This window comes from Archangium sp. (assembly GCF_057119385.1).
The window spans coordinates 1-56,385 of record NZ_DBNGVP010000144.1; the positions used below are offsets into that span (position 1 = coordinate 1).

Annotated in this window: 47 protein-coding genes and 2 pseudogenes (1 of these 49 only partly in view); 31 read left to right on the forward strand and 18 right to left on the reverse strand. The window is 69.2% G+C overall.

What is annotated here, in order from left to right:
- Positions 1-109: 109 nt before the first annotated feature.
- On the reverse strand, positions 110-313 hold the full coding sequence (locus AC16DP_RS34330; RefSeq protein ID WP_329734604.1) for a hypothetical protein: 204 nt from the start codon (positions 311-313) through the stop codon (positions 110-112).
- A gap of 227 nt (positions 314-540) precedes the next feature.
- On the opposite strand from AC16DP_RS34330, the gene AC16DP_RS34335 reads away from it, so the two are divergent.
- Together AC16DP_RS34335 and AC16DP_RS34340 are read left to right on the forward strand one after the other, a co-directional pair.
- A complete protein-coding gene (locus AC16DP_RS34335; protein ID WP_329734605.1) occupies positions 541-1,698 on the forward strand; it encodes a tetratricopeptide repeat protein in 1,158 nt (385 codons plus the stop codon).
- A gap of 174 nt (positions 1,699-1,872) precedes the next feature.
- Positions 1,873-2,088 (forward strand): hypothetical protein, encoded by a 216-nt coding sequence (locus AC16DP_RS34340; RefSeq protein WP_329734606.1) that lies wholly within the window; start codon positions 1,873-1,875, stop codon positions 2,086-2,088.
- Between the two features lie 14 nt (positions 2,089-2,102).
- Here AC16DP_RS34340 and AC16DP_RS34345 read toward each other — a convergent pair whose 3' ends face one another.
- Positions 2,103-3,281, reverse strand: coding sequence for a cyclase family protein (locus AC16DP_RS34345; RefSeq protein WP_329734607.1), 1,179 nt, complete (start codon positions 3,279-3,281; stop codon positions 2,103-2,105).
- Between the two features lie 41 nt (positions 3,282-3,322).
- Positions 3,323-8,629 carry a trifunctional serine/threonine-protein kinase/ATP-binding protein/sensor histidine kinase gene (locus AC16DP_RS34350; RefSeq protein ID WP_329734608.1) on the reverse strand — a complete coding sequence of 1,769 codons (5,307 nt, stop codon included), beginning with the start codon at positions 8,627-8,629 and terminating at the stop codon, positions 3,323-3,325.
- Between the two features lie 476 nt (positions 8,630-9,105).
- Here AC16DP_RS34350 and AC16DP_RS34355 point away from each other — a divergent pair.
- Positions 9,106-9,396 (forward strand): annotated as a pseudogene (locus tag AC16DP_RS34355) (golvesin C-terminal-like domain-containing protein); the annotation flags it as partial.
- A gap of 40 nt (positions 9,397-9,436) precedes the next feature.
- Here the strand turns inward: AC16DP_RS34355 and AC16DP_RS34360 are convergent.
- Positions 9,437-11,338, reverse strand: a complete 1,902-nt coding sequence (locus AC16DP_RS34360; RefSeq protein ID WP_329734610.1) for a serine/threonine protein kinase — start codon at positions 11,336-11,338, stop codon at positions 9,437-9,439.
- Positions 11,339-11,609: 271 nt separating this feature from the next.
- Between AC16DP_RS34360 and AC16DP_RS34365 the strand changes: the two genes are divergently transcribed.
- From AC16DP_RS34365 to AC16DP_RS34395, 7 genes are all read left to right on the forward strand, one after another.
- A complete protein-coding gene (locus tag AC16DP_RS34365) occupies positions 11,610-13,673 on the forward strand; it encodes a hypothetical protein (RefSeq protein ID WP_329734611.1) in 2,064 nt (687 codons plus the stop codon).
- 52 nt (positions 13,674-13,725) lie between these two features.
- Entirely contained in the window at positions 13,726-14,937 is a 1,212-nt protein-coding gene (locus AC16DP_RS34370; protein WP_329734612.1) for a tetratricopeptide repeat protein, read from the forward strand.
- A 75-nt stretch (positions 14,938-15,012) separates the two neighbouring features.
- Entirely contained in the window at positions 15,013-16,242 is a 1,230-nt protein-coding gene (locus AC16DP_RS34375; RefSeq protein ID WP_329734613.1) for a hypothetical protein, read from the forward strand.
- A gap of 97 nt (positions 16,243-16,339) precedes the next feature.
- Entirely contained in the window at positions 16,340-17,605 is a 1,266-nt protein-coding gene (locus AC16DP_RS34380; RefSeq protein WP_329734614.1) for a L,D-transpeptidase, read from the forward strand.
- A gap of 143 nt (positions 17,606-17,748) precedes the next feature.
- Positions 17,749-18,492 carry a phosphatase PAP2 family protein gene (locus AC16DP_RS34385; protein WP_329734615.1) on the forward strand — a complete coding sequence of 248 codons (744 nt, stop codon included), beginning with the start codon at positions 17,749-17,751 and terminating at the stop codon, positions 18,490-18,492.
- Positions 18,493-18,558: 66 nt separating this feature from the next.
- Positions 18,559-20,115: an alkaline phosphatase D family protein gene (locus AC16DP_RS34390; RefSeq protein ID WP_329734616.1), complete on the forward strand. Its 1,557-nt coding sequence runs from the start codon at positions 18,559-18,561 to the stop codon at positions 20,113-20,115.
- A 170-nt stretch (positions 20,116-20,285) separates the two neighbouring features.
- The gene (locus AC16DP_RS34395; protein WP_329734617.1) at positions 20,286-20,780 is read left to right on the forward strand and encodes a hypothetical protein; all 495 of its coding nucleotides are present in this window, start codon (positions 20,286-20,288) and stop codon (positions 20,778-20,780) included.
- A gap of 21 nt (positions 20,781-20,801) precedes the next feature.
- On the opposite strand, the gene AC16DP_RS34400 is transcribed toward AC16DP_RS34395, so the two are convergent.
- The gene (locus AC16DP_RS34400; RefSeq protein WP_329734618.1) at positions 20,802-22,151 is read right to left on the reverse strand and encodes a hypothetical protein; all 1,350 of its coding nucleotides are present in this window, start codon (positions 22,149-22,151) and stop codon (positions 20,802-20,804) included.
- A gap of 141 nt (positions 22,152-22,292) precedes the next feature.
- Here AC16DP_RS34400 and AC16DP_RS34405 point away from each other — a divergent pair, with 141 nt between their 5' ends.
- The 3 genes from AC16DP_RS34405 (at position 22,293) to AC16DP_RS34415 (ending at position 25,818) form a co-directional block, all read left to right on the forward strand.
- A complete protein-coding gene (locus AC16DP_RS34405) occupies positions 22,293-23,165 on the forward strand; it encodes a response regulator (protein WP_329734619.1) in 873 nt (290 codons plus the stop codon).
- The gene (locus AC16DP_RS34410; protein WP_329734620.1) at positions 23,162-24,850 is read left to right on the forward strand and encodes a sensor histidine kinase; all 1,689 of its coding nucleotides are present in this window, start codon (positions 23,162-23,164) and stop codon (positions 24,848-24,850) included. The genes AC16DP_RS34405 and AC16DP_RS34410 overlap by 4 nt, the downstream gene beginning before the upstream one ends.
- Positions 24,851-24,924: 74 nt before the next feature.
- Positions 24,925-25,818: an alpha/beta hydrolase family protein gene (locus AC16DP_RS34415; RefSeq protein ID WP_329734621.1), complete on the forward strand. Its 894-nt coding sequence runs from the start codon at positions 24,925-24,927 to the stop codon at positions 25,816-25,818.
- 242 nt (positions 25,819-26,060) lie between these two features.
- Here the strand turns inward: AC16DP_RS34415 and AC16DP_RS34420 are convergent, their stop codons facing one another.
- On the reverse strand, positions 26,061-26,543 hold the full coding sequence (locus AC16DP_RS34420; protein ID WP_329734622.1) for an FKBP-type peptidyl-prolyl cis-trans isomerase: 483 nt from the start codon (positions 26,541-26,543) through the stop codon (positions 26,061-26,063).
- Positions 26,544-27,059: 516 nt separating this feature from the next.
- On the opposite strand from AC16DP_RS34420, the gene AC16DP_RS34425 reads away from it, so the two are divergent.
- From AC16DP_RS34425 to AC16DP_RS34440, 4 genes are all read left to right on the forward strand, one after another.
- Complete coding sequence (locus tag AC16DP_RS34425; RefSeq protein ID WP_329734623.1) at positions 27,060-28,118, forward strand: 3-oxoacyl-ACP synthase III family protein; 1,059 nt, start codon at positions 27,060-27,062, stop codon at positions 28,116-28,118.
- A 7-nt stretch (positions 28,119-28,125) separates the two neighbouring features.
- Positions 28,126-29,241 (forward strand): acyltransferase, encoded by a 1,116-nt coding sequence (locus AC16DP_RS34430; protein ID WP_329734624.1) that lies wholly within the window; start codon positions 28,126-28,128, stop codon positions 29,239-29,241.
- Positions 29,242-29,372: 131 nt separating this feature from the next.
- Positions 29,373-29,597, forward strand: a complete 225-nt coding sequence (locus AC16DP_RS34435; protein WP_329734625.1) for a microviridin/marinostatin family tricyclic proteinase inhibitor — start codon at positions 29,373-29,375, stop codon at positions 29,595-29,597.
- Between the two features lie 74 nt (positions 29,598-29,671).
- Positions 29,672-30,457, forward strand: a complete 786-nt coding sequence (locus AC16DP_RS34440; protein ID WP_329734626.1) for a TolB-like translocation protein — start codon at positions 29,672-29,674, stop codon at positions 30,455-30,457.
- Between the two features lie 94 nt (positions 30,458-30,551).
- Here the strand turns inward: AC16DP_RS34440 and AC16DP_RS34445 are convergent, their stop codons facing one another.
- Together AC16DP_RS34445 and AC16DP_RS34450 are read right to left on the reverse strand one after the other, a co-directional pair.
- Positions 30,552-31,043, reverse strand: a complete 492-nt coding sequence (locus tag AC16DP_RS34445; protein WP_329734627.1) for a serine/threonine protein kinase — start codon at positions 31,041-31,043, stop codon at positions 30,552-30,554.
- 15 nt (positions 31,044-31,058) lie between these two features.
- On the reverse strand, positions 31,059-31,925 hold the full coding sequence (locus AC16DP_RS34450; RefSeq protein WP_329734628.1) for a DUF2381 family protein: 867 nt from the start codon (positions 31,923-31,925) through the stop codon (positions 31,059-31,061).
- Positions 31,926-32,072: 147 nt separating this feature from the next.
- Between AC16DP_RS34450 and AC16DP_RS34455 the strand changes: the two genes are divergently transcribed.
- Positions 32,073-32,684 (forward strand): pentapeptide repeat-containing protein, encoded by a 612-nt coding sequence (locus tag AC16DP_RS34455; RefSeq protein WP_329734629.1) that lies wholly within the window; start codon positions 32,073-32,075, stop codon positions 32,682-32,684.
- A gap of 35 nt (positions 32,685-32,719) precedes the next feature.
- On the opposite strand, the gene AC16DP_RS34460 is transcribed toward AC16DP_RS34455, so the two are convergent.
- Positions 32,720-34,618 carry a protein kinase domain-containing protein gene (locus AC16DP_RS34460; RefSeq protein ID WP_329734630.1) on the reverse strand — a complete coding sequence of 633 codons (1,899 nt, stop codon included), beginning with the start codon at positions 34,616-34,618 and terminating at the stop codon, positions 32,720-32,722.
- A 224-nt stretch (positions 34,619-34,842) separates the two neighbouring features.
- Between AC16DP_RS34460 and AC16DP_RS34465 the strand changes: the two genes are divergently transcribed.
- Together AC16DP_RS34465 and AC16DP_RS34470 are read left to right on the forward strand one after the other, a co-directional pair.
- Positions 34,843-35,931, forward strand: a complete 1,089-nt coding sequence (locus AC16DP_RS34465) for an acyltransferase domain-containing protein (protein ID WP_329734631.1) — start codon at positions 34,843-34,845, stop codon at positions 35,929-35,931.
- A 225-nt stretch (positions 35,932-36,156) separates the two neighbouring features.
- Positions 36,157-36,741, forward strand: coding sequence for a Uma2 family endonuclease (locus tag AC16DP_RS34470; RefSeq protein ID WP_329734632.1), 585 nt, complete (start codon positions 36,157-36,159; stop codon positions 36,739-36,741).
- 3 nt (positions 36,742-36,744) lie between these two features.
- Here the strand turns inward: AC16DP_RS34470 and glgB are convergent, their stop codons facing one another.
- Genes glgB through AC16DP_RS34490 form a run of 4 tightly spaced genes read right to left on the reverse strand, consistent with a single transcriptional unit; the run spans position 36,745 to position 43,954 of the window.
- Positions 36,745-38,946 (reverse strand): 1,4-alpha-glucan branching protein GlgB, encoded by a 2,202-nt coding sequence (gene glgB, locus AC16DP_RS34475; protein WP_329734633.1) that lies wholly within the window; start codon positions 38,944-38,946, stop codon positions 36,745-36,747.
- The gene (locus AC16DP_RS34480) at positions 38,943-40,280 is read right to left on the reverse strand and encodes a maltokinase N-terminal cap-like domain-containing protein (RefSeq protein WP_329734634.1); all 1,338 of its coding nucleotides are present in this window, start codon (positions 40,278-40,280) and stop codon (positions 38,943-38,945) included. The genes glgB and AC16DP_RS34480 overlap by 4 nt, the downstream gene beginning before the upstream one ends.
- Entirely contained in the window at positions 40,277-41,938 is a 1,662-nt protein-coding gene (treS, locus tag AC16DP_RS34485; protein WP_329734635.1) for a maltose alpha-D-glucosyltransferase, read from the reverse strand. Before treS ends, AC16DP_RS34480 begins: the two co-directional genes overlap by 4 nt.
- Before the next feature lie 15 nt (positions 41,939-41,953).
- Positions 41,954-43,954 carry an alpha-1,4-glucan--maltose-1-phosphate maltosyltransferase gene (locus tag AC16DP_RS34490; RefSeq protein WP_329734636.1) on the reverse strand — a complete coding sequence of 667 codons (2,001 nt, stop codon included), beginning with the start codon at positions 43,952-43,954 and terminating at the stop codon, positions 41,954-41,956.
- A 315-nt stretch (positions 43,955-44,269) separates the two neighbouring features.
- Here AC16DP_RS34490 and sitA5 point away from each other — a divergent pair, with 315 nt between their 5' ends.
- Genes sitA5 through AC16DP_RS34510 form a run of 4 tightly spaced genes read left to right on the forward strand, consistent with a single transcriptional unit; the run spans position 44,270 to position 47,780 of the window.
- Complete coding sequence (sitA5, locus tag AC16DP_RS34495) at positions 44,270-45,655, forward strand: SitA5 family polymorphic toxin (RefSeq protein WP_329734637.1); 1,386 nt, start codon at positions 44,270-44,272, stop codon at positions 45,653-45,655.
- A 1-nt stretch (position 45,656) separates the two neighbouring features.
- Complete coding sequence (locus tag AC16DP_RS34500; protein WP_329734638.1) at positions 45,657-46,466, forward strand: ribonuclease E inhibitor RraB; 810 nt, start codon at positions 45,657-45,659, stop codon at positions 46,464-46,466.
- Positions 46,467-46,483: 17 nt separating this feature from the next.
- Positions 46,484-46,978, forward strand: coding sequence for an Imm21 family immunity protein (locus AC16DP_RS34505; RefSeq protein ID WP_414640814.1), 495 nt, complete (start codon positions 46,484-46,486; stop codon positions 46,976-46,978).
- Position 46,979: 1 nt separating this feature from the next.
- On the forward strand, positions 46,980-47,780 hold the full coding sequence (locus AC16DP_RS34510) for a ribonuclease E inhibitor RraB (protein ID WP_329734639.1): 801 nt from the start codon (positions 46,980-46,982) through the stop codon (positions 47,778-47,780).
- 194 nt (positions 47,781-47,974) lie between these two features.
- Here the strand turns inward: AC16DP_RS34510 and AC16DP_RS34515 are convergent, their stop codons facing one another.
- Positions 47,975-48,166 (reverse strand): hypothetical protein, encoded by a 192-nt coding sequence (locus AC16DP_RS34515; RefSeq protein ID WP_047857644.1) that lies wholly within the window; start codon positions 48,164-48,166, stop codon positions 47,975-47,977.
- Between the two features lie 214 nt (positions 48,167-48,380).
- Here AC16DP_RS34515 and AC16DP_RS34520 point away from each other — a divergent pair, with 214 nt between their 5' ends.
- The gene (locus tag AC16DP_RS34520; RefSeq protein WP_043410121.1) at positions 48,381-48,656 is read left to right on the forward strand and encodes a hypothetical protein; all 276 of its coding nucleotides are present in this window, start codon (positions 48,381-48,383) and stop codon (positions 48,654-48,656) included.
- 67 nt (positions 48,657-48,723) lie between these two features.
- Positions 48,724-49,473 (forward strand): PHP domain-containing protein, encoded by a 750-nt coding sequence (locus AC16DP_RS34525; protein WP_329734640.1) that lies wholly within the window; start codon positions 48,724-48,726, stop codon positions 49,471-49,473.
- Positions 49,474-49,509: 36 nt separating this feature from the next.
- Here AC16DP_RS34525 and AC16DP_RS34530 read toward each other — a convergent pair whose 3' ends face one another.
- Positions 49,510-50,250, reverse strand: coding sequence for a hypothetical protein (locus AC16DP_RS34530; RefSeq protein ID WP_329734641.1), 741 nt, complete (start codon positions 50,248-50,250; stop codon positions 49,510-49,512).
- 13 nt (positions 50,251-50,263) lie between these two features.
- Complete coding sequence (locus AC16DP_RS34535) at positions 50,264-50,872, reverse strand: hypothetical protein (protein ID WP_329734642.1); 609 nt, start codon at positions 50,870-50,872, stop codon at positions 50,264-50,266.
- A 301-nt stretch (positions 50,873-51,173) separates the two neighbouring features.
- Here AC16DP_RS34535 and AC16DP_RS34540 point away from each other — a divergent pair, with 301 nt between their 5' ends.
- Positions 51,174-51,347: a hypothetical protein gene (locus AC16DP_RS34540; protein ID WP_329734658.1), complete on the forward strand. Its 174-nt coding sequence runs from the start codon at positions 51,174-51,176 to the stop codon at positions 51,345-51,347.
- Between the two features lie 74 nt (positions 51,348-51,421).
- Here the strand turns inward: AC16DP_RS34540 and AC16DP_RS34545 are convergent.
- Both AC16DP_RS34545 and AC16DP_RS34550 read right to left on the reverse strand, forming a co-directional pair.
- Positions 51,422-51,520: pseudogene (locus AC16DP_RS34545) on the reverse strand (FmdB family zinc ribbon protein); the annotation flags it as partial.
- Between the two features lie 15 nt (positions 51,521-51,535).
- Complete coding sequence (locus tag AC16DP_RS34550) at positions 51,536-52,762, reverse strand: hypothetical protein (protein WP_329734643.1); 1,227 nt, start codon at positions 52,760-52,762, stop codon at positions 51,536-51,538.
- Between the two features lie 219 nt (positions 52,763-52,981).
- On the opposite strand from AC16DP_RS34550, the gene AC16DP_RS34555 reads away from it, so the two are divergent.
- The 4 genes from AC16DP_RS34555 to AC16DP_RS34570 all read left to right on the forward strand — a co-directional run.
- Positions 52,982-53,434, forward strand: a complete 453-nt coding sequence (locus AC16DP_RS34555) for a Fur family transcriptional regulator (protein WP_198956123.1) — start codon at positions 52,982-52,984, stop codon at positions 53,432-53,434.
- Positions 53,431-53,952 carry a TlpA family protein disulfide reductase gene (locus tag AC16DP_RS34560; protein ID WP_329734644.1) on the forward strand — a complete coding sequence of 174 codons (522 nt, stop codon included), beginning with the start codon at positions 53,431-53,433 and terminating at the stop codon, positions 53,950-53,952. The genes AC16DP_RS34555 and AC16DP_RS34560 overlap by 4 nt, the downstream gene beginning before the upstream one ends.
- A 200-nt stretch (positions 53,953-54,152) precedes the next feature.
- Positions 54,153-55,985, forward strand: coding sequence for a sensor histidine kinase (locus tag AC16DP_RS34565; protein ID WP_329734645.1), 1,833 nt, complete (start codon positions 54,153-54,155; stop codon positions 55,983-55,985).
- Positions 55,986-56,294: 309 nt separating this feature from the next.
- On the forward strand, positions 56,295-56,385 hold the 5' end (the start) of the coding sequence (locus tag AC16DP_RS34570) for an FtsB family cell division protein (RefSeq protein ID WP_414640813.1). 146 nt of this gene lie beyond the right edge of the window; only the first 91 of its 237 coding nucleotides appear in the window; it begins with the start codon at positions 56,295-56,297; the stop codon falls past the right edge of the window.

Consider the following 56,385-nt stretch of genomic DNA (forward strand, 5'->3'; position numbering starts at 1 on the left):
TGGCAACCCCCAGGCACTTTCACGCTCCACTGGAGCTTCTGGCGACGCCGTCACCAAGCCATTGCCAAGCTCTGTCACTACCGCAAGCGCACCTCTCAGAGCAGGTAAATCACTCGCAACTGTAGTGATTGATGCGATGGCGAAACGGGGGAGCCGCCCTAGATGAATTCCATGCCACGGACTCAGGCACGGCGTTGGTCAACCGGCCCAGCGCCACGTCGAAGCGGCCGACCGCGTTGTGGAACGCGGTGATGCGCTCGAGGTTCTTCAGGTCCGTGTTGCTCATCACAGCGCTCTTCTCGTTCGAGTTCATGGTTGTCGTTACTCCGGGGCAGCTCTCCGGCCCCTTTCGACATGAAACCCCGGCGTGCCGCGCGTGCGCCGGCTGTGAAGGGTGTCACTGGAAATCGGCGAACGGGAGCACACCCGGGAATGCGGTCGCGGATGCCACGGGCCCGACAAACGCCTGCTCACTCGCCGAGGGGGCGGCGTCTGGTGCTAGGCTCCCTCTTCCGCCGTCAACGCTGAAGAGGGGGAGCCATGTCTCGTCGCCGCTCGCGCTGGGTTGCCGTCCTGTTGCTCACGTCCGCCTGCGCCACCGCGCCCAGGCCCCTCTCCCGGGAGGGCTCGGGAGAGGCCGTCGCGCGGAGCGGGCGCACGGTACCGGACACCCGGTCGCGCGACTTCCTCACGCCTCCGGAGTTGATGAAGCGGATCGAGGCCTCGCCGGTGCAGTACCTCATCGAGGACCTCGAGAGTCTGAAGGGCGTTGCTCCCGAGCAGCTCGTGGATGCCGTCTGGCCCCATGGCCCCGAGCCTTTCGACGTACCCGTGGTCGAGCAGTCCGCGGACGGCTCACGGGTCGTGCGGCCGGCGACGTTCAATCCCGAGGCGATGGCGTTCATCCAGCAGGCCGAGGTGCACTACCGGGCGAAGCGCTACGCGGAGGCGGAGAAGCTGTATGCCCAGGCGCTCGAGAAGGAGCCGGGCAACTACCTGGCGGCCCTCAATCTCGGGGACGCGGCGCTCTTCTCGGGGCACCCGAAGACGGCGCTCACGCGCTACGAGCGGGCCGCTCGCATCAACCCCGACGACCATCGCAGCTACTTCTTCCGGGGCACCGCGCTCGTGCATCTGGACCGGATGGCCGAGGCGCGTGACATGTACGCCTGGGCGCTCACGCTGCGCCCCGAGCACCCGTATGTGATGCACGCCCTCGAGCAGAACGCGGACACGCTGGGCATCCGGTTGCAGCCGCGAGTGCTGCGGCCCCGGGCCCTCGCGCGCGTCGAGGGCAAGGGGGTCTCCGTCCATGTCGACCCGGAGTCCTCCTGGCTCGTCCATGGGCTGTGCAAGGCGCTGTGGCTCGGCGAGGAGTCCCATCGCGTGGAGATGACGGGCGAGCGCGACCACCACCCCACCCACATCGAGGAGCACGAGTGCCTGGGCCTGCTCGGCGCCGTCTACGCGCGGTTCCAGGAGGAGGGAAAGCCGAAGGACCCGGCCCTGGAGCGCCTCCTGCGCATCGTGGAGGATGGCTACGGCAAGGAGCTCATCCTCTACGAGGTGCTCGCACGGCGGGCGCCCCACGTGGTGCTCTCCCTCGAGCCCGAGGCCCGCGAGCGGCTGCACCAGTACGTGCTGCGTTTCGTGGTGCCGCTCGAGGGGGAGGGTGACACGGGCACCATTTCGCTCTGAGTGGGAAGGTCCTTTTGCACGGCCCGGATGTGCCCCAGGAGGGAAGACGTTTTCCCAGGGTGGGCATCCGGCTGCCCCTCCGGCGGGCGGTCCTGACCACCATCCGCCATGCCGCTCGCGGCGGGCTGGCACCGCCTTCGCAGTGACTCCCGGGCTCAGGGGGGAGGGCACGCGATGGTGAAGAAGAAGACTCCCACGCGGAAGCGCAAGGCCCGGGGGGCCGTGGTGGTGGCGGGGGCCCTGGCGCTCATCGGGGCGGCGGTCGAGGTCGCTTCAGGCGGCGTGACGGTCGCCGAGCGCATGCTCGCCCTCGTGGTGAAGGCCCGGCAGGCGCTGGCTCCCTCCGCCAACGCCGCCGAGCCGCCGGTCTGCGAGCTTCCCAGGAAGTAGCCTTCCCGCCCGCTCTACGGGCGCGGCGGACCGTACGCCACGGGCCGGATCGCCGAGCCCGAGCCTCCGCGCTCCTTGAGCGGCAGCACGAGCGTGCAGGAGAGCCAGGTCCTGTCCTGGGCCATCGCCGTCAGGCGCACGTTCTCCAGCAGGTGGATGCCCGCCTGGCTCAGCAGGTAGTGGTGGGCGTAGAAGGGGAGCCCTGGCGGGGTGCCCGCGGGAGGCGGCGCCTGGCCCTGCAACTGGCCCGGGTTGACCGGATCCACGAAGGGCGCGTCGAGGCCCACCGCGACGATGGCCTTCTGCGCGATGTAGTTCACCGCGTCCACGGAGAGCCCGGGCGCCTGGGAGTAGTAGGTCCCCGTCACGCTCGGATCCTCCCAGAGCTCCTCCCAGCCGGTGTAGATGTAGAGCACGTCGCCCGGGAGGATGCCGCGCCAGCCCAGCCCCTGGGCCTGGAGCATCCCCTGGATGTGGGCCGCGGTGATGAGCTGGCCTCCCGCGAGCCGGTTGCCCCCGCCCACGTACGTCCGCGCATCCAGCAGCACGGCCGTGGTGACGATGGGCGGCGCCTTGTCGATTCCCAGCTTGAGCAGGGGCGAGCCGGGAGCCGGCTTCACCTGCGCCTGCGTGTAGCCGTTGTAGTAGACGGCGTTCTGCGAGGGGATGGGGCCCGTGGCGGGATCCCACGGCTGGGGCAGCACACCGAAGTGGCCGATCGCGTCCATCTGCGTGCCCTGGCCCGCGGGCTCCCCGCAGATCGTCTCGCCGTTGACCGCGTGCCGCGAGTACGGCGGGCCGAACGTCGGCTCGTACTCGTAGTCGAGCGGAACGGCGAACGGCGACATCGGCATGGTCTCCGAGCGCACGTGCGACAGCTCGTACTCCCGCGACTTCGGGTTGATCAGGTACGCCGCGCAGCGCATGCGCGTGGCCACCCCTTGCGTGTTGCCCATTCCGCGCTCGTCACCGGCGGGCCACGGCGGTGTCGGCGCATGCAGCAGCGACTCATCCAGCAGCAGCGGGTCATTCAGCCGCGGATCCCTCAGCAGGGGATCGCTCAGCAGCGGATCATTCAAGAGCTGCCGCTCGCGCTGGGACTGGAGATCCTCCGGGGAGCGCATGGCCGACGAATCACAAGCACTCAGGGCACCCGCGGCGAGCGTCACCGCGATCACGTTCATCCATTTCATGTTGTTCCCACCCTCCGCCGGCCAGGGTAGGGGAAAGCGCTTCAACCGTCGATGTGGGCCGTCATGGGAAGCTCGAGCGTGGCGAGGGCGCCCTGTCCGGGTCCCGCGCTCTCCAGCGTCAACTGTCCCCCCAGCAATCGCGCCGCGAGCGCGCTGGAGTGCAGCCCGATTCCGTGGCCGCCCTTGCGCGTGGTGAAGCCATGGTTGAAGAGGCGCCGGGCCACGTTGGGCGCGATGCCCTGGCCGGTGTCCCGCACCTGGATCCGGATCCACGCTCCCTCCGTGTGCAGGCCCAGCCACAAGGTGCGCCGCCCGGGATCCACCGCCTCCATCGCCTGCCAGGCGTTGCTGATCAGGTTGAGGAGGATCTGCAGCAGCCGGTGCCTGTCCACCTTCACCCGGGGGATGGGCGCGAGCTCCTTCTCCACCCGCACGCCCGTCTTGCGCAGGGCCCCGCCTTGCAGGCGCAGGGCCTCCTCCAGCACCTCGGGCAGCTCGCACTCCTCCACCAGGAGCGTGGACGTCGCGTACGTCTGCTGCAGCTGGATGATGGTGCGCACGCGCTCCACGTTCTTCCCCAGCGTCCTCAGGCCCTGCCGCAAGGACTCGCGCTCCATCTTCAGCTCGGACGCGAGGCTCGGCAGGTAGGTGAAGAGGTGCTGGCCCCGCTCGTCGTGCTCGAGGAAGTCCGAGAGGTGGGGCCGGTGCTCGGCCAGCAGTTGGAAGACCTTGTCGACCCGGTCCACGCGCGAGGCCTCCACCGTGTGGTGCATCTGCTCGGTGTCCACCACGATGCTGGTGAGCGTGTTGCCCACGTCGTGCAACACATTGGAGGCCACCTCGGCCATTCCCACCGAGCGCGCCGTCTCCACCAGGCGCGCCTGGGCCTGCTTCAGCTCGCGCGTCCGCTCCTCCACGCGCTGCTCCAGCTCCTCGTTGGCCCGGCGCAGGGCCGCCTCGGCCTGCTGCACCTCGGTGTAGAGCCTCGCGTTCTCCACGGAGATGGCCGCCTGGGAGGCCAGGTGCCGCAGCAGGGTGATGCGGCCGGACTTGAAGGCCTCGGTGGTGAGCGCGTTCTCCAGGTACAGCAGTCCGCAGACCCGCTCCTGGCGCATCAAGGGCAGGCACAACACGGCGCGCGCCCGGCTGTGGGCGAAGAAGATGTCCGACGCGAAGGGGTGGGCCTCGGAGGTGTCGTTGATGAGGACGGGCTCGCTCGTCCGCCGCACGTAGGAGAGCAGGGTCCACGGCAGCACCGGGGGCGCCCCCTCCGGCGGGGTGGGCTCCAGCGCTCCGCGAACGGAGTCCACGAGGGCCTCCACCTTCAGCGCCCCGCCTTGCAGCAGCAGCAGGGCACCCCGCTGGGCGCCGGCATTCTCCAGGGCCACCCGCATGAGCGTGGCCACCAGCCTCCCGAGATCCATCTCCGAGGAGATGGCCTGCTGCGCCTTGACGACGGTGAGCGCGTCCAGCTGGGCCGAGTCCGAGTCATAGCTGGTGGAGTCCTCGTGGCTGGAGGCCGGCGCGCCCGTCAGCAGCGACCACTGCCGCTCCAGGTGCCGCGCCTTGCCGTCGGCACCCCACTGGACATAGGCCTCGCGGGCCCGGCGGGCGTAGAAGCGGGCCAGGGCGTCCAGCCCCCGCTCCTCCCAGAAGCGCGCGGCCAGCTCACAGGCCAGCGCGAGGTGGTTGACGAGGCCCTGCTCGTGCGCGGCTCGAATGGCCTCCTCGTAGACCGCCGGGGCCGTGTCCACCCGTCCCTGGAGGCGCTCCAGCTCCGCCGCCACCATCCGCTCGGGGGCGCGGAACGTCTCCGGGCAGTGCCGCGCCCACTCGTCCAGCTGTTGGTGGTGGCCCTGGAGCTCCTTCAGATCCTCCCGTTGCCGCTCCGCCTGGCCTCCCCGGTAGCTCGCCGCCAGGGCCAGGGCCCGGTAGAGGTGGTACTCGAGCTGCTGGATGCGCCCGAAGTTGGACCAGCTCAGGCCCCTGGCGACTTGCGCGGCCTGGCGGGCCTCCTCGTAGGCGCCCCGCATGAGGCACGAGCGGGCCGTGATGATGGCGTACCAGAAGCGCAGCGTGGGCATGCGGCTGCCCAGCTGGGCCTCGAACGTCTTCTCGTCGAAGCCCTCCATGCTCAGCGAGTCGAAGGACACGGTGAGCCCCCGCATCTGCTGCACGAAGGCGTGGGAGACCCGCATCATGTCCTCCGGCTGCGGGTAGCCCACCTTGTGCGCGAAGTCCTTGCGCACGACCATCTCCCGGGCCACCTCGGCCAGGTCCGTGCCGGAGAGCAGCTGCACCGTCGTGATGAAGAGGCAGCAGTAACACGCCACCTGGTAGTCGCCCGACTGGAGCGTCTGCTGGAAGGCCCGGTGGTAGAGCTTCATCGCCTCGGGGATGGGCTTCACCCAGAGGCTCGCGTGCGCCAGGGTGAAGATCGTCCTGCCCCGCCAGGCCGCGCCGTCGGGGCTCTCGACGAGCTCACAGGCCAGCCGCCCGAAGGCATAGCCCCGGTGATAGTCCTTGAAGTAGCTGGCGATCACCGTGCCGTACCACGCGTAGCCCGGTGCGGCCGCGGCGGTGTACCCGTGGCGGAGCGTCAGGGCCACCGCATGGCACAGGTGCAGGGCCAGGAGCTTGTCGTCCGAGAAGAAGGCGGGCCAGGTCAGCGCCGCCAGCAGCTCCATGACGGTCTTCATGTCCGGATCCGTCATGGGGGGCAGCTCGCGGAGGCTCTCGACGGGGCGCTTGCCCAGCAGGGCCTCGGTCTCCTGGTGGGCGGCGATCACCTGCTCCCAGGTGGGCCTGGGCGGAATGCTCACGCCGAAGCGCTCCAGACACTCCAGCAGGCAGGCGGCGGCGGCGGCCCCCTGGTTGCGCGTGAGGAGGAGGGTGCTCTTGAGCTGGTAGGCGGACGCCATCTGCTGGCGCGTGGTGGCCCGGGTGAGCAGCTCCTCCACGAGCCCGCTGGCCCCTTCGCTGTTCCTGCTCACCAGCTCGCACGTGGCCTGCTCCAGGCGCAGCGAGAAGGCCATCGCGGGCGCCGTCCGCCAGGGGTCGCCGGGCAGCAGCGAGAAGGCCATGGTGAAGTAGCCAATGGCCGAGCGGTAGGCCACCGAGGCCTTGGCCCGTGCGCCCGCCTCGGCGTTGAGCCGCGCCAGCCGCGAGCGCTCCTCCACGCTGGAGATCAACTCCGCGCCCGCGTTGAGCTGGCCCACCACCTCGAAGAGGCGCTCGTGCAGCTCCCCGGGCGAGAGGCGGCTCCACAGCCGCCGGCCGATCTCCAGGTGGACCGCCTTGCGCTCCTCCTCGGGGATGAGGGCATAGGCGGCCTGGTGGATGCGATCATGCGGGAAGCGGTACTGCTGGGCGCCCGTCTCCACCAGCAGCCCCTCCTGCAGCGCCGGCTCGAGCCCGCGCTCCACCTCGGGGGCCTCCTGGCGGGAGAGCAGGGCCACCGTCTCCAGGGCGAAGGCATCGCCCACGCACGCGGCCAGGCGCAGCAGTTGCTGGGTGGGGAGGGGGAGCTCCCGCAGCCGCCCGGCCATGAACTCCACCACGTTGTCCGAGTAGCCCCGCGCCCGGACGGCCCGCTCGTTCCAGCGCCACGCGCCGTCCGACCCGCGCGTCACCCCTCCGTCCTGGTAGAGCGTCTGGAGCAGCTGGAGGAGGAAGAAGGGGTTGCCCCCCGTCTTCTCCTGCACCAGCGCGGACAGCGGCTCCACGAGCGCGTCCGTGGCGCCCGGCAGGGCATCCGCCACCAGCCGCCGCGTCTGCTCGGGAGCCAGCGGCCCCAGGTGGATGTCCAGCAGCCGCCCCGCCGCCTTCTGCGTCTCCGCCAGCGTCAGCGCCAGCGGGTGCGAGGCGCTCACCTCGTTGTCCCGGTAGGCGCCGATCAACAGCAGGGGAGGGGTGTCGGGGTGGGTGGCGAGGTACTTCAGCAGCGCGAGGCTGGCGAAGTCCGCCCACTGCAGATCATCCAGGAAGAGCACCAGCGGCCGCCCGGTGGTGGCGAACACCGCGAGGAAGCGCAGGAAGAGGCGGTGGAAGCGGTTCTGCGCGTCGGCCGGTGGCAGCTCCGGCACCGGGGCCTGCCTGCCCACCACCTGCTCCAGTTGAGGCACCAGCGCCACCAGCACCTGCCCCAGGCCCTCGAAGGCCTCCAGCAGACGCTGGCGCCAGGTGGCCACCTCCTCGTCGCTGCCGGCCAGCATCTGCTGCACGAGCGCCCGCATGGCCTGGGCCAGCGTGGCGTAGGGCACGTCCCGCTGCAGCGGGTTGAACTTGCCCCGGAGGAAGAAGCCGCGGCGCCCCAGCAGCGGCTTGTGCAACTCGTGCACGACGGAGGACTTGCCGATGCCCGAGTAGCCCCGCACCAGCACCCACTCCGTCTTCCCGGTGCGGGCCACCCGCTCGAAGGCCTCCAGCAGCGTCTGCCGTTCCGCGTCGCGCCCGTAGAGGCACTGCGGGGCCTGGAAGCGCGCGGGGAAGTCCCGCTGCCCCAGGGGGAACTCCTCCGGCTCGCCCCGCCGCAGCCCCTCCCCGTACCGCTCCAGGTCCGCCTTCAGCCCCTCGGCGCTCTGGTAGCGATCCTCGGCGGCCTTGCCGAGCAGCTTGAGCACCACCGCCGACAGCAGGGGCGGCACCGAGGGCACGCGCTGGCTCGGGGGCACGGGCGCCTGGGCCACGTGCGCGTGGACCCACTCCAGGGCGTCCCGGCCCCGGAAGGGCTGCTGTCCGGTGAGCAGCTGGTAGAACACCACCCCCAGCGAATAGAAGTCCGTCCGGTAGTCCACCGCCCGGTTCATCCGCCCGGACTGCTCCGGGGACATGTAGGGCAGCGTGCCTTCGATGAGCGGGGCCGCCGCGGCCTCCACGTGCTCCAACTGCCGCGGGCTGGCCAGCCCGAAGTCGATGAGCCACACCCGCCCTCCCTCCGAGAGCAGGATGTTGGCCGGTTTGATGTCCTTGTGGATGACGCCCCGCCGGTGCACCGCCGCGAGGATGTCCGCCAGGGGCACGGCGATGGCCAGGAAGCGGGAGGGCTCCAAGGGCGCGCCCACCTGCTCCGAGAGCGCCTTGCCGCCCACGTCCTCCAGCACCAGCACGGGCCGATCCGCGTGCACCTCCAGGCCATGGGCGGTGATGACTCCGGCCGTGCCGCGCAGCCGCTGCAGCAGGGTGTACTCGCGCTGGTAGCGGGCGCGCTCGCGGGGACCGGGCTGCTCCGAGCGCGGCGTCTTGAGGATGACGGGCAGCCGGTCCGCCTGACGCACCGCATGGAACAACAGGTTGTTGTTCGTCGTCTGGAACAGACTTCGAAGCTCGTACCCCGGCAGTTCCATCATCCTGGACTCCATAGACCCGGCCACCGAGCGAAGGAATATAGGAGTTTTACGGATAGGGCGGACGGAACTCCCACGAAATCCCCGAGCGCACAGGGGCAAAGGTGTGTCCGCACGTGCTGTGATTTTCTCCAAGGAGCCGTCCATGCGCTCGAAGGTGCGGTCGACGTTCATGACGATGATGTGGGGAGTCTCGCTGGCGGGAGGTGCCGCGCTGGCGGAGGCCCCGCGGGAGCCCGCGACGGAATCTCTCCGCTCCTCCACCGGAGCCCTGGAGTGGACGGAGGCGCTCGGTACCGGAGAGGGCACGGGCGAGCTGGTGCGCACCCGGGAGGGGCTGGTGTACGAGCCCTACAACGTGATGCGCCGGCCCGAGGGGCTGCGGACGCTGACGGGCCTCTACACCTTCCCGGCCCGCCGGCTGGAGCGGCCGGTGGACACGGTGCGGCCGCTGATCCGGGCGCGGCTACGCCACCACGCAGGCGGTGTCGGATCCGGCGGTGTTCTTCTTCTACCTGTCGGCGCCGGCCACCAAGACGATCGACGCCCGGTGGACCGCGGGCACCAACCGCTCGACGACCGCGCCCTTCATCATCACCAACGCCAGCGGCACCAACCTGGCCACGGTGAGCGTGAACCAGCAGATCAACGGCGGGCAGTGGAACACGCTCGGCTCGTGGAGCTTCCCGGCCGGCTGGAACAAGGTGCAGCTGAGCCGCTGGACCACGACGGGCTACGTCGTCGTCGCCGACGCCATCCAGGTGCGGTGAGGCACTGAAGCGGGGTGGGGCACGGCTTCGGGGCCGTGCCTCACTCCTCGCCCATCAGGCCCAGGTTGTATTTGAGGATGTAGGGTTTGCCGGCCTGGATCTCGACCTGCAGCGTGATGTGCTTTCCCTGCTCTTCGTTGACCAGTTGCACCATGTGCTTCCCGGCGGGAAGCTCGTAGGGCGGCAGCGGTGTCTGTCCAAGGCGCTTCCCGTCGACCCACACGATGGCGTAGGGCCGGATGCGGAACTCCAGGCTGCCTGGCTTCTGTCTGGTTTGCGCGGGCTCCAGGTCGAGGACCGGTACGACGATGGGCCGGTTCTTCGGTCCCTTGATGGACGGGTTCTTCCTGGGGCCAGTCCGCGGGGGCGGTGGGGGTTCCGGACGCGCGATCTCCTGTGTGGGTTCCGGACGCTTCGTCTCCGGAGCGGGAGGAATCACGGAGGGGTCGGCGGAAGCGATGGCTCCCGCGGGCGTCTCCGTCTTTGTCTCCTGGGGCTTTTCAGGGGCGGGTTCCGCTTCCGCTGCCTTCGGGAGCGGAGCCGGTGCTGGCGGTTGTTGCCGTGGTGGAGCCGTTGCCCGAGGCGTGGACACGGCCGGCTCCTGGAGCGCGACCGGCTGGGGGCCGGGTGTCTCGTCACGCCGGGCCATGCATGTCAGCACGAGCAGCACCGCGACTCCCGCTGCCACGGCCACCAGGCGCTTTCCGAGCTTGTGTCTGGCGGAACGCTCGTCCGGCTCCAGGCGCGGCTCGGACGCGGGAGCCTCGGCTGGGATCTCGGTCTCCTTGCGCGTGGGAAGGGTGGGAGCGGGACGTTCCATGCTCGTCACCAGCTCCGGCCTGGGCTCCTGTGGGCTGCTGGGAATGCCCTTGGCGGGAGTCTTGGAAGGCATGCCCTTGGGCGGCGTGCCCTTGGGCGGCGTGCCTTTGGCGGGAGTCTTGGACGGTATGCCCTTGGGAGGTGTGCCCTTGGCGGGTGTGTTCCTGCCCGGCGTGTATCCGGAGATGGGCTCCGTCACCGCGGCCTCGCTCAAGGCCGTCACCCGTTTCATCAGCTGCGCGAGGTGCCAGGTGCCAACGGGCTCTCCGGTCGACACCATGAAGCGCTCGAGGTCCGCCTGGAAGACATGGCAGTCCGGGTAGCGTTGATCCCGATCCTTGGCCAGTGCCCGCTCCAGGATGTTCCTCAGCGCCACCGGGAGATCCGGCTGCCGCTTCTCCGCGGGGATGAAGGGCTCGTGGAGGATGGCTTGCACCATGCTCGCTTCGGTGGTGGCGTCGAACGGCTTGTGCCCCGTGAGCAACTCGTAGAGCACGATGCCGAGCGCGTACACGTCCACCCGCCGATCCAGCGCGGCGCCCCGGAGTTGCTCCGGAGGCATGTAGGCCAGCTTTCCCTTGATGACCCCCGTCTGTGTCCGATGCCCCTGGTCCGCCGCCTTGGCGATTCCGAAGTCCACCACCTTCACCGCGCCCTGATGGGACAGCAGGATGTTGTCCGGGCTGATGTCGCGGTGGATGAGGCCCAGCGGCACGCCCAGCTCCGGATCCCGGCTGTCGTGGGCGAAGGCCAATCCCTCGCAGGCGCTGGCGATGATCCGCGCACAACAGGCCGGCGGCAGGGGCACCTCCACGGCCCGGGCCCGCTTCGCCAGCACGCGCAGGTTCAACCCGTCGATGTACTCCATCGCCAGGAACCAGGTGCCGTCCGCCTCTCCGAAGTCGAAGATCTGGACGATGTTGGGATGGTTCAGCTGCGCGGCCAGCCGGGCCTCGGCGATGAACATCTCCACGAACTGCGGGTCCTCCGCCAGGTGCGGCAGGATGCGTTTGACCACCAGCGCCTTGGTGAAGCCCATGGGGCCATCGGCTCGGGCCAGGTACACCTCGGCCATGCCCCCCGTGGCGAGCTTGCTGACCAGCTGGTACTTGCCGAGCATCATGGAGATTGCCCCCCGAGGCAGCTCAATGTGGTCCGCCCGGGGGCAAGCGGGTAGGCGGGCCGTCGATCGCTTCTGCTGCTGCAAGACAGACGGCGCGTCCGGCTGTTCGCGCGCGGACATCCCGGGGCCCCCCGCGCTTCCCCGGTGAGATCCCGCATTCCGGGCAGCCCAGGGCAAATCGTACAGACTCACTGGACTCGCGGGTTTTCTTGGCTCTACCCTGAAGGCCAGGATGCCTGGCTGCCCTCCTGGCGGCCAGAGGGGAGCCTGGATGAATCGGACACTCGAATGGAGCCTGCCGCTCACCGCGCTGGTGGTGGGACTCGGCGCCGGAAGCGCCCGCGCGCACTACAACCCGTCGACGGTGGCGTATGACGCCAACCCGGCCCCGTCCCTGCTGGCGACGGTGTCGGGGTGTGACGACTGCTCGGAAGTGGTGAACCTGCCGTTCGCCTTTCCCTTCTATGGGAAGACCTTCACGCAGGTGACGGTGTCGAGCAACGGCTACCTGGTGCTCGGCAGCACCACCGCCAGCAGCATCAGCAATCCCCAGTTCTCGTGGTCGGGCTCGGCCGTCGCGCCCGCGGGGACGATCTCCCCCATGTGGGACGACTGGAACCCGGGCGCCGGCGGAGACGTGTACGCGGGCCAGGTGGGCTCGGCCTACGTGGTGGAGTGGCGCAATCTCTACCACTACGGGCAGTCCACCGCCGGGGGCTACACCTTCAAGGTGAAGTTCTTCAGCGACGGTGCCTTCGAGTTCCACTACGGCACCGTCACCGGAGGCTACGGCGCGGGCGCGGACAATGGCCTCTCGGCCACCGCGGGCTTCCAGGAGGGGCAGAACACCGTCGCCCATCCGGTGAGCTACAACCAGGCCTCGCTCGCGAGCTTCTCCGCCCGGCGCTTCACCCGCCCGGGCGCCGCGGCCGTCTACGTCAACATCCGCGATGGTCTCTTCAATCAGTTGCGCCCCGAGCTGATGTACTCGCTCGACTACACGTGCGGCACCTTCAACGGCTCCACCACCGCCGTCAGCACCAGCTCCAGCGCGAATGACGGGTGGGCCTTCTCGGCCGTGGGCTGCTCCTCGACGCCCTCCCTGCGCGGCACCCGCTTCGGCGGTGACACCGCGGGCTACAGCGTCTCCACCTATCCGCTCATGGGCGGCGAGACCGCCGTCACCAGCGGCACCTACGTCTTCATCAAGCGCTCGGACGTGACGCCCCGGCAGACGCGGCAGAGCGGCTTCAGTGTCACCTACGGCGGCACCACCTCGTACCGGGCCGTGCTCGACTACTGGCAGAGCGGTGCGCTCGACAAGCCGCTGCTCATCATCACCGGGTTCGATCCGCTCAACACGGACTCCACCGCCAACTACCTGATGCTGATGGGCGACCTGGTGCGCACGCTCAACGCCGAGGGCTACGACGTCATGATCGGCAAGCACGGCGACGGCAACCAGCGGCTCGGCTGGTTCCGGGGCGAGGTCTCCGCGTGGGTGGATGACATCCTCGGCCGCATGCCCCTGGGCAGCAAGGTGCAGGTGGCCGGCATCAGCCAGGGCGGCATCGTGCTGCGCGACACCCTGCACAACAACACCAACGGGATTCTGGGCAAGGTGAAGGCCTGGTACTCCATCGACTCGCCGCAGCTGGGCGCCAACCTGGGCCGTGCCTACCGCGGCGTCCAGACGCTCCTGCTGTGCCACCAGCCCGAGACGAATACCGGCCGGCGCAAGCTCACCTCGCCGCCCGCGTATGACCTGTCCTACAGCATGGCCACCACGTGCTCCTGCGACAACGAGCCGGAGAACTCCACGTGCGGCAGCACCAGCAGCTACCACGCTCTGTATTACGGGAGCATCGGCTGGCCCACGTCGTCCATTCCGCGCTACGCGCTGGCCTTCGGCGACGCCAACCCCACCAACGGCTACACGAAGATGGGCAGCGACTCGCGCCTGTATGACTTCACCTATACCGGGTGGTTCTGCTCGGAGGACCGGGACTGGGAGCCGGGCCAGCGCGATTGCGTGGCGGGCTCGCGCAGCATCTCCGGGGCCGACGTGAACACGGACCAGGGCGCCTCGCTGTGCGGCACCTTCCGGCTGCGCCTCCAGTTCGAGCCGGCCTTCATCAACGCCGACTCGGCCCTGGCGGTGACGGGCAACGCGCTCAACCCGGAGGCGGCCAGCTCGAGCTGCCCGGTCAACTACAGCTCGCTCGCTCCCACGCAGTGGAAGGACTGGGCCTCCAACGACTACAACGAGAAGCATGAGATTCTCACCTCCGCGCTCGCCAACCGGATGCTCACCTGGCTGAGGGCGGAGCAGTGAGCCGGACCGGAGCCCGGGCCCCTTCCGCCCGGGCCTCCGGGAAGGAGCGAGGATGACGTCGGCAGACAGTCAGCGTCCGGGGCGGGCCCGGTGGGTGGTGATGGGCCTGGGGCTCGCCGCGGTGCTGGGCGGAGGTCTCGCCGTGTGGCGCGGGGCAGGGGAGCCGCCCGTGCCCGAGCAGGCCGTGGCCGGGGCTTCCGCGCCTCGTGCCGGGGCGGCGCCGGCGCTGGCCTCACGGCCGGTGGGGGCTCCGCTGCGCATCGTCCGCCTCACCGCGTCGCCGCACGACGTGCCCGTGGGCGGGCGGGTGGAGCTGGGCTGCGAGGTGGAAGGCGGCTCGGGCGAGGCCAGTGCACGGCGCTACACCTGGGTGGCGGCGCGGGGACGGCTGGAGCAGGAGAACGGACCGGCGGCGGTGTGGGTGGCTCCGAAGACGCCGGGCCTCCACCAGGTGGGCGTGCTCGTCCAGGAGGGCGAGGCGCAGGTGAAGCAGACGTTGATGCTTCATGTCCACGTCCCCACGCCCGAGGATCTGGCCACGCTCATGAAGGAGGGGGACTGGAAGAAGGCGCGGGAGCAGTCGCTCGCGGAGCGGCAGGCGGCGGACACGAAGCTCGCGGCGCTGGGCGAGGTGGTGGCGAAGCGGGAGACGCGGGAGGACCGGCTGCGGGCGTACTTCGCGCTCGAGGACCTGGCGGCGCTGCAGCTCGACGAGGGCCGCTACGAGGAGGCGCTGCGCTCCTACGAGGAGCTGCTGGGGAGCCACCTGGAGACGGATCCGAAGCGCAAGCCGTTCCTCGCGGGGAAGGCGAGCGCGCTGTTCGCGCTCGGGCGGGAGGACGAGGCCCTGCGGGTCTACGCGCAGGCCGGGGATGAGAACCTCCCCATGTCCCACTACTACGCGGGCCTGTTGCTGGAGGCGCGGGGGCAGTTGCCCGAGGCGCTCGAGGCCTACCGGAGGGCCGCCGAGGCCAATCGCTGGTTCGCGGATCCGCTGCTGCGCCAGGCCCAGCTGATGTTGCGGCTGGGGCGGCCCGCCCAGGAGGTGGTGGAGCTGCTCGTCACGGCCTCGCCGCGCTTCGGGCGGGAGCTGCTGCTCGAGCGGCTGGCCACGGACTCGCAGTTCGCCGCGGTGAACCAGGCGCTCACGGCGAGTGGCCGGGCCGCGGAGCTCGAGGAGCGCCGGCCCATCGAGACGCGCCTCCCGGAGCCGCCCAAGCCTCCCGAGCCCGGACGGACGGCGGTGATCACCCCGGAGGAGTGAGGGTTGATCTCCAGCCGCGAACGAGCAGGCGCTATCGTCCAGGACCTCAACCGCTGCTCCAATCGAGGTCACGCCATGCTCCATCCCTCGCCAGCCCGTATGCTCAGCCTCGCGCTGGGTTCCCTCGCCCTGTCAGGCGCCATTGGCTGCAGTCACGTGGCCAACCGCGTCATCCAGCGAGACACGCTGATCAACGCCGATCTCTTCTCGCCGCGGCCGGAGATCCTCTCGGCCGGCTACGGCTTTGAAGGCATCATCGGCGTCAAAGGTGGCGAAGCCGAGGTGCGCGCCGCTGGCGGCACGTGGAACAGCGTGACCTGCACCCACGGCGAGTCCCCTTCCCGGCGGGTGCTCACCTCATCGGTCGAGCCCAACATGGGACTTCCGGTCGAGCACGCCGACGCGATGCCCATCGTCTTCAGTTGGCCCTTCCTGCCCTCGACGCTGGCGCCCACCGATTTCGCGATCCACCTCAACGACGGCACCACGGTCACCCCCGCCTACGCCACCCTCTCGCCCAACTACGAGTACAACGAGCGGCAGGTCGCCGTCGTCTTCGGCGAGTTCGGCAACCGCCTGCGCCCCGGCGAAGAGGGCGCCCTCTATCCGGTGCGGGTCGAGGTCGTCGCCGATGACAAGCCGCTGATGCTCGTGGGCCCCAACGGTCCCGTCAGCGCGGTCGGCCTCGGCAAGGAGAGCAGCAACCCCTATGTCGCCGGGCCTTCGCTCGTCGCCGCCAAGCTCACCCGCTACTCGACACTGGGCGAGGGCGGCCCGCCTCCGCTCGCGGGTCCCTTCCCCAACGATGGCGTCGCCCTCTATGGCAACGCCGCCAGATACCGGCTGCGGACCTACACCTCGGGTGGTTTCTCTCCAGACGGCGTCCGCGGCCTGCGCCCCAACGAGTTCGAGCGCTTCTTCCGCCTGCACCTGCGTCAGCCCGACGGCACGACGCTCGTGGTTGATCGCGCCGGCGTCGATTACACCGTCGCTGGCGGCAAGCTCCGCGTCGTCGGCCTCGCCGACCTGGGCCTGGTGGCCTCCGACGCGGTGAACTACGACGACTGCTACGTCGAGGACTGGGACAACTACATCGACATCGTCCTCGACGGTGACGAGGTGGCGATGCGGACCCTCACCGCGGTCGAGATTCCCGCCACCGGGCCCTACGGCGCCTTCTACAACCCGGGAGGCCCCGGCAATGCCCCCACCCCCGGCGTGCGCTACACCGAGCCAGGGCGGGCACAGGTCCAGCCGGTGACGCTCGCGCTCGATGATCCGATGACGGTCAACTATGGCCAATAGGGGCCCGTACCTTACTTCGCCCGGGAGCGCCTCATGACAGCGCGCTGGTACGCCGCATGCTTCTCGTCCCGGTGTGTGCTGGAACGAGGGTGTGAGGATGGTTCGTGCAACGAAGGCGTTCCCCCTGATTGCCGCCCTGCTGGCGGGCGCACTGGGCGCCTGTGACGAGGACGAGGCGGGTCCGACGGCGCCCTTCCGCGCCTGGGTGCTGGTGAAGTCCGCGTATGTGCGTCGGGAGCCCTCCCCGGACTCGCCCGTGGTGGGGCTGGTGGCGCGCGATGATGAGCTGTGGATCACCGGCTGTGTGCCCGCCTGTGACGCTCCGGAGGGCTGGGCCCTGCTCGGCGGGGATGGGGCCATCCGCCTGGCGAACCTGAAGCTCAATCCCCCCTCGCGCGCCACGCCGCCTCCCGGTGTGGCGCTGCCCTACGTCTATGGAACGGTGAAGAAGGGTGGGGCGGTGGTGCGCGAGGATCCCCGCGCCGACGCCCCGGTGCTGGAGCAGGCGCAGGCCTCGCACGTGGTGGCCTTCCACGACGAGCCGGAGCTCCAGGACGCGGGCTGGCTCGGACGGCCCGGCGGTGGCTACGTGTCCACTTCCGACGTGCGGCTCGCCCATCCGAGCACCTTCGCGGGAGAGCACCTGCCCACCCTGCCTCTGGCCTTCATTCTCCGGGGCCCCAAACCGGTGCCCGCCGGTGACGCGGGCGTCCCGGACGGCGGCGTGCCCTTCGCCCCCCAGAAGCACGATCGCTTCACCTTCCAGGGCATCGACAAGGCGGGGAGGGTGCTCGTCGCGGGAGGCGCCCTGCCGCGCCAGGACGTGCGGCTGGTCCTCCCTCGCGAGCGCCCGCCGCAGGTGAAGCCGGACGAGCGCTGGGTCCACGTCGAGGTGTCGGAGCAGGTCCTCACCGCGTACGAGGGCGACACGCCGGTGATGGCCACGCTCGTCTCCACCGGCAAGGCCGCCACCCCGACGCAAGAGGGGCTCTTCCGCGTCTGGCACAAGGTGGTGCACGACACCATGCACGGCCCCGAGAGCGACCCCTACGTCGTCGAGGAGGTGCCCCACTCGCTCTTCTTCCACCGGGGCCAGGCGCTCCACGGCGCCTTCTGGCACGACGCTTTCGGCAACGCCGTCACCCACGGCTGCGTGAACCTGTCCGTGAAGGACGCGGCGTGGCTGTTCGAGTGGGCACCGCCCCCGCTGCCCAGGGGCTTCCACGCCTACTCGCCCGAGCCCGCCGGGCGCACGGGCCTGTGGGTGCTCGTCGAGCGGCGTCCCGTCACCCGGGCCATTCTGGAGGGCGGCAAGCCAGTCGGGCCCCGGGACGGTCCTGCACAGGTCTCGCCCCTTCGTTAGGTTGACATCAGGCCCGCCAGGGATGGGCATGCAGGACGCAACTCTTGCCGTCCGAGCCCCGCCAGTGCGCAAGGGATGCGTCCTCGCGCACCTCCACCCCCTGACGGCCGGAAGGCAGGGCGCTTGCAGTCCTGGAGGGCATCATGACCCCGCTCAGGTCCATCTTCCCCGGTCCTCCCGCCTTCACCCAGGGCTGGCATGTCTCGGTGTCGGACGTCTCCTCGTGGCTCGAGCGGCGGAACAAGGTCGTGCTGGCCGTCATGGCCACGCTCCTGCACGCGCTGCTCTACGGGTTGCCCAACCGCATCCACCTCGCCCCGCCGGTGCAGCTGCCGATGACGTGGCTGGACCGCGTCACTCCCTTCCTGCCCCTGACGCTCTGGCTCTACCTGAGCGCCTACGCGCTGGTGTTCACCGCCTTCTCGCTGTGCCGCAAGCCGGGGAGCACCGCCCGCTTCATCTACGCCTTCTTCACGGTGGTGGGCGTGTCCACGCTGGTGCACTGGATGTGGCCCACGGCCTACCCGCGCGCGCTGTTCCCCGTGCCGGAGCAGGCCTCGCCCTTCGTGCACTGGACCATGGCCCGTTTCCGCGAGCTGGACAGCCCCGCCAGTTGTCTGCCGAGCCTCCACGTGGCGGCCGCCTTCATCTCGGCGTTCGCCGTGGCGGGGGAGGGGGATCGCCGCGCCCCGCTGCTCATCGCGTGGGCGGCGCTCATCTGGGGCAGCACCCTCACCACCAAGCAGCACTACGTGGTGGACGGGGTGGCGGGGCTGTTGCTGGCCCTGGCCGTGTGGGCCCTCTTCTATGCCAGGCCCGGGGCCCGGGAGCAGGCACGGCTCAGCAGCCGGGATTGCTTCCCGGGCTCACGCCGAGCAGGCTCGTGAAGCGCAGGTAGGTGTCCACGCGGCTCTCACCTAGACTGGCCGTGCCGCACAGCCCAGAGGGAGACCATGCCTCAGATGCTTCGCCCACCGTCCGTGGGCCCCATCGTCGGACACACCACGGACACCCGCGTCCGTCTCTGGATTCGCGCCGCCGATGTTCCGGACCTGCGCACCGTGGGCGTGGCCGCGCTCTACGAGTGGGGCCGCTCCGAGCCCAAGGAGGTGCGCTACTTCCGCCTCCATCGCGAGTACGACCGCACCGGCACGGTGGACTTCGAGGGCTTGAAGCCCGACACGCGCTACACCGCCCGCGTGGGCTCGGTGACGGTGGACAGCCTCGACTCGGAGCTGATCGTCGAGGACGAGGAGGTCTTCGAGCGGCTCCCCAAGGATCTCCGCGTGTGGAAGGAGGACTTCCTGCGGTTGGATCCGGAGGTGTCCGAGGCCTCCTTCACCACCTATCCCAGCGCGGCGAGCGGCGGCTTCTCCTTCCTCATGGGCTCCTGCCGCTACCCGGGCCTCATGGGCCAGTCCAAGCGCTCGGATGAGATCTTCCAGGCCATGTACCGGCACGTGGAGATGGCCCGGAGCGAGGACGCGCTCCCGCCCCGCTTCGTGCTGATGTTGGGAGACCAGATCTACGCCGACAAGCTCAACCGGAGCCTCCCCCTGGGCCGCGCGGACACCTGGCGCGAGTTCCAGGAGCGCTACGTCGAGGCCTTCACCACGCCCTACATCCGCCAGCTCATGCGCTCGGTGCCGACGTACATGATCCTCGATGACCACGAGATCGAGGACAACTGGGTGCAGTCACGCCTCAAGGATGCCCTCAAGCGGGATCTCTTCCACAACGCCATCCGCGCGTACATGAGCTACCAGTGGGTGCACGGGCCGCGGAACTTCGACAAGCGCATCCACTACAGCTTCGACTACGCCCAGGTGCCCTTCTTCGTGCTCGACGGGCGCACGCAGCGCATCCGCGACGACGCCGATGACTCCCTGCGCGGCAACCACCTGCTGGGCTTCCCCGCCAAGGCGAGTGCCCCCGGCTTCAAGGGACAGCTGGACCAGTTCTGCGACTGGCTCGTGGAGATGCAGGCGCGGCGCGGCAACGTGCCCAAGTTCGTCGTCTCGCCCGGCGTCTTCGTGCCCAACGGCGTCGGCTCGCGCGGCGGGAATGGTGGGGCGAGTGACTCCTGGCCCGCGTTCCCGGAGACGCGGCGGCGCGTGCTGCGCACCCTCATCGAGAAGGGGGTCCAGAACGTCGTCTTCCTCTCCGGTGACATCCACTGCTCCAACGTCTCGGAGATCTCCTTCGAGAAGAAGCGCGGCGGGAAGCTGCCGCTCAAGGCCTTCTCCATCGTCTCCTCGGCCTTCTACTGGCCCTTCCCGTTCGCCGATGGGGATCCGCTCGGCTTCGTGCACGACTCGAAGGCCGAGGAGGATGGTTTCGACGTCGACGGCTCCGTCACCATGCACTACCGCACCCGCGGCTTCGAACAGGACGACAACTTCACCCAGGTCACCTACGACATGGCCCGCAACGCGCTCGTGGTGCGCAACTACGGCCGCAAGGGCAAGGCCTTGAATGAGCCCAACGAGCTGAAGCTCGCGGCGCTTTGATTCACGGGCTCGGGGTGGGGAGCGCGGCCTGCTCGCCGTGCTCCACGTCTCGCGCCCGCCGCCACGCCCCCGGCCCCACGCCATGCCAGCGCTTGAAGGCCTTGTTGAAGGCCACGGCGCTGCGCGAGGGTCATGCGGAAATCTTCCCTTGGTCCAGGTCGTGATTCCTCATGCCTCGCGAGCCTCCCATCGTCCTGCCCGTCTCGCTGCCCCTGCTCGGGCACGCCAACCCCTGGGCGCTCCTGCTCGCGAAGGAGGAGGGTTATTCCCTCTCCGCGGCCTCCCTGCTCTCCGAGCGCTATGCCCTCAAGAGCGATGAGAAGCCCTTCGTGAGGGAGCTGCTGCGCCGCAAGCGCAACGTGTGGGCCTTCCGCTGCGACCAGCGCCGCTTCGCGGGCGACTTCGTGGTCGTGGACATGTCCGAGCCTCGTCCCGAGCGGCGATGGGTGGTGGTGCTGGACCTCAAGATGGGCGCACCGCTCGTGCTCGGGGGTGGCGGGGCCGGTGTTCAGCTCACCCATGCGCAGCTCGCCGTGGAGGCGCTCGCCGCGCACCAGGGCGTCATCAGCTCCGGTACCCGGTACGAGCTGGCCACGGGCGACAAGGCCGCCATCCTCGACTGGCTGTGCGCTGGACGCCGCCGGGGGCGCTCCGTATCGCGCTGATGGAAGACCCTCAACCCTCCCTCAGGGCTTCAACGCGCCCATCAGCTCCGCGAGCATGTGTGGCGGGAAGCGGTGCCAGCTCTGCCAGTAGCGGAACGCCGCGAAGGCGTTCACCGCCACGCCGAAGAGCAGGGCGTTGGCGAGCAGCCACCTCGGGATGAAGCGCTGGAACAGTTCCAGCTCCAGGGCCTTCACCAGGCCGATGGCCATCAGCGGCAGCAGGGGCACGATGAGGCGCGGGCCATAGCACCAGCCGCCTCCCCAGTCGTTCCAGAGGGCCACCAGGAGGAAGGAGGGGAGGATGCCGGCCAGCAACATGCCTCCCTCGAGGGGCCGCTCGCGCACGAGCCTCGGCCACCCCAGCAGCCCCACCAGCACGGCCGGCGCGAACCACACCAGGCCCTTCGGCCGTGACACCAGCAGGCCCTCGAGCCCCTCCCAGAGATTGCCCACCATGAAGGGGTAGGGGCCTCGCCAGGGCGAGCCGTACATGTGCTGGTTCAGCCACAGCAGCAGCCCGGTGGCCACCGCCGGCATCACCGCCACGAGCACCCCCTGGAGCCAATCGCGCCGCAGCAGCGCGGGCACCATCAGCACCGGCACCAGCAGGGCCAGTTGCGGCTTCATCAGCATGCCCGCGGCCACGCACAGCCCCGCCCAGAAGCCGCCGCGCTCGCGAAAGCCGAGCACATACGCTCCCAGCAGCAGCGGCACGAGGAAGGGCTCGGTGAAGAAGCTCCGGCCGTGGTACCAGACCGGCGTGGCCAGGAAGGCCGCCACCAGGGTGAGCCGGAGGGCGCTCTCGTGCGTCGTGTAGCGCCGCAGCAGCCGGTCCAACAGCAGCATCCCGCACACCGTGGCGAGCCCCGCGCACAGCAGGGCGCCCGTCTCCACATACGGGGTGTGGCGCAGCGGCCAGAGCACCGGAGCGAGCAGGAAGGCCAGCCCCACCGGGTGCGCGCTGTACTCGGGGCCGAGCGCGAGCCGGGGATCGAACCGCGCGTGGAAGGCATACCGCGGCAGCCCGTTCGCGTCCCTCGTCCACCGCGAGTGGTCCACCAGGTCCCGCCACACGTAGCGCTGGCCGTCGATGTACCAGATGGAGTGGTGGTCCATGACGCGGCCGGCGTTCTTCCTGCCGCCCTGCGGGGCGCCCATCACCACCTGCGCGTGGTTGTTCTTCAGGTCGAGGTCCCCGTCCAGCAGCACGCTGTTGAGGAGGATCAGGTACGCTTCCTCGTCCGCGCCCATCACGGTGGCCGGGCCGAGGTGGTTGCGCCACGGGCCGGGGTACTCGGTGACGCACTGGGGCGCGAGGAGCGCCAACGCGAGCAGCGCGAGGAAGAGCCGGTGCGAACGGGAAGCCGCCATCGGCCCGCACCATAGCGTCCCGCCGCCGCGCGGTGGGCCGAATCCCGGCCGGCCAGCCGCCGGGGGGCAACCCTTCGCGGAGGCGGGAATCCGCGGAGCTTCGCGGTAGAATGGCCACGCTCACGTGGCACGAGCGGCCCCATGACGATGAACCCGACTCCCCCCAACAGGCGCATCCTCGTCGTCGACGACAACGAGGACATCCACGACGATTTCCGCCGGATCCTCCAACCCCGGGTGGACACCACCGGGCTGGACGACCTGGAGATGATGCTCCTGGGGGAGACATCGGCCGCGCCCCGGCCGCCGACGTTCGAGCTGACGAGTGCCCACCAGGGCGCCGAGGCGCTCGAGAAGGTCCGCGAGGCGCTGAAGGCCGGCACCCCCTATGCGCTCGCGTTCATCGACATGCGGATGCCGCCCGGGTGGGATGGCGTCGAGACCCTCTCGCGCATCTGGCGGGAGGATCCGCGCCTCCAGGCCGTCATCTGCTCGGCGTACTCGGACTTCTCGTGGGAGAGCATCAGCGTCCGGTTCGGACAGACGGACCGCTTCCTCATCCTCAAGAAGCCGTTCGATGCCGTCGAGGTCCGCCAGATGGCGTGTGCGCTGGTGGAGAAGTGGATCCACCACACCGCGAGTCAGCAGGCCGAGCAGGCGCTGCTCGGGAACGAGGCGCGGCTGCGCGCGCTGCTCCAGGTGCTCCCGGGCGCGCTGCTGCGTGTCGCCGCGGATGGCACCTGTCTGGAGTTCCAGCCGTCCCGCGAGGCCACCCCGGGCTCGCGGCTGGCCTTCACTCCAGGCTCCAGGCTGGCGGACTCCCTGCCGGCGGCCACCGCCCGGGAGCTGCTCGCCTGGCTGGGCCAGACCCCCAGCGGAGGCCCGGCGCGCGTCCTCCAGCTCGAGCTCCCGGTGGAAGGCGAGGTCCGGTGCTTCGAGGCGCGGATCGCCGCCATCCACCCGGCGGAGGCCTTCGTGCTGCTGCGCGACGTAGCTCGGGAAGACGGCGGATGACGCGCAAGCTGCGACAACTGCTCTGGCCCTTGTTGGGGATGCTCGCGCTGAGCATCTCCCTGCAGGCGGTCTCGTTGGTGGCGGTGGTGGAGATCGACGCGCGGGTGGATCGGAACCGGCAGTACGCCGCGGCCGCGTCGAGCCTGCACGACATGGTCGAGAAGTTCGAGAACGCGACCTATCTCGCCGTCGTGGGGCTGGCGGCGTCCGATGGGGAGATGTTGCTCCGGCAGCGGGCGGCCGCCCAGGCCCTGTCCGAGCGCTTCATGGCCCTGAGCGGGGCGATGCTGCGAGGAGGAGGCCAGGAGGGGGGCGAGTTGCCGCCCGAGGGCATCCAGGAGCCCGAGGCCCTCGAGGCGATCAGCTCCCTGGTGGCGCTGTGGGACAAGGCCAACGCGGCCCATGTGCGCGTCCTCCGCTCGGAGAACCGCTCGCTCAAGAACAACCCCGATCTGGAGGCGTTCCGGGCCGCGACGCGGGACCTGTCCGAAGCGTCCGGGAACGTCTCCGGGATGCTCCAGCGGCACACCCAGGAGGAGCTGAGCCTGCTCGGTCTGGTCCAGCGCGTCATTCCGGTGGGCGCCTTCCTGCTGACGCTCCTGCTCTTCGGGTTCGTGATCCAGCGCATCTTCCTGCCGTTCGTCGCCTCGACGGAGGAGCTCGAGCGCAGCGAGGCCGCGCTGCGCTGGGTCCGCGATGAGCTGGAGCAACGGGTCATCGAACGGACCGACGAGCTCGCGCGGGCCAACGAGGCGCTGCGCCACGCCCACGACGACCTCGAGCTGCGCGTCAAGGAGCGCACGCAGGAGCTGCGGGACACCCAGCGCCGCGCCGTGGAGCTCGCGCGCCAGGCGGGCATGGCCGAGCTCGCCACGAACGTGCTCCACAACGTGGGCAACGTCCTGAACAGCATCAACACCTCGGCCACCATCCTCGGCGAGCGGCTGCGGGCGCTCCGTCTGCCGTCGCTGCTCAAGATCGCCGGACTGCTGGAGGAGCACCGCGCCGAGCTCGGCACCTTCATGACGGGGGACGAGCGCGGGCGGCGCCTGCCCGAGTTCCTCGGCAAGCTCGGGGAGAACCTGTCCGCCGAGCGCGACGAGATGCTCACCATGACGGCGGCCCTCCACCGCCACGTCGAGCACATCCGGACGATCGTCGAGGTGCAGCAGAGCTACGCCATGTCCTCGAGCCTCGTGGAGGCGGTCTCCCTGGAGGAGTTGATCGAGGACGCCCTGCGCATCAACGGGGCGGCGCTCGGGCGGCATGGCATCACGCTCGAGCGGAACCTCGTCCCGCTGCCCCGCGTGATGGTGGACAAGCACAAGCTGCTGCAGATCGTCCTCAACCTCATCAGCAACGCGAAGTACGCGCTGAACGACAACCCGCCCGGCGAGCGGCGGCTCACCGTGAAGGTCGAGCGGCCCACGGAGGAGCTCGTCCGCGTGCAGGTGAGCGACAACGGCATGGGCATCGCGCCGGAGCTGCTCACGAAGATCTTCCAGCATGGCTTCACCACGCGGAAGGAGGGGCATGGCTTCGGCCTGCACTCGTGCGCGATCGCCGCCCGCTCGATGGGGGGCTCGCTCGCGGCGCACAGCGACGGCCCCGGGAAGGGAGCCACCTTCACGCTCGAGCTGCCCTTCCGGCCCGAGACCGGCACGGCGGAGCGGGTGTCCGCCTAGAGGCGCGCGTTAATCCAGATGCCGTCCATCCGTTGGAAACAGAGCCGTGCTTTGATGTCCGGATGCATTCGGACATGACCGTCGGCTGTCGCGCACTGGAGGTCGAGGATCGGGTTCAAGGCGCACGTATTCCCGTGCGGGTGCTCTACCCGGCGCGAGCGCCTGAACGGCTCGAGCACTTCGGACCGTATTCGCTCTCCGTCGCCACCGACGCCCCGGTGGAAGGGGAGCGGCTCCCGCTCGTCGTCATCAGTCACGGGACGGGTGGTTCTCCGTGGACCCATCGCGGCATGGCGGCGCACCTGGCGCGTGCTGGCTTCGTCGTGGCCCTTCCGGAGCACCCGGGCAACAGCCGCTCCGACAACAGCCTTGCGGGCACGGCCGTGAATCTCGAGAACCGGCCTCGCCACGTGCGCCTCGTGCTCGATGCGCTCTTCGGTGATGCGCAGCTGGGCCCGAGGTTCTCGCCCGCTGGGGTGGGGGTGATCGGCCATTCCATGGGCGGCTACACCGCGCTGGCGGTGGCCGGTGGGCGCCCGTCCTCCTCCCCGAACGAGTCTCCCGATGGACAGAGCCGGGCCATTCCCGTCGTTCGCGATCCTCGGATCCGTGCGCTGGTGCTGCTCGCGCCCGCGTCGCCCTGGTTCATGGCCGAGGGGGCGCTCTCCGGCGTGGACCTGCCCATCTTGATGCGCACGGCGGAGCTCGATGAGCACACGCCCGCCATGCACGCGGAGATCATTCTGCGAGGCGTTCCTCGTCCGGAGCGCATCGACCACCGGATCGTCCCGAACGCGGGCCACTTCTCCTTCCAGAGCCCGTTCCCTCCGGCGATGACGAGCCCCGGGTTTCCTCCTTCCCAGGATCCCAAGGGCTTCGACCGTGCCGCGTTCCAGCCGGTGCTCCACGCGGAGATCCTGACGTTCCTCCGGGATTCGCTCGGGAGTGACGCGCGCCCCGCGGCGTGAGGATGTCCACAACTGGACACCCGGCATCCGCGAGTGCCCCAGCCGGCCGAGCACGTCGCGCAGGCGGTGCTCCTTCAGGAGCCGTCCCCTCCGTGTGCCACTGCGTATGGGGAAAAAGGAAACCCTAGGAAGTCGCAGCGGCACCCGTCGAGGCGCGCGAGCCTCGCCCGAGGGGTCGGGCCTCACGCGCCCGGGTGTGGGGCGGAGTGAGGCCATGACCGTGCATCGGGGGGGGGAGTGGTTCAGTGCTCGTGGCCGGGGCCGTGGGCGTGGCCGTGCTCGAGCTCCTCCTTCGTCGCCGCGCGCACCTCGCGCACGGTGACGTCGAAGTGGAGCGTCTTGCCGGCCATCGGATCGTTGAAGTCGATCACCACCGTCTTGGGGCGCACCTCCTTCACGAGGAACTCCACGTCATCCCCGTCCTCGTCCGTGGCGCTCACGATGCCACCGGCCTCCAGCTCCATGTCCGGCGGGAAGTCCTCGCGCGGCACCTCCTCCACCCCGTCCGGATCGTATTCCCCGTAGCCGTCCTTGGGCTCGACCACCACCTTCAGCGACTCGCCTGCCTTCTTGCCCTCGAGCGCCTTCTCCAGCCCGGGGACGATCTCCTCGTACCCGTGCAGGTAGACGAGCGGATCTCCCGGCTCACTCTCGTCGATGATCTTCCCGTCTCCCAGGTGGAGCCGGTAGTCGATGGAGACGACGCTGTCCTTCGCGATCTGCATGGAAGCCCTCCTTCGGGCTGCACTCGGGCTCGCCCGGAGCCGGACCTTCCACCGGCGGCGCGGGGGAGGGGACTCCTGCGGGGCCCGAGTGATGATGGGGTTGCGCACGCGCTCCGTGCAGTGGAGCGGGCCGCTCACCTGCTCTCCAGGTGAGTGGGTGCCGGCGCTCTGTAGCACGCGGCATGGCCGCCCGCTCCACGAGATTCAGCTTCGGTGGATCTGTTCGAGCAGGCGGGACAACTCGAAGCTCCATGCGCACACGCCCCGCGTCCTCGCACGTGCAAAGTGTGCGCGGGGGCTCATTCATGAACTCCTGGACAGGCCTGGGTTCCTCGAACCCCATGTGGTGCCCGAGTGACCCAGATGAGAGTGGCTGGCAGCTGTAGTACTCTTCTCAAGGTCAGCCCGGCGTGCGTGTTCCTCACGAATTCATCGAATGGGATCTCGATGGATGCCGAGGAAGCCGCTCATCGGTCCCCTCGACTCACTTCTCCCTTCGGGCTGCGAGGACGGTTTATGGCCCCGTCGAGTTCTTTCCGGAACGACGTCTCTCCCTCCGTGGTGATCAAGGGCAGTGGCATGGCGCTGCCGCCGCTCGCCTTCACCAACGAGGACATCTGCCAGTGGCACGGCCGGCGGGATCCGACCTGGGTCTACGACACCTTCGGGGTCAGGACGCGGCACACCCGCTACGACTACCACCATGATCGGCTCGATGACCTCGACGAGGACGATCTCGTCTTCGAGGCGGCGAAGAAGGCGCTGAAGGACGCGGGGATGCACATCAACGATGTGCAGGTCATCCTGTTCGTGACCCTCACGCCCACCACGCTGTGCACGCCGGATCCCGCGTGCATCCTGCACCAGCGGCTGGGGGCGCCGGCCAACGTGCTGGCGCTCACGCACGTGGCCGGCTGCGCGGGCACGCTCAACGCGATGATGATGGCCACGGCGATGATCCGCTCGGGCCAGGCGCGCAACGTGCTGGTGTGCGCCGCCAGCTCCATGTCCTCGTACATCAAGCCGGAGCTCAAGGATCGCGTCTGGCTGCAGGCGACCATCTTCGGGGATGGGGCGGCGGCGCTGGTGCTGTCGGGGGAGCGCACGAAGGAGCCGGTGGGGTTCTCCAACTTCCACATGCACACGGAGCCCGGGCGGGACATCGTGCACAAGAAGTTCGGCGGCTCCAAGCACGTGCCCACGCGCGACAACATCCAGGAGGTGCTGGAGGACCACTTCGTCATCGACTACCGGAGCGTCCCCAACAACATCTCCCAGGCGTTCTCGCGGCTGTACACCGAGGTGCTCGCCGCCCGGGAGATGAAGGAGGCCGACTGGGTGCTCTTCAACATGAGCAACGCGCAGCTGCAGCGGCGCTGGCTCAAGAGCGTGGGGGTGCCCGAGGAGAAGTCGTTCTTCAACATGGAGGAGCAGGGCAACTGCGCGGCGGCCTCGCTGGGGCTCGTGCTGACGGACTTCCTGCACGCGGGGCGCCACGAGTCCGGGCAGACGGCGTTGATCCTCGGGGTCGGCTCGGGACTACACTCCGGGGGAGTGCTCTACCGCTTCCCCTGAGAGGGTCATGGAGTCACCGGCGTCGTTGACGGCCCTGGATGCGTTCTTCGCGGGGCCGGATGATCTCCCCATCGAGTTCGCCTTCTTCTACGAGCGGTTGCCCGCGGTGGAGGTGCTGGCCGAGGGGCTGGCGCGGACGCTGCCCGCGTTCGCGCGGCTGAGGGAGGGGGTGCCGCTGGTGGAGGTCTCGGGGGTGGAGGTCCCCCCCGAGGACAAGGTGTCGCGGGCCGTGCTCTTCGACTCCGTGCAGCCGGGCTCCGGGCCGCGGTGCCGGATGAAGATCTCCCACTTCACGGGGGGAGGAGGGTGCCTGGGGGCGAGCATGTCGCACGGGCTCGGGGATGGGGTGAGCCTGGTGGGCTTCCTGAGCGCGTGGGCGCGGGCCGTGCGCGGCGGGCAGGTGGCTCCGGCGGCTCCGGCCATGGAGCCCGTGTTGCCGCCCCTGCCGTCGTTGGACAAGTCCCTGTCCCTGGAGGCGCAGCTGCGGCGTGCGGGCTTCCGGCTCCGGGCGCCCACGACTCCCCGCGTCCGGGAGGAGTACCGCTGGGACATCCGGCGCTTTCCTCGCGAGGAGGTGGACACGCTGCTGCGGGACGCACGGGTGAGCCGTCCCCAGGTGACGTCGGGCGACGTGCTGGCGGCCCTCCTGTGGCGGCACTACCGGCAGTCCGGGCGGATGGCGAGATCCGAGCCGGAGCTGGCGACCGTCTTCGACTTCCGGCGCGTTCCCAGACTGCTGCCGGCGTCGTACTTCGGCAATGCCGGGCTGCCGCTGCGCGTGTCCCTGTCGTACGAGGAGGCCGCGGCGCTGTCGGTGCCCGCGCTCGCGGCCCTCATCCGGGCGCGGCTCCAGTCCGCGAACGCCGAGGACTTCCTGCGGTGCCATGCGCTCCTGGAAGAGGTGCAGCGCAGGTGGGGGCGCGAGGGCGTGGACTGGCTGGGGTTCTCGACGGAGGGCCACGGGCTGCTGGTCAACAACATCTCCCGCTTCGATCTGTCGCTGCTCGACTTCGGCACGGGCGCGCCGCACGCGTTCGACGTGATCACCCCGATTCCGCGCGTGTGCTTCATCATCTCCCGGGGAGACACCCTGGAGGCGCATACGTCGCTGCCGAAGGCCTAGCGCGCCGGCTCGTCCGGTGGCCGAGGGAGCGGGCCTCTCCCGGGGGCCCGTTCCATCACATCCGTCCCGTGCGGACTCCTTCTTGATTGACGTGTACCCCCAGATGGCCGACAGGCCGCGAGGAGTCCGACATGAAGAAGAACGCCAAGGACAAGGCACCTCGGAAGGGTGGGAAACCCTTCTTCGCGCACTTGCTGGAGGCGCAGGAGTTGGAGCGGGTCTCGGGTGGCTGCAGGCCCGTATCGCATCCGGAGACCCGGAAGTACCCCTCCGACTCCGACGAGGGCGACAAGGAGCCGATCTTCACCACCTTGAAGTACCCCTCGGACAATGAGGACAGCGGCACCATTTCCTGAGGCTCCATCCCACGCCGGGACCGCGATGTGCCCCCCATGACCCGGCGGTGCCTCCGGCCGTATCGTTGGACCTCATGCGATCGTCGGGTCCCGTCGTGGGTCGTCCGTTGATGTTCCTGCTCCTGCTCGCGTCGAGCGCCCGGGCCTCCGAGCCCGCGCCGGACAGCGCCGCGAAGCCGCCTCCGGCCGCGCTCCAGCAACGGGTGGAGCAGGCGATGAAGAGCGCCGAGGAGCCTCTCTCTCGCGAGGAGTGCCAGGCGCTCACGGGCTGGACGCAGCCGCTCGAGGAGTGCTCGCTCACGGCCGTGGTGGGAGGAAGGGCCGCGTTCCTCCAGCTCACGACGGAGTGTGGCGGGGACTCGTGTGACGTGCAGGTCTTCGTCTACCGCCCGGGCCGGCCCCTGCTGCGGTTGCCGGACTCCATCAAGGGCGGCTCGCTCACGGGGGGCCACCTGGCGATGACGCCCTCGCTGGAGCACGTCATCACCGACTGGGTGGGCCTGGGTCCGCGAGACATGGGGGACTGGCGCGTCGAGCTCTACCGGATCGAGCTCCGGACGGGGAAGGCCTCGCCCTGGGTGAAGGGCTGCTTCTCCCCGGCGCTGTCTCCGGGAGGCCGGTGGATCCTCTGCCGCAACCGGCGCGGGGACGTGTTGAAGGTGCCCCTCACGGGAGGCACTCCCACGCTGGTGCACCGCAGCGGCCTCTCCGCCGAGCAGGTGCTCTGGACGCCCTACGCCTCCCTCTACCCGGACGCCGTCACCTTCCCCTCGCCGGAGCGCCTCCAGGTCACCACGATCGTCCTGGGAGGCCCGGAGGGCGAGGAGCGCCGCACCCAGGAGCTTGCCTGGAAGGAGTAGCCACCCGTGTTGAGCGGGAGGCTGCACCCTCTCCCTCTGGGAGAGGGCGGGGGGTGAGGGTCTTCATTTGCGCGACGTGTTCCAGTGAGCCGATTCACCGGAACGCGTTCACGACGAAGACTCCAGCACGCGAGAATTCGAGGATGGCCGTTCCGGGTTTGGATTCGGGCTTCTTCTGCAACTGACCACGAGCGAGCCGAGCCACAGCGCAAATGGGAATCGGCTCTTCGTCGGGCACGTGCGCCTCGTAATACCGGATGACGACCTGCGGGCCACCCGTCCACACCCGGCCATAAAGACGGGTAACGGGCGGAAGGGGTCCGAGGCTCTTGTCCAGCATGCTTTCCACGGGCCCGTCATACAGGGTGATGGGGCTGGTGTCGGTCTGGTTGGTGTCCAGTTCGACGATCGAGCCATCCCCCACATTCAGGTGAAGGACCCGCATGACTTCGAGCGCCTTTTCCGGGCATTCCTGCGGGCCTGGGCTCCCGTCTGGGCGAAGGGGCACGCCTCCGGCAGTCACACAACCGGAGCACATCCACAGCAGGACGACGGGGGCCAGAAGTGGCACGTGGATCAGAGCCATTTGGGCACGCATGTACTAGCGCAACAGTTGTCGATCCAGAAGAACCCAGACCTCTCGCAGCCCGGAGCCTCGTCGGAAGAGCTCTAGAACGAGCCGCTCGGGGCCCATCTTCGAGTCGAAGACGCCCGCGTCCATGACGACGGCGATGGTCCCGCTCATTCCTCCCGGTGCCAGGTACTCCTGGGTGGCACGCAGCGCAAAAGGCTTCTTCTCTCCTCCAGCCTCGGTCACCACGCGCGCTTCCAACAGACTCCAAGACTCGGTGGGGCTGTTGTTCTTCACGTCGAAGACGACCGCGACCTTGTTGTCTTTCTTGCTGGCGAGAACGGTTACCAGGAATTCAACGCCCTGGGGATTCTTGAAAAAATGAACCAGCTTCGGACGCATCGACGTCATTTTCACCGCCCCCTTCGCCAGGAGTGCGGCGAGGGCGTGGTCGATCGAGGTCTCCTCGTTGCGGTAGCGCTCATTCTCTTCCTCGAGAACGCGCTCCCGGGTCTGGTGATGAGCCAGACGGCTCCGGAGCGCTTCCGGGCTTTCTTCGTCAGGGAACACATTCACCTGATGATCGAACCGCGCTTCTTGGGCCGTGACCGTGAAGGGGAGTTCCTTCCCGTTCAGCAGCGTCACGACCAGCAGGAAGCGATCCTCCGGGTCGAGGTCCTTGAGTGGCGTCACGACGACGAGATGACCCCCTGCGAGCAAGGGCTCGAAGCGGCCTTCCCAACCCAGCATCTTCGTTTTGGCGGGGTCGACCGGCTGCGCGAACCGAAGCACGGTTCCCATTCCACCGGCGACGTACACCGGGTGTACCGCTTCCCTTGGATCGTCCGGAAGGTAGAGGCTCCGGGAGACAGGCTCGTGTCCCTTGGCCACGGCCATGGACGCCACGAGGACCAGGAGCAGGGTAGACTGCCGAGGTAGGAAGTTCCTCATATAACCACCTAACCTAAGAAATTGGGTCGCGGATGTCCAGCGTTCCATGCTCCGACCTGTCACTGCGTCTCCGGGACCTGTTCTGAGGGTCGCGTGACTCCGAACATTCACTATGACAACCGCGAGATCGAGGGCGAGCGGATCGAGTTCCCCAAGCACGCCATCTACTTTCTCGGGCCGAACGTCACATTCCGGCGTTGCACCCTCGTCTTCAGCGTTGCCGCGAGGTGGCTGCACCTGCTGTCAGGGAAGCTGATCGACTGCACCATTCAGGCGAAGAGCGAGCTCACGACCCTGCCGTGGGCCACGATGAATCTGAGGGGATGTCGTTTCAAGGGCCGGTTTGCCGGCAACGACTTCGGGTTTCGTCAGGACCTGGACGACAGCTCGAGGAGCGGGCGGATCGAGGACTGCGACTTCACCGACGCACGGCTCGATGGCTGCCGGTTCTTCAACTGCGACATGAGCTCGATTCGACTGCCGCGCTGGCCATGCTTCACGTTCATGGATCCGCGCGGGCATGCGGTGGAGCTGGGTCGTTGCGAGTGGCCGGGCCGGTTTGGGAATCTCATCGAGAGACTTGCCACGATTCCCGAAGGCACGGTCGCGGTGACCTGGCACGCGCCTACCGTCGCAGAGAGGATGGACACGACAGGCGAGGAACTGCGCGCGGCGCTGGAGCGGGCACCTGGGATCTTCATGTAGCCCAGGCAGCTTCTTCCGCGCATCCAGGTGCCGGCCTACTCCTCCGCCTCGAAGTCCACGTTGAAGACCAGGCGCTGGTCTCCGGGCAGCATGAAGGTCTTCTCCCAGACGGACTCGTTCTGGGTGACGCGCAGCTGGTGCTCGCCCTCGAACAGCGTCTTCTCGGAGACCGGTGCCGTGCCCAGGTCCTGCCCGTCGAGCGTCACCTTCGCTCCGGAAGGCGCGTGCACCAGGATGGAGCCCATACCCAGGCGGATGCGGAACGTCACCGTGTCCGGAGTGGAGCGCACGTCGATCATCCGTGCCGTCCGCAGCCCTCGGGCCTCGTCCAGGAAGTTGAGCATGTGGCGGCCCGGCGCGAGCGGAACCGTCAACGGCGAGCGGCCCATGGCCTTGCCATCCACGGACACCGACACGTCGCCGGGACTCACGAAGATCTCCACCGGCGTGGGCGGCACGGTGGGCGCCGCCGGGGCCGCCGCCACGCGCACTCCGGCATCCGTTGGGGACGCGGGCGCGGCCTCGAGCAGCACGGGCGTGTCGAACCGCAGCTCCTCACCCGCGTCCGTCCCCAGGTCCTCGACGGGCGGGGGCTTCTGCCGGACGCTCCAGACGGTACCCACCGCGCTCACGAGCAGCACGGCGCCCACCGCGACGGCGAGGGGCGTGGACGAGCGGCGCGCACGCGCGGGCCGGGTCTCGGCGGGAGGCGGCGCCGGCACAGCGGGGGGCTCGGCCACGGCGGGCGGCGCCAGGCTCGCGGGCGGCACGCTCGGCGCCGGCTCCTCCGGTGGCACGGCCGTGGGGAGCTGCGTGCGGACGGAGACGGGCTCGGGCGCGAGGATGGGCGCGGAGCCGGTGATGGGGAGCTGCGCGCGCACGGAGATGGGCTCGGGCGCGATGATGGGCGCGGAGCCCGTGATGGGGATCTGCGTGCGGGCGGAGACGGGCTCGGGCGCGACCACGGGCACGGGCCCGGTCAGACGCGCGGGCGCGACCGCGCCGCGGGCGAGCGCCTCGAGCCCCTTGTCGATCGTCCGCTTCCGGGCGGCCCGCAGCTCGTTGTCGGGAGGGATCAGCTTCGAGATCAGCTCGGCGAAGGCCGTGGACGGGGGCAGCTCGCCCGAGACGGCCACCAGGGCCTCGCGGAAGGCGAGGGCACTCGGGTACCGGTCCCCGGAGCGCTTGGCCGTCGCGCGGCGCACCACCTCGTTGTAGGGCAGGGGGATCTCGGGCGGCAGCGGCGGCAGCGGCCGGTTGAGGATCGCCTTGTCCGGCTCGATCGAATCCTGGAACGGCTTGCGCCCCGAGAGGCACTCGTACAGCAGCAGCCCCAGGAGGAACACATCCGTCAGCACCGAGGAGGCCTCGCGGCCGCCCAGGAGCTGCTCGGGGGCGATGTACAGGCGCCGGTTGCGCACCCGGCGTCCATTGCGCTCCCTCGGCGCCACCCCGAGCGCTCCGTACCCCGACACCTTGCACACGCCGTTGAACGAGACCATCACGGTCTCCGGGCGCAGATCTCCGTGGATCAGCGGCGTCCCATCATCGTTGCCCGCCACGTGCGCGTAGTGCACGCCCATGGCCACGTCCGCGGCCACCAGCGCCGCCAGGGGCGGGGGCAGCCGCTGGGCCGCGTCCAACACCTGGCGCAGCGGCTCTCCATCCGCGTACTCCGTCACGCGCGCCAGCCGGCCCTCCAGCGTCACCAGCCCATGCACCCGCAGGATGTTGGGATGCTCGAACACGACGGCGCGCTCCGTCTCCCGCTCCAGCCGCGCGCGCTGCATCGCGTCCTGCGCCACCTCGGCCGGGGCCCACACCAGCACCACCGGCCGCGGCGCGGCTCCTTCTTCCAGCGCCAAGGCCAGAAACGGGCGCGAACCCTCTCCTGGCATCAACGGACCCAGTGACTGGTAGCGAACCTGGCTCATGGATTCCCTCTTCTACGGCGACCCGACTCCCACCGCCAGCCACAGGGTGTGAGTTCCACTCCCTGACAGAATGGTAAAAATCGAAGAATCCACCAGCCGTGAAATGAGAACTTCACTTTCCCTGGAAAACAAAGTATTAATACACCTCTACTGAATTGATTCGGTGGGGCTGTGTTGACCCTCCCTGATGGTGGAGTCGAGGCAGCCCCGGAGGGGAGTGGGGCATGCGGCGGACCTCTTACCAGTCGCTGATGCGTCACGAGGGCCAGACGGGCTCGGGGACGGGTGCGTGCCGGCCGGTCTTCGTGTTCTCCGGGCAGGGGTCGCAGTGGACGGGCATGGGGCGTGCGCTGCTGGAGCGCTCGACGGTGTTCGCGCTGGTGCTGAAGGCGTGCGACGTGCAGGTGCGGCGGCTGATGGGCTGGTCGTTGCTGGAGGTGCTGACGTCGGACAGCGCGCGGCTGGGAGACATCGAGGTGAGCTGTCCGGCCATCGTGTCCATGGAGATCGCCCTGGCGGCGCTGTGGCGCTCGTGGGGAATCGAGCCGGTGGCGGTGGTGGGGCACAGCATCGGCGAGGTGGCGGCGGCGCACGTGGCGGGAGTGCTGACGCTGGAGGACGCGATGCGGGTCATCTGCCACCAGGGCCGGACGGTGGGGAAGCTGAAGGGGAAGGGGGCCATGGCGGTGGTGGGGTTGCCGTGGGCGCACGTGGGAGAGGCGCTGCCCGAGTTCTCGGGCCAGGTATGGCGGGTCATCCACGCGAGCCCCGAGTGGACGGTGGTGGCCGCGGAGCCGGAGGTGTTGGAGCGGGTGCTGGGGGCGTTGCGCAGGCGCGGGGTGCCGGCGCGCCGGGTGGACTCGGAGGTGGCGGCGCACTGTCCGCAGGTGGATCCGTACCGGGAGGAGCTCCAGGGGTTGCTGCGGGACATCTGCCCGCGCTCGGAGCGGCGGCCCATCGTCTCCACGGTGACGGGAGGCGCGCTGGCGGGGCCGCGGTTCGACGCGGGCTACTGGGTGCGCAACCTCGCCGAGCCGGTGCTGTTCCGCGAGGCGGTGGACACGCTGCTCGACATGGGGCACGACGCCTTCCTGGAGGTCAGCCCGCATCCGCTGGTGAGGCACTCGCTGGAGTCGTGCCTGGAGGGCGCGGGAGTGGAAGGGCGGCTGTTCGTGTCGATGCGGCGCGGCAAGGAGCCGACGCAGGAGATGCTGGCGACGCTGCGCAGCCTGTCCCGGCCGCCCGCGCCGGAGCGGCAGGCCGAGGCGTCATTATCGGTGGCCGGGGAGCCGTTCCTGGCGCACGTGGCGTGAATCACCCGAGCAGCAGGGGCCGCCGAGCAAATGCGGTGTGTTGCGGCAACCCGTGGCATCCGGTGCGCGCGGGGCAATGAGACGGCGGGCGGGCGGGTGAGCGCCCGGTCGCCGCGGCAGCCGCGGCTCGGAGCCGCCCCCGGACGCCGCACCCTACCTCGGATGTCACCTCCTCCTGTATGATGGGAGGGGTCTGGCGGGAGCGCCAGCGGGAGGAGTGCGAACATGGGTCGGGGAAAGCGTCCAGCCACCTACGAGGACATCGAGGCCCTGCCGACAGGGTGGGTGGGGGAGATCATCGACGACGAGCTGTGGGCCTTTCCACGGCCGGCGGCGTGGCACACGCGGGCGGCTTCGAAGCTGGGCGTGCTGTTGGATCGCTTCGACGTTGGGCAGGGCGGTCCAGGGGGGTGGTGGCTCCTGGACGAGCCGGAGCTGCACTTCGGACGGCAGGTGCTGGTCCCGGACCTGGCGGGCTGGCGGCGGGAGCGGGCGCCCGGGCTGCTGGAACGGGACGAGCCCTTCTTCGACCTGGCGCCTGACTGGGTCTGCGAGGTGCTGTCGCCCTCCACGAGCGCGTTGGACCGGGGGCGCAAGCTGGACGTCTACCACCAGGAGGGGGTGAGCCATGCGTGGCTGGTGGACCCGCGAGCCCACACCCTGGAGGTGTACCGCCGGGGCAGGAAGGGCTGGCGGCTCGCCGCCCGTCACGGGGGCGAGGAGGTGGTTCGCGCCGAGCCCTTCGATGCCGAACCGCTCGAGCTGGGGCTGCTCTGGGTGACGAAGTCCACCCCAGCTCCAGGGCCCTGAGGCCTACCCCGGGGTGAACCACACCACGGAGAGGGGAGGCAGCGTCAGCGTGGCCGAGGCCTCCTGTCCGTCCCAGCCGAACTGCTCGGTGTGGATGCGGCCCATGTTGCCGATGCCGGAGCCGCCGTAATCCCGGGCGTCCGTGTTCATCAGCTCCACGTAGCCGCCGTGCCGGGGGAAGCCGACGCGGTAGCCCTCGCGGGGCACGGGCGACAGGTTGGCGATGCACACCACGTGGCCTCCCGGCTGCCGCGAGCGCCGCACGAAGGCGAACACGTTGGCCGCCGCCGCGTCCGGTTGCAGCCACTGGAAGCCGAACGGCTCGCTGTCCGCGTCGTACAGCGCCGGGTGGCTCCGGTAGAGCTTGTTCAGGTCCGCCATCATCGCGCGGATGCCCCCGTGGCCCGGATCCCCGAGCAGGTGCCAGTCCAGGCTCCGGTCGTTGTTCCACTCGGCGGGCTGGCCGAACTCGCCGCCCATGAAGAGCAGCTTCTTGCCCGGGTGCGCCCACATCCACGCCAGCAGCGCCCGGAGGTTGGCGCGCTTCTGCCACGCGTCTCCCGGCATCTTCCCGTACAGCGAGCCCTTGCCGTGCACCACCTCGTCATGGCTCAGCGGCAGCATGAAGTGCTCGCTGAAGGCGTACAGCAGGCCGAAGGTGAGCTGGTTGTGGTGGTGCTGACGGTAGATGGGATCCTTCGAGTAGTACGTCAGCGTGTCGTGCATCCAGCCCATGTTCCACTTGAAGTGGAAGCCGAGTCCGCCCTCGTGGGTGGGCTGGCTCACCTTGGGCCACGCGGTGGACTCCTCGGCGATCATCACCGCGCCGGGGAACTTGCGGCGCACGGTGTCGTTGAGCTCGCGCAGGAAGGAGATGGCCTCCTCGTTCTCGCGGCCGCCCCAGCGGTTGGGGACCCACTCGCCATGCTTGCGGCTGTAGTCGAGGTACAGCATGGAGGCCACCGCGTCCACGCGCAGGCCGTCGATGTGGTACTCCTCGAGCCAGAAGAGCGCGTTGGCGATGAGGAAGTTGCGCACCTCGTTGCGGCCGAAGTTGAAGACGTAGGTGCCCCAGTCCGGCTGCGTGCCCTGGCGGGGATCCGCGTGCTCGTAGAGGGCCGTGCCGTCGAACTGGCCCAGCGCGTGCGCGTCCCGGGGGAAGTGTCCGGGCACCCAGTCCAACAGCACGCCGATGCCCTGCTCGTGCAGGTAGTTGACGAGGTAGCGGAAGTCATCCGGGTGGCCGAAGCGCGCGGTGGGGGCGTAGTAGTTGCCCACCTGGTAGCCCCAGGAGCCGCCGAAGGGGTGCTCCGAGACGGGCATCAGCTCCACGTGGGTGAAGCCCATCTGCTTCACGTAGTCGGCGAGCGCGGTGGCCATCTCCCGGTAGCTGAGGGAGCGATCGCCGTCCTCCACCACGCGCCGCCACGAGGCCAGGTGCACCTCGTAGACACTCCACGGCTCGTGGTCCACGTTCTTCCCGCGGCGCGCCTCCATCCACTGCCCGTCCGACCACTGGAAGTGGTTCAGGTCGTGCACCACCGAGGCCGTGGCCGGAGGCACCTCGGTGCGGAAGGCGTACGGGTCCGACTTCAGCAGGCGCGCGCCGCCGTGGCCGGGGCGGATCTCGAACTTGTAGCGCGTGCCCTCGGCGACCTCGGGGATGAAGAGCTCCCAGATGCCCGAGGCGCCCATGCGCCGCATGGCGTGCAGCCGGCCATCCCAGCTGTTGAAGTCACCCACCACGGACACGCCCGCGGCCGTGGGCGCCCACACCGCGAAGGCCACGCCGCTGATGCCGCTGTGGTGGATGGGGTGGGCTCCCATGCGCTTCCACACGTCCTCGTGCCGGCCCTCGCCCACCAGGTGCAGGTCGATGTCGCCCAGCGTGGGCAGGAAGCTGTAGGGGTCCCTCAGGGTGAACTTCTTGTTGCCCGGGTACTCCACCTCGATGAGGTAGTTGAAGTGCTCCGTCTTGCCGTTGATCCGGGCCTCGAAGACGCCCCCCAGCCGGTGCGTCATGGGAATCCGCCCGCCGAACTCGGGCAACACGTGGAGGGCCACGGCATCCGGGCGGAAGGCCCGGACGACGATCGCGTCCCCATCCGGGTGGATGCCCAGCACGCGATGCGGCTCGGGGTGCCTCAGCTCCACCACCTGCTGCAGCTCCGCATCCACCTGCTGCCGATCCATCGGCTTCTTCACTTGCGAACCTCCATCCTCATGAGTGCCTGGACGGGGATGCGCACCCAGTCCGGCCGGTTCTGCAACTCGTAGCGCACTTCGTAGAGCATCTTCTCCAGCTCGAAGGCGTCAAGCATCGAATTGAAGGACGCATCGTCCTGGGGCAGGAAGGCCGCCCCGCGCGTGGCGGCGCGGTAGCCCTCGAGAAAGGCCTTGCGTGCCGGGCCCACGCGATCGCCGCCGCTCTGGCCCTCCAGCCCCACCGTCGCCTCCGCGTAGTCGAAGGAGCGCAACATTCCCGCAACGTCCCGCAGGGCCGAATACTTCTCCCGCCGCTGGGCGAAGCTGCGGCCCGGCTCTCCCTCGAAGTCGAAGAGGAGCCAGTCCCCCTCGGTGCGCAGTACCTGGCCGAGGTGGAGATCTCCGTGGATGCGGATCTTCTGCCCCGAGGGCGGCACCTGCGCCAGCTGGGTGGCGTGGCCGATGAGGCTCTCGCGGCGGCCCTCCAGGTCGGGGAACTGGCGGGAGGCCTCGTTGAGGGTGACGCCCATCTCTCCCACGATGGAGGCGCTCCAGCGCTGCATGTCCTCGGCGAGGAGGGGCTCCGGGGAGAAGGCGGGATCATCCGTGCTGGAGGCGAACGCATGGTGCAGCTCGCCCAGCCGCTGGCCCAGGCCGCGCAGCTCGCCGAGGAAGGCGTCCGTCAGCCGGGGTCCGGCGCGGAAGTGCTTCAGCGTGTAGAGCCAGCCGTCGGTGACGTGGGGGATGTAGCGGTGGACCACGGCGAGGGTGGCGCCCGCGGGCCCCTCGGACTGGAGCGCGCCCAGCAGGGTGGGCGTGGCCCGGAAGGACGTCTTCGTGGCGAGGAAGCGGCCCACCTCGTACTCGGGGTTGAGGCCGGCCTCCAGCTTGCGGATGACCTTGAAGATGACCTTCTCGGCCACCACCACCGAGGTGTTGCTCTGCTCCACCTGGAGCCGGCGCACGGGCAGGGGCGAGGGCAGGGCCATCAACCCCTCGGGGGTGTCCAGCCACTCGCCCTTCACCGAGCCCGAGGCGCTGGGGATGGAGCGCTTCTCACGGATGAGGCTGAAGAGACCGCGCAGCACCTCCACGTCATCGAGCGCGTCCTGGACGCCCTCGCCCTTGCTCTCCACGGGGAGCAGGTAGCGGTCCGGGTGGCCCAGCTCGTAGGTGACCTCCACCACGGCGAGGGTGAAGTCGCGTCCGCCGGGCAGCTCGACGCGGGCGTGGTCCACCACGGTGACGGCCTTGATGGGCCAGGCCTTGCCGGCGAACCAGCGCTGGTTGCGGAGGTAGTCTGGCAGTTTGGTCAGGTCGATGGGGGCGGTCACGGCATTCCTCTCCCGGGCGCGAGCTTCTCGAGGCGGAACCACAGGAACATGTAGGGGCCGAGCGTGAGCTGGTACGGCATGCCGGAGATGCGCGGGAAGGGCGTCTCGCCGATCAGCTCCACGGGCACCTGGCCCTCCCACTCGCGCATGTCGAGCACCGCCGGCTGGGCGAAGCGCGAGAGGTTGCAGATGATGAGGATCGTCTGTCCCTCGTACTCGCGGGTGAAGGCGAGCACCTTGCGGTTGTCGTGGTGGACCCAGCGCAGCTTGCCCATGGCGAAGGCGGGGTAGCGCTGGCGTACGCGCAGCAGCCGCTTCATCCAGTTGAGCATGGACGAGCGGGTGCGCTCCTGGGCCTCCACGTTGATGGACTGATAGCCGTAGACGGGGTCCGCGATGATGGGGGCGTACAGGCGCGCGTAGTCGGCGCGGGAGAAGCCCGCGTTGCGGTCGCTCGTCCACTGCATGGGGGTGCGCACGCCGTTGCGATCGCCCAGGTAGATGTTGTCCCCCATGCCGATCTCATCCCCGTAGTACATGACGGGGGTGCCGGGCAGGGTGAACAGCAGGCTGTGCATCAGCTCGATCCGCCGCCGCCCGTTGTCCATGAGGGGAGCGAGCCGGCGCCGGATGCCGAGGTTGATGCGCATGCGCGGATCCGTGGCGTACTCCCGGTACATGTAGTCGCGGTCCTCGTCCGTGACCATCTCGAGCGTCAGCTCGTCGTGGTTGCGCAGGAAGATGGCCCACTGGCAGTTGTCGGGGATGTCCGGGGTCTGCTGGAGGATTTCCACGATGGGCGTGCGGTCCTCGCGGCGCACCGCCATGAAGAGGCGGGGCATCACGGGGAAGTGGAAGCCCATGTGGAACTCGTCGCCGTCACCGAAGTAGACGCGCACGTCGGCGGGCCACTGGTTGGCCTCGGCGAGCAGCATCTTGTCGCCGCCGTACTCCGCGTCGAGCGTCTTGCGCAGCTTCTTGAGGAAGGCGTGGGTCTCGGGGAGGTTCTCGCAGTTGGTGCCCTCGCGCTCGAAGAGGTAGGGCACGGCGTCGCAGCGGAAGCCGTCCACGCCCATGTTCAGCCAGAAGCGCATGACGTCCAGCATGGCCTCCTGGACCTCGGGGTTGTCGTAGTTGAGGTCCGGCTGGTGGCTGAAGAAGCGGTGCCAGAAGTACTGCTTGGCGACGGGATCCCACGTCCAGTTGGAGCGCTCGGTGTCGGTGAAGATGATGCGCGTGCCCCGGTACTTCTCGTCCGTATCGCTCCAGACGTAGAAGTCGCGCTTGGGGCTCTTGGGATCGCGCCGCGCCTCCTGGAACCAGGCGTGCTGATCGCTCGTGTGGTTGACGACGAGCTCGCTGATGACGCGGATGTCGCGCTTGTGGGCCTCGTCCACCAGGCGCTGGAAGTCCGCGAGCGTGCCGTAGTCCGGGTGCACCGCGTAGTAGTCCGCGATGTCGTAGCCGTCGTCCTTCAGGGGTGACGGGTAGTGGGGCAGGATCCACAGGCAGGTGACGCCCAGGTCCTGCAGGTACGGGAGCTTCTCGATGAGACCGGGGATGTCCCCGTGCCCATCCGCGTTCGAGTCATAGAACGCGCGGATGTGCAGTTCGTAGATGACTGCCTTCTTGTACCAGAGCGGATCCGTCCGGGTCATAAGCTCGCTGGGGTGTCATTCGTAGTAGTCGAACGCCTGTTCGCTGCGGCGGAAGCGGTACACGGCCCAGATGGCCGCGGGCTGCTCGGGCGTGAGACGCACGTGCGCGGTGGGCCCCTGCCACAGGCTCCGCTCGTCCGTCATCAGCTCGTGGACCTGATACGTCTCGTCCGGTGGGATGCCCAGCTCCTTCAGGGGCACGTGCAGCACGGACTCCTGGGCATGGTAGGGATCGAAGCTCACCGCCACGAGCACCTGGCTCGAGCCGTCTGGGGTGCGCTTCAGGTAGAACATCACCTGCTCGTTGTCCGAGGGATGGAAGCGCAGGTTGGAGTAGAGCTGGAAGGCGCGGTGCTCGCGGCGGATGGCGTTGAGCCGGGAGATGTAGCCGCGGATGTTGCCCGGGCGCTCCAGGTCCCACGCCTTGAGCTCGTACTTCTCCGAGTCGAGGTACTCCTCCTTGCCCGGCTTGACGGGAGTGCCCTCGCACAGCTCGTAGCCGCAGTACATGCCCCAGGTACTGGAGAGCGTGGCGGCCATGGCGGCGCGCAGGCGGAAGCCTCCGGGGCCGCTGCGCTGGAGGAACTCGGGGAGGATGTCCGGGGTGTTGGGCCAGAGGTTGCCGCGCATGAAGTCGGCCACGGGCGGCGAGGTGAGCTCCGTGAGGTACTCCTCCATCTCCTGCTTGAAGTTGCGCCAGGTGAAGTAGGTGTACGACTGCTGGAAGCCGAGCCTGGCCAGGGCCTTCATCACCTTGGGACGGGTGAAGGCCTCGGAGAGGAAGACGACGTCGGGCCGGACGGAGTGGACCTCGCGGATGAGCCAGGCCCAGAAGGGCAGGGGCTTGGTGTGCGGGTTGTCCACGCGGAAGATGCGCACGCCCTGCTCCACCCAGTGCATCACCACCGACTTGAGCTCGGGCCAGAGCGTGGCACGCCCGGGGCCCATCCAGTCGAAGTTGACGATGTCCTCGTAGCGCTTGGGCGGGTTCTCGGCCGTCTTGATGGTGCCATCGGGCCGGTGGAGGAACCACTCGGGGTGCTCCTTCACGTAGGGGTGGTCCGGCGAGCACTGCCAGGCGATGTCCAGGGCGATCTCGATGCCCAGGGCGTTGGCGGCCTGGACGAAGTGCCGGAAGTCCTCGAGCGTGCCGAGCTGGGGGTGCACGGCCTTGTGGCCGCCCTCGGCGGCGCCGATGGCCCAGGGGCTGCCCACGTCCTCGGGGCCCGCGGTGAGGCTGTTGTTCTTTCCCTTGCGCGCCGTGCGGCCGATGGGGTGGATGGGTGGCAGGTAGATGACGTCGAAGCCCAGCGACTGCACGTAGGGGAGCCACTTCTCGGCGTCCCGGAAGGAGCCGTGCGTGCGGCCGTCGTTGCGCGTCGAGCGCGGGAAGAACTCGTACCAGGCGCTGAACTGGGCCTTCTCGCGGTCCACGAAGACCTCGAGCACGCGGTCGTACCGGGTGGCGAGGGAGCGATCCACGTACCTGGAAGCCGTGAGGGTGAGCCCTGGATCCATGGCCGCGGCGATGGCGTTGGGGCTCATGCCCTTGTCGAAGAGGGCGGCGGCCTCGGTGAGGCGCCGGGCCTCGTCGGGGCTGCCGGCCTTCTGGGCGCGCTCGGCGTGGGCGCGGAGCATGGCGGCGCCCTCGAGGAGCTCGCTGCGCACGTCACGGCCCACGTCCACCTTGCGTTTGATCTCGGTGACCCAGGTGGCGAAGAGGTCCGGCCAGGCCTCGACGGTGAACTCGTAGCGGCCGTTGCGGGCGAGGGGGAACTCGACCTCCCACAAGTCGTTGCCCTTGGCGGCCATGGGCACCTCGGCCCATTCGGTCACCTGCTCCTTGGGCGCGGATTGCCTCCAGCGCACCACGGCCACCAGGATGTCGTGACCCTCCTTGAAGATGTCGGCCTTGACCGTGAGGGACTCGCCCTCGACGCGCTTCACGGGCCATCGTCCGGCGTCCAGCTGGGGGCGGACGTTCTCGATGACCGTGCTTCCGATTCTTTCGCTCATAAAGACAGGTGGCCTCTATAGGTCCCCGCGCCGCGCTGCCCTGGCGCTATTTTTCACCACGCGTTGATTCAAGACGCTCCAGGCGTCCGGCCCGTTGGCCCGTCAACGTTAGGAATGGCTCCGCACGGTGCACACCGGGTGGGATGGGCCGCTCCCCTGTCCGGCGCTCGGGCCAGGCGAGCGGGCAGACGGGGCAGGGGGTGGTGGGGCGGGCCCCGGGTTGCTTGCCCGGTGGTTTGACGGGCCAGGGGATTAGCGCCTGTAATCCTTGAGTTTCGGCTTCCGGCCCCTTCGGTGGGCTGGGGAAGGTGCGGCGTGTCCCTCCAACTCGTTGATCTGAGCCCCTCGCGAGCGCAGCGGTCTCCCGGCTTCATCGTGCTCGCGCTGGCGGGCCTGCTGCTGGTGCTGCTTGTTGGGTGCAGCACGGCCTCACGGGTCGTGCGCCTGGACACGGGTGAGGGCAAGCCCCTCGTCGTCACTCCGCGCGGCGGCGAGCCGCCGGTACAGTTGCGCGAGGGCGAGTTCAAGGCATCCCTGGCCGAGCTGGCGCGGGAGGTGCGGCCCGCGGCCAACCCCCTGCAGCACGCCCGGCAGTTGATGTTCGACTCCCGCTGGCACGAGGAGGTGTACCTGACGTGGACGGGGCGGCGCCTCGAGCTGGACCCCGAGGGAGAAACGGCGCGGCGGGCGGCCCAGGCGTGCCTGACGCTGACGCACGACTACGGTCGTTGGTGTGAGCGCCAGGGGCGATCTCGAGACTGCCTGTCGCTGCTGAAGCACGGGCCTGTCCTCGATGCGGATGGCCGGTACGTCGTGGCCATGGAGCTGGCGCTCGGCGTGGTGTGGAACGAGACGCGGGAGGCCTTCAAGGACATGGCCAGTCCGGAGGCGGTGCGAGCCACCCTCGTGTCCGCCATGGCCATGTACCTGATGCTCTGGTCGATTCCCGAGCCCGCGAGCAAGGGCCTGGCTGCCAGCCTGACGGCCGGGCTCATCGCCTACCTTGGCGTGGACACTGTCTGGAGCCTCATCCAGGGCTGGAGGCTACTGGTCGCGGAGGCGGACCAGGCCACCACCTTCGCCGAGCTGCGCGCGGCGGGCGAGCGGTTCGGCCGGGTGATGGGGAAGAACTCGGCGCGCGTCTTCATCCTTCTGACGACGGCGGCGCTCGGGAACACGGCGGGGCTGGCGGTGAAGGGGCCGGGATTGCCTGGGGCCTCGCGGGCGGCGGTGCTGGCGGAGTCCCAGGCGGGCTTCCAGTGGGCCGCCGTGGGCGAGGTGCGGTCCGTGGCCGTGTCCGCGGAGGGGAGCTTTGCCATTGCCCTGGCACCGGGGGCAGTGGCCATGACGGCCCAGGGTCCGGGCGGTGGACAGCCCTCTTCCGGAAAGACGTCCGTCTACATTTCCGAGAGCCCAGTCACTGGAGATGTCCAGTACGTGGGTATCACCGATGCCATCGCAAGGCGCAGCGCTGAGCAGCTCAGGCAAAAGGGCATTCCTATTGAAAGGTTCATGGAGAACCTATCGAGGGAGGATGCGCGGGCTGTTGAGCAGGCGTTGATTGAAATCCATGGTCTCGGCAAGAACGGAGGGACGCTGATGAACCGCATCAACAGCATCGCCCGCTCCAATCCGAAGTACGCCGCCGCACTGCGCCGGGGATTGGAACTTCTCGAATCCATCGGCTACACGGTGAAATGACATGACGAAGCGGCGTAAGCGGGTTCGTATCGGAGATGTCCTGGAGGTCAGCACACCCAGGGGGCTGGCCTATATCCATCACACCTACTTCACCTATAGGCCGTACTTCGAGGTCATCCGCGTGCTGCCGGGATTCTTCGCCACGCGCCCTGTGGACTTCACGGATCTCGTCAACCACCCGAAGGCATACTTTGCCTTCTACCCGGCGCGAGTTGCGGTCTCCGAGGGCGTTGTCGAGATTGTTGCCCACCACCCGGTGTCTGCCGATAAGGCGTTCCCGGCCGTATACCGGTGGGCCGGAGCAAGGAGCCGGGAAGGCAGGGTCCTGGCCTGGCGAATCTGCGAGGGCACGAAGCAGACGCTGGTCCGAGAGCTCAGCGAGGAGCAGCGCTACCTGCCCATCGATCGGATCTGGATGCACGACTCCCTGGTGTCCGCCTTGGTGAAGGAATGGCGGCCCGAGCACGACATTGGCATCCCCCCAGCACGGCAAGCACCGGCCCCCACACCGGAGGTGCCGAAGCGCTCGGAGGACTCCGCCCCGCAGCGCGTCCGGCACTTCCTGTACTTCCCGACGGCGAAGGCCAGCAAGGCGGTGGCCGACCAGCTCTCCGCACAGCGCTTCACGGTGGAGCGCCGCAAGAGCGCCGAGGGGAAGAACTGGCTCGTCCTGGCCGGGCACACGGTGGGCCCGGATACACCGGACCTGGACTCCGTGCGTGAGACCCTGGAGCGCCTCGCGCAAGAGCATTCAGGGGAGTACGACGGTCACGAAGTCGAGATGATTCCCTGCACGGAATCGTCTCCATGAAAGTGAAGGGTGGGTTCATGCAGTGGATTTCTTCTGCCGGAGGTCCGCTGGTGCTCATCCCCAAGAGCTTGCAACCGCGATGGCAGGGGACGTGCGGAGTTCCCTCCGACTATGAGGTGGCTTGCGGCGTCGAGGGATACGCGGGTGTCATCGAAAAGGAGGGGAGCCATGTTCTCGTGCTTGGCGACGAACCTCTCCAGACCGCGGTCTCCCGTCTAAACGGAAGGCCTTGTCTGGTGCGGTGGGTCTACGCACCCTCTCCCGGTGTCGCGGAATCCTCTATGACGGCCATGGCGCCCCTGCTCTTGCGAGGCCCCATGGAATCCGTCGCCATTCGTGTCGGTAGTTCTCCCCTGGTTCTCATGGATGCCGGAGCCCATGGCGAGCACCCTGTTGACACGCTCGAAATGGAACTGGAGCCCGGTTCTTACGTTGTCCACGTGTATGAATTCGCTCCTGCTCGGGACATGAAGTTCCTGGTGCATGCGTTCGAGCCGCACTCAGAAAGATGACATGACGAAGCGGCGCACGCGGGTCCGTATCGGAGACGTCCTGGAGGTCAGCACGCCCAGGGGGCTGGCCTACATTCATTACACCTACTTCACCTATCGGCCGTACTTCGAGGCCATCCGCGTGCTGCCCGGCTTCTTCGCCACGCGTCCGGCGGACTTCACGGTCTTGGTAACCCACCCCAAGGCGTTTTTTGCCTTCTACCCGGTGAGACCGGCTGTCTCCCAAGGACTCGTCGAAGTCGTCTCCCATCACCCGGTGTCACCCAACCAGGCATTCCCGGCCATGTACCGGCGTGCGGGAGCCATGAGTCGAGAAGGCAGGGTTCTGGCGTGGCTCATCTTCGAAGGTACGGAGTACACGCTGGTCCGGGAACTGAGCGAGGAGCAGCGCTACCTGCCCATCGATCGGATCTGGATGCATGATTCGATGGTGTCCGCGCTGACGAACGAATGGCGGCCCGAGCAGGACGTCGGCATTCCCCCAGCGCTGCGAGAACCGTCCCCCAGGTCGGAGGCACCGAAGTCCTTGGATGATTCGGCCCCGCAGCGCGTCCGGCACTTCCTGTACTTCCCGTCGGCGAAGGCCAGCAAGGCGGTGGCCGACCAGCTCTCCGCACGGGGTTTCACGGTGGAGTGCCGCAAGAGCGCCGAGGGAAAGAACTGGCTCGTCCTGGCCTGGCACACCGTGGGCCCGGACTCACCGGACCTGGACTCCGTCCGTGAAACCCTCGAGCAGCTCGCGCAGGAGCACTCGGGGGAATACGACGGCCACGAAGTCGAAGTGACTCCCAGCCCGGCTTGACGGAGGGGATGAGCACAAGGCGCCCGGGCGGCAGGGGAGGGGGCGGATACCCGCGGACGGGTCGCCACCAGCTCCTGGGAGCCAGCCTCGGTTCGCGATGAGGGGTAAAGCAGGGACGCCCCTGGCGAGCTGCGCGCTCAGGGTCATCGGGTACCACTCTCGGTCATCAGGACCCGGGATGGCTGCGACGGCGGCTACGGCTGCGACTTGTGCTTGTAGAACAGCACCAGCGTGTAGCAGTGGAACTCGTTGTCGCTCGACTGGGCCACCACCCGGTCCACGATCTCCAGATCCGAGTTGCTCCTGATCCAGCGGGTGACGTTCTCACCCAGTTCCTCTCGCTCCTTCGCCTTCGTCGCGGAGAACACCTTCACGCCCGTGAACATCGCCTTCCACTCCTTGCGCTGTGTTTTGGACTGGTACTGAGTGTGAGGAAGGTTATCGCGCGCTCTTCACAGGTGTCAAAAAACCTTACCTGTAGGGGCCTCATGTAGGCAGGGGCTTCCCGCCCGGGGGGCCATGCCTAGATTCCCCGGGTCGCTGGATCTGGAAGCCCGGGGGACGGGCCCTCGGCAAGGGGTTGGGCGAAGGGGGATGGCCGTGGACGTCAAGACGAAGAAGGACCTGGCGGTGGACTTCATCAATGAGATCCGGACCATGGATCCCGCCGCGCTCAACGCGCTGATCGTCAAGGAGGCAGGCGAGGACCTCGCCCAGTTCTTCCTCAACTACAGCGCCAACCTCATCTCCAAGGACCCCTCCCGGGTCCTGGAGAACACTTCCTCGCTCATGCTGATGGGCTACCTCATCCGCACCCACGAGGAGAAGAACGGCCAGTCCAAGCCCACCGGGCTCCAGGGCTACGCCTTCGCCTGATTTCCGGCGGAGCAGGGTGCGCCGACACTCGACAGCTCCCACGGGAGCCTGCTAGGGACCGGCGCCCATGCTCATCGATCTGCACGCGCATTCCTACCTGTCCAAGGGTTGCGACCTGGATCCGCGCGCGGTCCTGGATCGTGCCGCGCTGTTCGGTCTGGACGGCGTGGCCTTCACCGAGACCAACACCCAGGACGGTTGTGACGAGCTCTTCGAGATCGGCGCGAAGTCCAAGGTGAAGGTCTTCGTCGGCCTCGAGCTCGTCACCGACCGGGGCCAGTACCTCTGCTTCTTCCCGAAGCCGGAGCGCGCCCCCGAGCCGGTGCAGATGTGGGGCAGCAACCGCGAGAAGCCCTGGAGTGCCGCCGAGTGTCTTCCCAAGGTGCGCTCGCTCGGCGCCGCCATCGTGGCCGCCCGGCCGTATGACCGGGACTCGCCCAACCCCGCCATGGACTACGTCCGCTCGCTCGGCGGCGTGCTGTGCGCCGTGGAGGGCTACAACGCCCGCGTGAAGCAGACCTCCAATGATCTCGCCGTCGAGGCCGCCGAGGTCCTCAAGCTGCCGTGCACCGGTGGCAGTGACGCCCGCGGCTCGCTCGACGAGGTGGGCTATGGCGCCACCTTCTTCAAGAAGCCCGTGCAGACGCAGGAGCAGCTCGTGGCCGCGTTGCTGGCCGGGGACTTCTACCCCGTCATGGCCGGCGAGCTGCCCCGGCTCACCCGCCCGGGCGAGGCCCAGGCCTCCCGCGGGGGTGGCAAGCGCCGTGGCGGTGGAGGCGGTGGCGGTGGCGGGGGTGGGCGCCGTCGTCGCGGCTGACCCCCACCCCCACGGGGGAGAGGGAGTCGTCCGCGGCTACTTCGCCGTGGCGGGTGGGGCCTCGTCCACCCGGGTGACCAGGCCGTCGGTGATGTACACCCGGCGCTTTTCCCCCGGGTAGATCCACTCCTGGTGCACCTGCGTCCCGTCCAACGTGCGACGGATGCGCTCCGGCAGCCCCCAGGACATCTGCACCGCCCCCTCCGGCATGTACTCGAGCACCTTCTTCTGCCGGATGGCCTCCTGGAAGCGCTGCTGGAACTTCGCCATCTTCGGCGCCGGATCATGCTCCGCCAGGTGCCGATCCAGCTCGGCCTTCACGTCCTCCGGCGTCTTGAGCTGCGGCGGCAGCACCAGGATGACCGGCGGCCCCGCCGGCACGCCCTCGATGTCCAGGTACACCCAGGGCTGCGTGCGCGGCGAGTACAGCACCCGCTCCGCCATCACCCACGCCGTGGGGAACTCCACCTTCAGCACCCGCACCTTCGTGCCCGCGGGCGCCATCGCCTGGATCGGGCCCGGGTTGATCGGGTTGCCCTTCGTGTCGTTGAGCAGCCGCACCTCCTCGGGAGGGTAGGGCGTCAGCAGCCGCTTCGACGCATCCCCGAAGAACGGGGTGACGTAGCTGGAGGCCTGCAGGTAGCGCACCGCGGCCGGGCCCGTGGTCAGATCATGCTGGAGCTTCGTGCGATCCTCCGCGCTGAGCAGCGTCTGGCTGGCGCACCCGGTGGCCAGCACCGCGGGGACGAGGACGAGCAGGGCGAGCAGTCGTTTCATGGCTCGGTCTCCGTCAGAAGTTGAAGGAGAAGGCCCGGGTGGTGATGGCCGGGGCGTCGCGTCCGCCCGACACGTCGGCCACCTGCACCGCGCGCTCGCGCATGACCTCGACGATCCGCGGCCCGCCCGCCTTGGCCAGCGCGTCGATGCCCTGGATGACGTGCGAGACGAGCAGCGCCACGCCGCCCAGGCCCCAGAACCAGCCACCGCCCACGACGAACCGGAACACGGAACTCACCACGATGATGGCCACGTCCACCACGAGGAACAGGAGGAAGCCATTCGTGTCCCTCACCAGCAGGTGGCCCGTGCCGAAGCCGATGAACAGCCCCAGCACCAGCGCGAGCACCTGCCGCACCTCGCCACTGATGGCGCCTCCTCCGCCGCGGCCTCCGGACTCCTGGCGCAGCGGCTCGTGCAGACGGCCGTAGTGCAGGGCATCCGTGAAGCCCTCCGGGGTGAGGTTGGCGTGGAAGGTTTCCGCCAGGGGAGCCTCGTCCAGGAGCCGCGCGTGGCGGCCCTCCATGGCGTGGGCGAAGGAGACCGTCGGATCGGCGGCGAAAGCCGGCTCCAGAGCGGGGGACGTGGCCAACAACGACGCGAGCAACAGGGAAGCGAGCATCGGACGCACCTCGGCGTGGATACGCGGGAGGGCGCCTTCCTTAGCTCAGCGGGGGCTCGGCGTCAGCGATGCGTTGTCCCGGGCGCGGCTTTGCTCTCCGCAGCCCTTCAGGGGCGGACAGATGGGGCCCCGGCCATCGGGGTCCGGCACCAGCAGGAAACGGCCCAGACCACGGGCGTCGGTCAGCTCTGGATGGCCACAGAGCACGCAACGGCGGGGGGGACGCTTGGAAGGAGGGAATGGCACGTGGCCAACTCTCCCTCCGGTCCGCCACCCGCGCGACTTTTCGGCCGCTCAGCTCTTGCTTCCGGCCGCCGCCGCCGGGGTGCTCGGGGTGCTGCTGGAGCTGGAGCTGGAGGAGCTCGAGCTCGAGCCCGCGTCCGACGAGCCGCTGGCGCCGCTCGAGGGGGCGCTGGAGCTGCTGGTCGACGAGCCGCTGCTGGAGCTGCTCCCGTCCTTCTTGGTGGAGCTGTAGAGGTCCGAATACCAGCCCCCTCCCTTGAGGACGAAGCTGGAGCGGCTGACGACCTTGCTCAGCGAGTCCTGGGCTCCGCAGGCGGAGCAGGTCTCGGGCGTCGGGTCGCTGACCTTCTGCAGCACATCGATCGTCTTCCCACAGGACTTACAGGCGTACTCGTAGATGGGCATGGCTTGGCCTCTTCACTAAGACTCAGGCGTGGAATGAGGGGAGGGCTCCGAGCCCCGCTTGCGCAGGCCCTCGGCCACTCCCAGGCGCTCGAGCGCACGGAGCACGAGCTCGGACGGGGCGCCGTGCTTGCGGGCCACCACGTCCGCGAGCTCGGAGAGCGTCTTGACCCCCGGCAGCTCGTCGCGCGTCAGCACATCGAGCTCCCGGCGGAGCATGTCCGTGAAACGCTTCTTGATTCCCAGGTCCACCAGGTACTTGTCCCGCCCCAGCAGATCCAACTTCTGGGTCAGGTTGCGCCCGGTGAGGGCCTCGCGGCGGAAGCGCTCGCGCACCTCCTCGACCTCCCGGGAGATGCCGGCCTTGGCCTCGAGCTGACGCAGCTCGGAGGGACTCAGGCCCAGCGCCCAGCCGACCCGGCCGGAGGCGCCGCGGTGCTCGGTGAAGGCACTGAGAAGGGCCGTGCGCTCGCGGTTCTCCATGGCCTCCATCAACCCGTGAGCCCTCAGCACTCCTTCCAGCTCCTGCAGCGTCAGGTCCCCCCGGCCGCCGTTGTACTGCTGGGCCAGGGACTGCAGCAGGGCGAAGCGGTGCTCGTGCGAGCCCACCGCCGCCTCCACCACGTCCTTGCCCGAGGCGCGCGTCAGCTCCTGCATGCTCGTCTTGGGAGCGTCCAGGCGGGTGAAGCGGCCGCGGGGCTTGGGCAGATCCCTCTTGAGGAAGCTCGACGCCTCCTCGCCCTCCTCGAAGTCGGGCGGAGCGGCCTCGGTGGCGGTGCGCTTGCGCGGGGCGATCCGCGCCTGGACCGTCTCCCCCCGCGACCTCGGAGCCTGCTCCGGCTTCGCGGGCACGGGGGCCGGTACGCCCGCTCGCGGGGCCGGCGTGGCGAAGGTGGGCACGTCGGGGGCGGGGGGAGGAGCGGGCGGCCGCTTCTCCTCGTGCACCCGGGCCAGTTCCTGCACCACGTCGTAGAAACCGCACCCCTGCCGCGTCGCGGCGATCGCGGGGGCCGTGCCCTTGAGCACGTCCACCACCGCGAAGGGTCCGAGCGGCGTGGCCGCCGGCTCGGTGTCGGTCAAGGTACGCACCCGGAAGTCGTCGGCCTCGGACAGCAGGGCGAGCGCTTCGCGGACCTCGGTGGGGGTTGCGGGAGCCTTGGCTCGCCTGCAGTAGTCGGATACGGCTACTGCCACCGGGGTGGGCACGTCATCGGGTTGCCGCTGTCTCTGCCAGTGACTGTTCATGAAAGTTGCGGAAAAATGCTCGTTTACGAGGCTGGGTGCCTCTATCTTCGCTGGCGGACGGGTGTCAATGAATCCGACGGGCCCCAATCTAAACAGCCAGAAGACGATGCAAGTCGGTGTCTCACCCGGGCGGGGCTCCAGGGACCCCGCACGTTCGGCCGGTGGACATTCGATGGGACGAGGGGCCATCCGCATGGCTCGGGAGGCAGGCGGGCCGTGATGAATCAGGACATGGACGAGGTGCTTCAGCGGTACATGGCGCAGCACGGGCTGAAGAGCACGCGCCAGCGCAGCCTCATCATCGACACCTTCTTCTCCGTGGGCGGGCACCTGTCCGTGGAGGAGCTGTGGAACCGGGTCCGCGAGCAGGACACCCGGGTGTCGGTGGCCACGGTGTACCGGACCATGAAGCTGCTCAACGAGTGCGGCCTGGCCCACGCGCGCAACTTCGGCGACGGGCAGACGCGCTACGAGGCCGCCGCCGGCCGTCACCACCATGATCACCTCATCTGCACCCACTGCGGCACCATCGTCGAGTTCGAGGATGACCGCATCGAGCAGATGCAGGAGGCGGTGGCGCGCAAGCACGGCTTCACGGTGACGTCGCACAAGATGGAGCTGTACGGGCTGTGCCGGAACTGTCAGCGGCAGGGCGTGAAGAGCGAGGCATGAGGCGCGCGGCCCTGGCGGTGGGGTGCGCCCTGGTGCTGGCGCTGGCCGGGTGCCGCACGGTGTCCGAGGAGCCCGCGAGGGGCCCGGGGGTCTCCCCGTACCTGCGGGCGCTCGCGCTGCCCTCGGTGGGACCCACGCCCCTGGACTGGAATCAACTGCCCGGGCGCGTGGTGCTGGTGTCCTTCTTCGCCACCTGGTGCTTCCCGTGTCTGGCGGAGCTGCCCACGCTGGAGGCCCTTCAGAAGGAGCATGGCCCCCAGGGCTTCCAGGTGGTGCTGGTCGGGTTGGACATCGACGGCTTCAAGGTGCTGGAGCCCTTCGCCGAGCAGTACGCGCTCAACTTCCCCGTGCTGGTGTCCGACGAGCCCATGCAGAAGGGACACAGCGCCTTCGGGCTCATCCCCGCGCTGCCCGCCACCTTCCTGCTGGACAAGGAGGGCCAGGTGGCCGGCGCCTGGCAGGGCATGGCCGGTCACTCGGACGTGTCCCGGGCCGTGGAAAAACTCCTGCGCCGCTGAAGCGCGAGCACGGTCATCTGTCTCCTGGACGGAGCGGCACCACCCCGTGACTTGCACCCGGGGACAGGGGATGTGCATGCCTCCGGACACGGGAGGTGCAATACGGTGACGGGAGCAGCGGACAGCCGGATGGCTCGTGTGCGCCCGTCCCCGGTGGCGCACGGGTCCGGGTGGGTGCTCCCGAGGCGGGGGGAGGCCCGATGAGGGTGCCCTCCCTGACGGGTGGACTGCTCTCCCTGACGGGTGGACTGCTCGTGGCCCTGGGCCTGGCGATCCTGCTCGCGCTGAGCGTGGGGGTGGCCTCGGTGCTGACGCTGCGCTCCGTCACCCATGAGCAGGGCCTGGCCCTGGTGCGGGAGGCCTCCACCCTGGAGTCCGTGCAGGTCCTGCTGGTGTTGAGCGAGCGGCGCGCCCGCCATGCCCGCTCCTGGTTGCTCTCCCCGGAGCCGCACGTCCGCGAGGAGCTGGAGGTGACCCGCCACGAGTGGGAGCTGCGGCTGCGGCAGCTCGAGGAGTCCTTCACCGGAGAGGAGGAGCGGGCGCTGCTGGCCCGCATCCGGGAGCGGCAACATGCCATCCAGGCGATCATGGATCGCCTCCTGGCCCAGGGCGGGCAGGAGGTCCGGAAAGAGGACTGGAGGGCCCGGTTCGAGGCGGAGCTGCGCCCCCTGCGGGTGGGCCTGGATCAAGAGCTCTCCCGCCTGGTGGCGCTCCAACAGGAGTCGCTCCAGGAGGCCGTCCGTCAGCAGGAGCGGACCCGGTTGCGCGCCGTCACCCGGTTGGGGGTGGCGATGCTCGGCGCGGTGCTGGCCGCCGGGGCCTGTGGGGCGTTGCTGGTGCGCAGCCTGCGCCAGCACCAGCGGGCCGAGGCGCGGGTGCAGCGCAGCGAGGCCCGCTTCCGCGCCACCTTCAACCAGGCGGCGGTGGGGCTCGCCCAGGTGTCCATGGACGGGCGCTGGGTGCTGCTCAACCCGCGCTTCCGCGACATCCTCGGCCACGGCGAGCGGGAGCTGCTCGGGCAGCGCTTCGCGGACTTCACCCATCCGGAGGATCGCGCTCGGGACGAGGCGCACGTGCGCCGGCTGCTGGCCGGGGAGCTGTCCTCCTTCACGTACGAGAAGCGCTACCTGCACCCGGGGGGCGCGGTGGTGTGGGTGAACCTCTCCGCGTCGCTGGTGCGCGATGACGCGGGCAGGCCCCTGTACATGCTCGCGGCCATCGAGGACATCACCCGGCGCAAGGCGCTGGAGGACGAGCGGGTGCTGCTGCTGGCCGAGGCGCGGGAGGCGCTGCGGCTGCGCGAGGAGTTCCTCTCCGTGGCCAGCCACGAGCTGCGCACGCCGCTCACGCCGTTGAGCCTGAACCTGCAGATGGTGCTGCGCGAGGCCCGGGTCCACCCGGAGCAGTCCTTCGCCCGCCGCGTGGCGCAGCGGCTGGAGTCGGGGCACCAGCAGGTGCAGCGGATGACGCGGCTCATCGAGGATCTGCTGGACGCCAGCCGGTGGGGAACGGACAGGCTGGTGTTGAGCCTGGAGGACGTGGACCTGTCGGCGCTGGTGCGCGAGGTGGCCCGGCGCTTCGAGCCGGTGGCTCGGCGGACGGGGAGTGCCCTGGAGGTGGACGCACCCGCGCCGGTGGTGGGCCGGTGGGACGCGCACCGGCTGGAGCAGGTGGTGGCGAGCCTGCTGTCCAACGCCCTCAAGTTCGGCGCGGGACGGCCCGTGCTCCTGCGGGTGGAGGCGGAGGACGGCCTGGCACGGCTCACGGTGCGGGACGAGGGCATCGGCATCGCGCCGGAGCTGCTGCCCCACATCTTCGAGCGTTTCTCGCGGGGCGTGTCGGACCGGCACTACGGCGGCATGGGCCTGGGGCTGTTCCTCACCCGGTACGTGGCGCGCTCGCTGGGTGGAGAGGTGGTGGCCGAGAGCACGCCGGGCCAGGGCGCCACCTTCATCGTCCGGATTCCCTTGCGGCCCGTGGAGGGCAGGGGAGCACTGGCCTCGCGGGACGAGGCTTCCGTGCCGCCCGTCTGAGGCGCTCAGTCCACCCGCTCGCCCAGCTTCTGCCAGCCCCCACAGGAGCGGACGGCGCCACCGGCTCAGGCGCCGGGAGGCGGGTGGTGGGGTGGGGGACACGGTGGGCATCCGGCTCCTTCGCGAGGGGATTCCATGCTGGCAGGAGGCGTGCCACGGGGCGCTGGCCACGAGGAGCGACTGTCCTCCGTGAGAAAGAGGGACGGCTCGCTACAGGCCTGGAGCGGATTTCTTGCCGGGTAGGTCGCCGCTGGTACCTTCCGGCCACTCATGACGGTGCGGCGAAAGCTCCTCGGTATAGCGGCGTGTGTGGCCGCGGTCCTCACGCTGGTCTCAGCGGTGGACGCGAAGGGCTTCCGCCGCTACCTGCGTCTGCGCCAGGACGTCGAGGCCATCCAGG

Excerpts from the sequence above, each read along its gene's own strand:
- AC16DP_RS34390 (WP_329734616.1), top strand. The coding sequence starts at position 18,559 with ATGCCTCAGATGCTTCGCCCACCGTCCGTGGGCCCCATCGTCGGACAC.
- AC16DP_RS34365 (WP_329734611.1), top strand. The coding sequence starts at position 11,610 with ATGAATCGGACACTCGAATGGAGCCTGCCGCTCACCGCGCTGGTGGTG.
- AC16DP_RS34400 (WP_329734618.1), bottom strand. The coding sequence starts at position 22,151 with ATGGCGGCTTCCCGTTCGCACCGGCTCTTCCTCGCGCTGCTCGCGTTG.
- AC16DP_RS34420 (WP_329734622.1), bottom strand. The coding sequence starts at position 26,543 with ATGCAGATCGCGAAGGACAGCGTCGTCTCCATCGACTACCGGCTCCAC.
- AC16DP_RS34560 (WP_329734644.1), top strand. The coding sequence starts at position 53,431 with ATGAGGCGCGCGGCCCTGGCGGTGGGGTGCGCCCTGGTGCTGGCGCTG.
- AC16DP_RS34395 (WP_329734617.1), top strand. The coding sequence starts at position 20,286 with ATGCCTCGCGAGCCTCCCATCGTCCTGCCCGTCTCGCTGCCCCTGCTC.
- AC16DP_RS34410 (WP_329734620.1), top strand. The coding sequence starts at position 23,162 with ATGACGCGCAAGCTGCGACAACTGCTCTGGCCCTTGTTGGGGATGCTC.
- AC16DP_RS34350 (WP_329734608.1), bottom strand. The coding sequence starts at position 8,629 with ATGATGGAACTGCCGGGGTACGAGCTTCGAAGTCTGTTCCAGACGACG.
- AC16DP_RS34385 (WP_329734615.1), top strand. The coding sequence starts at position 17,749 with ATGACCCCGCTCAGGTCCATCTTCCCCGGTCCTCCCGCCTTCACCCAG.
- AC16DP_RS34470 (WP_329734632.1), top strand. The coding sequence starts at position 36,157 with ATGGGTCGGGGAAAGCGTCCAGCCACCTACGAGGACATCGAGGCCCTG.
- AC16DP_RS34435 (WP_329734625.1), top strand. The coding sequence starts at position 29,373 with ATGAAGAAGAACGCCAAGGACAAGGCACCTCGGAAGGGTGGGAAACCC.
- AC16DP_RS34460 (WP_329734630.1), bottom strand. The coding sequence starts at position 34,618 with ATGAGCCAGGTTCGCTACCAGTCACTGGGTCCGTTGATGCCAGGAGAG.
- AC16DP_RS34370 (WP_329734612.1), top strand. The coding sequence starts at position 13,726 with ATGACGTCGGCAGACAGTCAGCGTCCGGGGCGGGCCCGGTGGGTGGTG.
- AC16DP_RS34500 (WP_329734638.1), top strand. The coding sequence starts at position 45,657 with ATGACGAAGCGGCGTAAGCGGGTTCGTATCGGAGATGTCCTGGAGGTC.
- AC16DP_RS34375 (WP_329734613.1), top strand. The coding sequence starts at position 15,013 with ATGCTCCATCCCTCGCCAGCCCGTATGCTCAGCCTCGCGCTGGGTTCC.
- AC16DP_RS34530 (WP_329734641.1), bottom strand. The coding sequence starts at position 50,250 with ATGAAACGACTGCTCGCCCTGCTCGTCCTCGTCCCCGCGGTGCTGGCC.
- AC16DP_RS34380 (WP_329734614.1), top strand. The coding sequence starts at position 16,340 with ATGGTTCGTGCAACGAAGGCGTTCCCCCTGATTGCCGCCCTGCTGGCG.
- AC16DP_RS34445 (WP_329734627.1), bottom strand. The coding sequence starts at position 31,043 with ATGGCTCTGATCCACGTGCCACTTCTGGCCCCCGTCGTCCTGCTGTGG.
- AC16DP_RS34515 (WP_047857644.1), bottom strand. The coding sequence starts at position 48,166 with ATGTTCACGGGCGTGAAGGTGTTCTCCGCGACGAAGGCGAAGGAGCGA.
- AC16DP_RS34345 (WP_329734607.1), bottom strand. The coding sequence starts at position 3,281 with ATGAAATGGATGAACGTGATCGCGGTGACGCTCGCCGCGGGTGCCCTG.
- AC16DP_RS34490 (WP_329734636.1), bottom strand. The coding sequence starts at position 43,954 with ATGAGCGAAAGAATCGGAAGCACGGTCATCGAGAACGTCCGCCCCCAG.
- AC16DP_RS34340 (WP_329734606.1), top strand. The coding sequence starts at position 1,873 with ATGGTGAAGAAGAAGACTCCCACGCGGAAGCGCAAGGCCCGGGGGGCC.
- treS (WP_329734635.1), bottom strand. The coding sequence starts at position 41,938 with ATGACCCGGACGGATCCGCTCTGGTACAAGAAGGCAGTCATCTACGAA.
- AC16DP_RS34430 (WP_329734624.1), top strand. The coding sequence starts at position 28,126 with ATGGAGTCACCGGCGTCGTTGACGGCCCTGGATGCGTTCTTCGCGGGG.
- AC16DP_RS34330 (WP_329734604.1), bottom strand. The coding sequence starts at position 313 with ATGAACTCGAACGAGAAGAGCGCTGTGATGAGCAACACGGACCTGAAG.
- AC16DP_RS34335 (WP_329734605.1), top strand. The coding sequence starts at position 541 with ATGTCTCGTCGCCGCTCGCGCTGGGTTGCCGTCCTGTTGCTCACGTCC.
- AC16DP_RS34405 (WP_329734619.1), top strand. The coding sequence starts at position 22,293 with ATGACGATGAACCCGACTCCCCCCAACAGGCGCATCCTCGTCGTCGAC.
- AC16DP_RS34505 (WP_414640814.1), top strand. The coding sequence starts at position 46,484 with ATGCAGTGGATTTCTTCTGCCGGAGGTCCGCTGGTGCTCATCCCCAAG.
- AC16DP_RS34535 (WP_329734642.1), bottom strand. The coding sequence starts at position 50,872 with ATGCTCGCTTCCCTGTTGCTCGCGTCGTTGTTGGCCACGTCCCCCGCT.
- AC16DP_RS34525 (WP_329734640.1), top strand. The coding sequence starts at position 48,724 with ATGCTCATCGATCTGCACGCGCATTCCTACCTGTCCAAGGGTTGCGAC.
- AC16DP_RS34555 (WP_198956123.1), top strand. The coding sequence starts at position 52,982 with ATGAATCAGGACATGGACGAGGTGCTTCAGCGGTACATGGCGCAGCAC.
- AC16DP_RS34550 (WP_329734643.1), bottom strand. The coding sequence starts at position 52,762 with ATGAACAGTCACTGGCAGAGACAGCGGCAACCCGATGACGTGCCCACC.
- AC16DP_RS34465 (WP_329734631.1), top strand. The coding sequence starts at position 34,843 with ATGCGGCGGACCTCTTACCAGTCGCTGATGCGTCACGAGGGCCAGACG.
- AC16DP_RS34565 (WP_329734645.1), top strand. The coding sequence starts at position 54,153 with ATGAGGGTGCCCTCCCTGACGGGTGGACTGCTCTCCCTGACGGGTGGA.
- AC16DP_RS34440 (WP_329734626.1), top strand. The coding sequence starts at position 29,672 with ATGCGATCGTCGGGTCCCGTCGTGGGTCGTCCGTTGATGTTCCTGCTC.
- AC16DP_RS34450 (WP_329734628.1), bottom strand. The coding sequence starts at position 31,925 with ATGGCCGTGGCCAAGGGACACGAGCCTGTCTCCCGGAGCCTCTACCTT.
- AC16DP_RS34360 (WP_329734610.1), bottom strand. The coding sequence starts at position 11,338 with ATGATGCTCGGCAAGTACCAGCTGGTCAGCAAGCTCGCCACGGGGGGC.
- AC16DP_RS34415 (WP_329734621.1), top strand. The coding sequence starts at position 24,925 with ATGACCGTCGGCTGTCGCGCACTGGAGGTCGAGGATCGGGTTCAAGGC.
- AC16DP_RS34425 (WP_329734623.1), top strand. The coding sequence starts at position 27,060 with ATGGCCCCGTCGAGTTCTTTCCGGAACGACGTCTCTCCCTCCGTGGTG.
- AC16DP_RS34510 (WP_329734639.1), top strand. The coding sequence starts at position 46,980 with ATGACGAAGCGGCGCACGCGGGTCCGTATCGGAGACGTCCTGGAGGTC.